The sequence below is a fragment of the Xenorhabdus innexi genome (assembly GCF_002632485.1).
Taxonomy (GTDB): domain Bacteria; phylum Pseudomonadota; class Gammaproteobacteria; order Enterobacterales; family Enterobacteriaceae; genus Xenorhabdus; species Xenorhabdus innexi.
In genome coordinates, this window is sequence record NZ_NIBU01000014.1 from 30854 (window position 1) to 76075 (window position 45222).

The following is a 45222-nucleotide window of genomic DNA, read 5'->3' on the forward strand; positions in this document are numbered from 1 at the left end:
TGTATCATTGACAGATACCAGATAACCGCAAAAGCGATACAACGGATCGGAATGACTCTTTACCGTTAACGCTTCGTTCGAGTCGCGTTGCGCCTGTAGTAGTTTCTTAGCCTTATTCTGGTCGGCAAATTCTGTTAATAAATGGCGAATAATCACAGGCAGTTCACGACTGATTTTCTCCGGCAATTGTGGGTCTTTCTCGGATTCTTTGACCGGAATATTAAACGGGAATATCACCCGCCGCCGTGCAATGCCGCCATTGCGTTCGGTAAAGCTCATGGGTTCGTTATTGGTGGCTAATACCACGGCTTTAATGATGGTAGAAAATTGCTTCTCGTATTTCCCGTCAACTTCAATCAGGTCGCCGCCTGTAATGGCCTTAATGCCTGCCCCTTCACCGACATATTTAACCTGATCGGGCAGCGTAATTAAGCTTTTGCCGACAAACTGATAACGGCCTCTGGCTTCATCCAGCGCTCTCATATTGCCACTGGCAGTATTGTGTTCTCCCGCCAGTAAGGTAGCGATATAAGTAAACACACTTTTACCGCTGCCACCTTCTCCTGTTACCTCAATAAATAGCTGCCAGTCATAACGGTTTGCCAGAATCATAAACAGAGCCGCTTTGATGCGATTCATCTTGTTTTCATTCTGCCCCGCCGCATGGGATAGCCAGCGATAAAAGTCAGGGGCATGATCCGGCAAGTTTTCACCGATAGCAGGCTGGGTAAACTCAATGCCATTATGGTTCATGAGCCAATGTTCCGGTTGGTGCGGGGTAAATTGTTGTGTTGATAACGCATACACACCATTACGAAACCCAATTAAATCCGACTGTTGTTCGCCAATGACTGGAATTTGTAATTTCAGGGCACAGATAGCGTTATTGATCCCGTTTGGGCTGTACGGGGTATCGTGCTGGTCAAAGATTGCCACCATTGCGCGACGTAGATCATTATCCGATACGGTTGCCCATGTCGTACCGTTATAGTGGTAGACCGTTTCGCTTTCAGCATGTACCGCGATTTTTTTGTAATGCTCAACCAATAATGCCCCGCGCTGACTGGCTGCCATTTGTGCCAGATTGTTATTGGCCTTTTTTGGCTTAGTTTCGTGGATCACTACCGCTTCTGCTTCCATGAGTTTTTTCTCCCCAACCTGATATAATCCGTTGCTGAATGCCTGCTTTGCTGCCTCTATTCCGTGATGCTGACGATAATCGTCCCAGTCGGCTTTATATTCCGTTGGCGGTAACGTTACCCAGCCATTAATCGCTTTAGCGGTCTTTTCTGCCGCTATTTTGCCCACATTCTTTTTAAGCTTGCCGTTTTTGTCCCGTTCGCCTTGTGCGTGCCAGTCATTGTCAGCAGCAAGAATGATTTTCGATTCAGGCCACTGCTTTCTGACCAATTCGGCAACATTCAGTAAATTGCTTTCATCAATGGCAGCCAGTACCACGCCATTATGCAACTGGCTTACAGTTAGCGCTGTTGCGTAACCTTCGGTAATGATGATGGTGTCCGGTGTTCCGGTAATTTCATATACCGGAATAAAACTTCCTTTCTTCTGCGTGCCGGAAACAAGGCGTTTTTCGCCGTTTGGTTTGATGGTCTGAGCGCCGGTGATAGTACCGTTCAGTGTCTGAGTTATCAGCAATAGAGAATCCTGCAATAACCGCTGATTGGGGTATTGCAGCCCCTTTTTCACCAAATACTGAGATTCTCCCCTAATCGATTTTTCCACCAGTACCGCGATCCGTTCCGCAATGGGTTTCACTGTTCGGGGCTGTTCTTTAACTGGTTTGAATATAGGTTCAGGTAATGGCATTGCCAGTACATCAGCAATCTGCTTAGCGGCGGTTAGGATAGTGATACCTTTGGCTCTTGCCACTAAATCCAGACCATCACCATGATTGGGTTGCTCACACTTGCGACAATGCCAGTCGCCATGATGGCTATCGTCTATAAAGTGAAAACGGTCAGTACCGCCGCATATCGGGCAAGAGCCATGCTTCCCTTTTGCCGGAACATCAACACCGCAGGCTGGCAACAGGCTTTGCCAGTGATTCATGGCGGATTGTTTCACGCTTCGGATAACGTCTATCGGGCGGATTCCCATAGGGCTTTTAGGCTGTGAGGAACGTTGACTCATGATTTATTCCTCTCCATAAACAGCCGTACACAATGCGTGATAGACGTCTTGATTGATATCACAGGCCAGCGCAATTAAGTTATTTAAATCGATAGAGCATTCATCTTTGGCCTTTTCGAGAATGACGCCAAATAAAGAAGTTGCCAGCCTCGTATTGTGCATAGCCTGAGAAAGTGAAATAGGTGATCGGCGTTCATATACTCTGACTATTTCAACGTCGATGGATTTATCATCTGGTATGCAAGAATGGCGAATACGCATGGCGGCTTTCTCCGCACCGTGCAAGGTCTTGTATTTGTAACGGATTGTTTCTTTTTTTATCTCGCGAGTATGCTGATTTGTGGTGGTGATAATGATCTTAAACATGGCTCACCTCCACAATGGAGATAAGGTACATAGGGAAGAATTTAGGTAAACGGGCTTTGCCCTTTCCATTTAGAAAGGTATATTGAAACATAGCTACCTCGATACTGTCGTTATCGTGGATGGTTAGCCCTCGTTCAGTGTTGGTAGCACTGTGCGGGGGCGTTGATTTTATAGGTTTTACCATGTTAAGGTGACCACCTAATATCGATAAGGCTAATGCAATAGGTGACCACTTGTCAACGATAAAGCGAGATAAAAGCCCAAAAGGTGATGGGCAATCCCCACAATTTAGAATGCGTATAACTCCCGAACTAAAAGAACAATTTGAAGATGCAGCCCAAAAATCAGGAATGAGCTTAGCTAACTGGCTTAAAACTTTAGGGCGTAAGGAATTAGAACGATTAGGTATAGATCCCAAAGGCTGAACTAAGAAAATTGCATTATTCAAGGCAGTAAACTGATTTATACCATTAAATAAAACAAGGATAGCATTTCCCATGTTATCCTTTTCTTTTTTGAAACAATCTATGTCTATATAGTTAGTGGAAATATAATATTCATTATTTTCAGCGTACAAAAGCCCATCACGATTATTAACCATGTTTTTCTTTATCATAATTTTATATATTTCAATCTATGCTGAAATAATATTTTTCTCTTAGAATAAATTGGTGATATTGATTTTTTAATTATATTCCATTGCGAGATTCAGCAATACGTTGGGCTACCCAATTATCAATCTCCGATTCAACAAAAGCTATTGAGCGAGTACCGATTTTGACTTGTTTCGGAAATTTATCTTCCTCAATCAACTTGTAAATCCATGCCTTACTATAACCCGTTCTGCGTTGCACTTCTGGTAAGCGAATGAGACTTTCTTTAAACGTGATAGTTTCTGACATATACTTTACCCCTGTTAGCTTATCTATATTGGTTCTTTTTAGACGTTATTAGAACAGGGGTAATTAAACCGAAGTTGTAAAATGAATTCATTACATGACAATAGTAATTTGTTTCATACAAAGAATGTATTATGTCTTACAGTTTACAAAAATAACTATTTATGATTAATATAAAACCATAAATAGTTATGTATTAACATTAAATGATTATTGATAATTCAATCAAGCATGTTTCTTAAATTTGCCATGCACCACATTTCCACCTTGTTCGAGTGCATCCATGTAGTCGGCATACCATTGAAGCATTTCCCTGCGGCCATCCAAATATTGGGCGTGATTGTAAGTCCCTCGAATACTGTTCTTATCAACATGAGCAAGCTGTGTTTCAATCCATGCAGTGTTATAACCCTGTTCATGTAAGACAGTGCTCATGGTATGACGGAATCCGTGGCCTGTTGCCCGACCAGCATAACCAATGCGTTTAAGAACCTGATTAATAGCTGCTTCACTCATTGGCTTACTTGCATCATTCCTGCCATGAAAAGCAAAGTTAAATCGGCCTGTGATTGCTTCCAGCTCTTTTAGTAAGATTAAAGCCTGTTCAGAAAGGGGAACAATATGAGGCCGACGCATTTTCATACGCTCTTGAGGGATTTCCCAAATTGCTTTATCGAAGTTAATTTCTGACCAAGTAGAGGCGCGCAACTCTATTGTTCTCAATCCGGTAAGCAGAAGTAACTTTGTTGCAATTTGAGTAATTTTACTTCCGCTGTAGAGGGACAATGCTTGTAGGAAAGCGGGTAATTCATCGACATTCAGATGTGGGAAATGCTTGGCTTTCGGTGTTGCTAATGCGCCAGCCAGTTCCGCCGCTGGATTATATTCCGCTCTTCCCGTGACAATTGCGTATCTGAAAACTTGGTTACATGCCTGTCTGATCTTTTTCAGCTTATCGAGAACGCCACGCTGTTCCATTTTTCGCAGGACGGTAAGCATGTCTAATGGCTTGATATCAGTGATGGCGAGTTTACCAATGAAAGGAAAAATATCTTTTGTAAAACCCTCTAAAAGGTCTTCTGCATATCCCGTTGACCAGTTAGGAACTTTATAGGCGTGCCACTCAAGGGCGATTTTTTCAAAGCTGTTACTTACGATGAGAGCTTTTTCTCTTTTTTCCTGCCTTTTAACCAGACCCGGATCATCGCCATTTGCCAATATTTTCTTGGCATCTTCCCTTTTGTTTCTGGCTTCTGCCAAGGTTACGATAGGATAAGTGCCAAATGCCAATCGCTTCTCTTTACCCGCAAAGCGATATTTTAATCGCCAACATTTAGAACCATTTGGAAAGATTTCTAAGTACATGCCCCCACCATCGGAGAGTTTGACGATTTGTCTTTGGGTTTTGCAGTGTCTATCTGTCTGGCTGTCAACTTCATGTGGGGGCATCCATTTTGATTGAACCTAACAATGCCCCCAATTATGCCCCCAGAGATCTATGGATTTCAACATACCTTAGTAGACTATGAGAGAATGGGAAAAGGCTAACGGCACGTATTTACTGGGGTTTTGTGGACTTCGGAGCCCTACAGGATTCGAACCTGTGACCTACGGCTTAGAAGGGCAAAAACTTATGATTTCATACAATTTCTTATGATTTCACAAGGTTTCATCACGTTGATTTAAATAGATTTTACAGGTTGCGCAGTTTCATATAGTTGCATATCATTTCATCATAACTTGACCCATTACTTGACCTGCAATGAAGGATATTTCCAATGGCTAGTACCTTATTGACTGACAGTAAAATCCGAGGCCTGAAACCCAAAAATTCAGCCTATTATACATGGCAAGCATCAGCAACACGAGGTACTGGCAGGTTAGGAGTCAAAACATACCCATCAGGGAGAAAGGTTTTTGTTTATCGTTATTTTAAGAATGGGAAAGAGAAGTTCATTAACTTAGGTGACTTTCCTGCTCTTTCTTTGGCAGAGGCATTATCTAAATCACGAGATGCTGCCGTTAATGTTTCAGCCCCAGAAAAAGCCATCATAAATCACGCCACAATTGAACAGCTATTCAATGACTATATTGCCGATCAGAAACGCCGTGGTAAGAGATCTTATGATAAAACTCAGTACAGGCTGAATCAGGTATTAGATAGCCAACACATTGATAGAAATACGCCCGCAAAAGATATTACTCCAGACCATATTAAAAGAGTATTGGCTGAATTTATCTCTCGTGGTGCTGTTGCCGGCTCAAACAAGGTGCGTGCCAATCTCCATGCTGTATTTAACTTTGGTTTATTCGCGGACAATGATCCAGCCAAACTGAATGAGAAAGTTGTTTATGGTCTTGACCGAAACCCCGTGACCATTGTTCCACGCCAAGAAGGTGCGGATAAAGCGTTAGATAGATTTTTATCATGGGATGAAATGAAAGAGATTCTGAAACTGTTTCGTATTTCATCGACAGTATTCCCAATTCACCCTGATTATGGACGATTAATATTGCTTTGCATTTTCACCGCTGGACAACGACCTTGGGAAATAATGACCAATACAAAAGATAACTGGGATAAAAAGAATAACACGCTGACAGTGCCACCTCATATTTCAAAAAATGGGGATTACCATGTCATTCCCTTGTGTGAATCTGCAACTGAAATATTAGAATGTCAGGCCAAACAATATCCAGATTCAGAATTCCTATTTCCCGGACAGACTAAAGAAGGCCATTTACTCACAGCTGAATATGCCAAGCAGATCCGAAAATTTTGCGTTCGCTATGATTTTGAGAAGTTTACACCAAGGGATATCAGACGAACCTTTAAGACCCTTGCAGGAGAGATGGGGATCAGTTCTGAGATGAGAGATAGATTACAGAACCATAAAAAACCCGGTGTCTCAACGAAACACTACGATCGCTACGACTATCTGAAAGAAAAGCGGGAAATTATAGTGCAATGGGAAAATCAGTTACTATCACTGTAGGGCAGATAATTGCCCTTTAAAATCCCAGCTCTTGTCTCACAAGATTAAGTTAGTTGAATTGATTTAATCCTTATATTGCTAAATATGTAAAATATTAATTTATCTGTTTCCATTTAGTATTTAACTCATCGCAATGTTGAATTTTATTTAGATGAGTAGAGCTAATTTATACATTCAATAAAAATACATTACTTATGGTTACAATTTTTTCATTAAACAAAAAATCAGAAAGTAAAAACACCATCGCGAAAACCATATTTTTTTGTGATTTACATCACTAAATTTAAATGATCATGGGTTTATCAAAATTGTTATTTTATTTTTCACAATAAATTCAATTCATTATGTTGGGAATGATTTTACTGTATGAATATAAAGCGATGAGTACACTAACTATATACGTTATCTCAGCTCATTATTTTTAAACGGCAATAATTTTAACTTTTTACACTGTCATTGCCGGATGCCCTTTTTATTTCACTTGATTTAATTTGGTCTTTACTCTTCCGCTATTTATTATTGCTCCCTCTTTATTTATCACGAGTCCGCCGATATATGCGGACATTGCGTTCCATCAAATTATCGAAAAACAACGTATTGCGTCCTGAGTTAGCGAATTTGTCGGAAACAATATGAGTTAGATTTAAATCTTGTACCCGAATGTTATGGCCTGCGTTGCTATCAGGCGGGATGCCGATTACATAATGTTCGACCATCTCAGGGAGACACACCATGTCAATAAAGAAAAACATCGATAAATTGCAGAAAGGGCAAGCCCTTGTTCAGCAGGGACAAGCGGCGGTTCAGAAAGCAAAACAGGTTGCGGGGAAATTGGCTGGCGGCATGTCAGGTGCGGCAGCTTTAACGCCGGGGGGCGGTTTTGCGGGCGGGCAGAAGTTGGCAGCGCGTGCAATCGGGGGGCAGAGTACAGCCACTAAAGCGCTGGAAAAAGCGGCTCAGATACTGATGGGCGGGCGTGACCCGAGTGGCCTGCAATTTACCCTGACCGCTGGCGGTTTATTACCGCAGACGTTTGTGGTGACGGATTTCACCCTGAACGAAAGTTTTTCCCAGCCGTTCAGCCTGAGCGTGGGACTGGCAAGTGCCGACCCGGCTATCGACTTTCCGGCCGTACTGGATCGCACTGCTACGCTGACTATTCTGCAAAACGGTATTGAACAACGCAGCATCACAGGGATTGTTGCCCGCTTTGAGCAGGGTAACACCGGGTTGCATCAAACCACCTACCAGATGGTTATCCGCCCTGACCTGTGGCGCACCACCCTGAGACAGAACTCGCGTATTTTCCAGCAGCAGGATATTGCCACCATCATTACGACCATTCTGAAAGAGCACAGCATCCGTGATGTGATCTTCAGCCTGCGCCATCCTCATCCGGCACGGGAATTCTGTGTCCAGTATCAGGAAAGTGACTTTGCTTTCCTGCAACGGTTAACGGCAGAAGAAGGCATTTTCTACTTTTTCGAATGCAGTAACGGACGCAACACACTGGTCTTTGCCGACGACTGCGGCTCTGTACCGCCGGGCATGATGATCCCGTATCAGCCCGGAGAAGCCAGCACCTTGGGTGAACCAGCCATCAGCAGCCTGACCTACAGCGCACAGGTGCGACCGGCGCAGGTGCAACTGAAAGATTACACGTTCAAAAACCCGGCATGGCCAGCCGAATTTCACCAGCAGATGCGGGATGAAAACCTGCAACAACTGTACTACGAGCACTACGACTACCCCGGTCGTTTCAAAGACGAGGCGCATGGCAAAGATTTTACCCGCTACCGTCTTGAGGCATTACGCAGCGATGCGGTGATGGGGCAAGGCAGCGGCAATGCGATTGCCCTACAACCGGGCAAACTGTTTATTCTGGGTAACCATCCACGCCTGGATCTGAACCAGTCATGGCAGACCGTCTCTGCCAGCCACAGCGGCAGCCAGCCGGGTGCGCTGGAGACAGCAACCGGCGGCAGCGGCACCACACTGCACAGTCACTTCTACTTTATCCGCCAGAACCAGAACTGGCGTCCGGCACCGCAGCCCAAACCGGTGATGGATGGCCCACAAATCGCTAAGGTGGTCGGCCCGGCGGGGGAAGAAATTTTCTGTGACCAGTATGGGCGCGTGCGTCTGCAATTCCCGTGGGATAGATACGGTAAGAGTGATGACCACAGCTCCTGCTGGATACGGGTCAGCCAGCCTTGGGCCGGTCAGGGCTGGGGAATGTTGGCTATCCCACGTATCGGGCAGGAAGTGGTGGTGGATTTCCTGCACGGCGACCCCGACCAGCCAATAGTGACCGGACGGACTTACCATGCCAGCAACATCCCGCCGGGGGCTTTGCCGGGCAGCAAAACCCAGATGGCATTCCGTTCCAAAACCCACAAGGGTGAAGGCTACAACGAATTGCTGTTTGAAGATGCCAAGGGCAGCGAACGGCTTTCCCTGCATGCCCAAAAAGATATGCAGACCAAAGTGCTCAATAACCGGGAGACGCAGGTACTGGCTAACCATACTGAAACCGTGGACAAAAACCAGACCGTCAGGGTCAAAGGGCATCAGAATGCCACCATTGACCTCACGCGGACAGAAACAGTCGGCCTCGCCTATGCCCTGACCGTCGGGGGAGCCATGAATACGGGCATTGCCCTGAGCCAGACCGAACAGGTGGGTGCCCACAAATCCGTGGTCGTCGGCAATACCCTGTCCATCAAAGCCGGGGATGTGATTGAACTGCAATGTGGTGCAAGCGTTCTGCGTATGGACAGTAGCGGCAAAATCACGATTCAGGGCAGTGAGTTCAAGTTTGAGGCCAGCGGTCCGGTGCAAATCTCCGGTAAAGATATCGACCTGAACTAAGGAAGACAGACTGAGATGGAATTTCGTAACCTGACCCCTTTTGCGGTGATAAACTACACGATGCTCGATGTGGAAGATGTCGAGCATCACGTGGTCGTGATGAAAATTGGCTACCAGTTGATGCCCACCGGACAAGGCTATGTCGCCGAACTGCTCCCCGCCCCACCGCTGTGTTTACAGGATGAATACCGTGGGCTGATGAATGCCTCACAGGTATTACAGGAAAGTGACCTTGCGCCGTTTAAACCGCGCTGTGACGTGATTGTCAACGGTACAGCTTATGCGCCGGATAACCAACCTTGCACTGCGTTTCCTGTCCGGTTGCAGGTCAGGAGCAAGCAGGGACAATCTCTGCTCGACAAAACCCTGACCGTCACCGGTGAACGGGAATTTATCCGTGATGCTGACGGCCACTGGCAACTGACTGACCCGAAACCGTTTGTAACACTGCCGCTGGATTACCGCTACGCCTTTGGCGGTGAATGCAAAATTCAGACGGATGATAAAACCGGTGCACAGCTTAAAGAAAATGACCGGCTGACACCGGAACAGCGTCAACAACATCCGGATGGCGAAAAAGCGCCGATTGCACACGCCGTCTGTGAAGCCAATCCGCTGGGGATGGGATTTATCACACCGTGGTATGCACAAGCCAAACAAATCACCCGCTATCCGGCACCGCGTATTACCCGACCGGATGCCCCATTCACGGCGCAACATTTTGCCGCTCAACTGGCGGGAACATTATCGCCCGATCCCCCCGCCAGTCAGCCACAAGGCATGGGCTTTGTCGGTCGCCCTTGGTTGCCCCGCCGCCAGCTTGCCGGGACTTACGATGCGGACTGGTTAGAGCATCGTCATCCCTATTTGCCGAAAGATTTTGATTTTCGCTACTGGAACGGCGCACCGGCTGACCAGCAAATTGACTGGCCGGACACGGATATTGCCATCACCTTAAGCGGCCTGACGCCGAATGGTGAACTGCATATCAACCTGCCGGGACATCGCCCGTTTATTCTGCTGCGGATGCAGAACGGCATTTTGCTGCCGGTGCCGATGCATACCGATACCCTCATTATCGACAGTGAAGCCCGAACGTTACATATGACCTGCCGCCTGAATTTCAAAACCGCCCTGCCGGTACGCGTGGCGGAAGCACGGTTTGAAATCAACCCGGATGCCCCGTTACTCAAAATGGCTCCACAGGAAGAGGAGAAAAAAGATGGCTGATAATTACATCGCTCGTACCGCAGGCCAATGGCTCATCGTCGGCATGTTGCCCGACGTGTGCAAGACCCCAATTGGCCCGGCAACCCCGCCCATCCCTTATCCGGTCATTGCTAAACTGGCAGACAGTTCCGTACCGGCGAAAACCGTGCGGGCCAATGGCCAGCCGGTGGTGGTGTTTGCCCAGAGCTTTGTGCCATCGACACTCGGCGACCAACCGGGCGTGGCCAATGGTATTAAAAGTGGCACGGTGGGAGCGAAATGCCATCCCAAAGCCCATACAAAAACCGTCCGGGCAGGCAATAAACTGGTACTGCGCCACGGGGATGAATTCTGGATGAACGGGGCATAAGGAAAAAGCGATGACAGTCATAATTGAGATTACGGGATATAATGCCAAGGCATTTTGCGAAAATTTCACCATTCATACGCAAGAAAGAGCCGAAAAGGCCCTCAAATATTCGGACAATATCTTCCCCTTCAGTGAGGTGGGTGGTTCAAATACATCATGGACACCTGAGGAATTCAAGCGGGTTGTACAAGACGCGGTAGATAAATTCAAAAGCGGGGAGTTTCCACTGAAGGAGTGGGAAGAGGAAAAAGAAAAAAAAGAAGAAGACGAGCATCCCAAGCCCAATGATGCCCTCCCCACCCCCGTCCGAGATGATAGCCCGACCGGTGAAGGCAACACGTTAGGAAAAATTGTCGGTCAGGCACCGCAGGGGACGAATCCGCCGCATGAGGCGAATGCCGCCGTGATACCAGAAACCGAGCAAGAAAAGGGATTTTTTGACAGGGCAGGGGACTGGTGGGATGAGACCAAAAAGGATGTGACACAATGGGGGGAAGAAGCCAAAGAAAAACTGGATGCGGCTTGGGATAACCCGGGCAAGGCCACCATAGGTGCCGCAAAAGGGTTGTGGAATACCGTGCCTGATGTGGGGGAATTTCTCATTCGAGGGGCAGCCGAGATGTCCACGGGTATGATGTCCTCAACGGGTACGGTATTGAAATACGCGGGGGCTGACACGATAGGCGATACCGCCCTTGCCGCTGCTGATGGAATGAATAAAGCTGTCGATAAGGTTGTAGAGCTAAGTCATGTAGATGCCATCCGGTTTGACATCACGGATAAAGCGGAACAAGGTGGGGCATTGATCGCGGATGGTGCGGGTTGGTTAACGGGAATAGGAGGCGTAGTCAAACAAGGTACGAAAGCGGTGGTTAAAAGTGCCAAATCCCGAGCTGGCGGTAAAATCCAAGCCCAACCGAAAGACATCCCGGAAGTAAAACCCAAAACAGAAAAGCCTGTCGATAAAGCCAATCCGTCCGACCAAAAAAAGGGCAATGACAGCGGGCTATGCAGCAAAGAGGGTGATCCAGTCGATATGGCCACCGGTGATTTCCTACAAGTCTGGCCGGTACTGGCCATCCCGGGTTTATTGCCAATAAACCTCAGCCGAACCTACCGCTCCACAGCGGATTTACACGGTTTGTTTGGTGCCAAATGGGCGGATGACTGGTCACTAAAGCTGGTTATCAGTCAGGGGGAAGTGCACTATACCCATATCGATGGCGTTATCTACGACTATGCCACACCGGATAACCGGGTCTTGTCCCGTAACCGTAATCTTCCCCATTACCTGCTGACGGGCGAACTGACTGGAGAACTGTGCCTGACCAACCGCCGCGCTCAGTTGACGTATCACTTCAGCCTGCAGTCAGGCAATACGCGAAAATTGTCTGCTATCACTGACCGACGCCAGAACCGGATTGGTTTTATCTACGATAAACACGCCCGGTTGAGTGAGGTCACCCGCAATGACGGTCTACGGTTAAGACTGCACTATCTGGACGGACAACTCCACACCATCGATATGCATGAAATCTGCGATCAACAATTTGTCGGGAAACGTTTGCTAACCTGCCAATATGATGCACAAGGGTATCTGAACGAGTGTGATACCTTCCAGTACAAACACCTGTGGCATGAATATGACCACAAAGGGCGGATGATCCGCTGGCATGATACCGACCTGACTGACCTGACAATAACCTACGACGAACGCAGCCGGGTACTCAGCACCACCTCTCCCAGTGGCTACTGGCATGACAGCTTCCTCTACGATGACAACGCCCGTATTACCACTTATCTGGATGGCGAAGGGAGTGAAACTTACTACCATTATGACTCGAACGGGTTAGTGATACGGGAAGTGGACCCACTGGGGAGGATCACGCGCCGTCAGTGGCGGGGCAGTCTGCTAATGTGGGAAAGCAATCCTATGGGACAAATGACCTCCTTTGATTACAATGCTGATGGGGCGTTGATCGAGGTAGTGTTGCCGACGGGAGGAACCTTTACATATGATTATGACGAACACGGGCAACTCATCGAAAGCCTCCTACCTACTGGCGAGAACTGGCAATGGCACTATGATGAACAGGGTAATCTGACAACACTCACCAATCCGCTGGGACACAAGGAAGAATACCAATACGGTCTCCACGGCGAACTGCGTCAACGCCTGCTACCGGACGGTCAGACCTGGCACTATGCCTATGACAAGCACTACCGTCTCGCCGCAGTGATGATGCCGAACGAAGAAACAACGGAACTAGAGTTGGATATCTTGGGTCGCCTACACCAACTCACAGATGCTCTAAAACAACAAACTCACTACCATTATAGCGATGATCATGCCAGCCTCAATGGCAGCCTGACCGAAGTTAAATTACCGGACGGTGTTACCCAACAAGTGGAGTATGACAGTGAACGGCGCGTGGTAGCAATTACTGATGGCGAAAGTCGTACTACTCGTTACCAGTATGGTGCTTTTGATCTGCTTGTTCAAGTCACTCGTCCTAATGGCACAACCCTACGTTTTGGCTATGACCGTCTGACTCGCCTAAACTCAGTCACTGCCTCCACTGGCGAAATATACCGATATGAGCGGGATGCCGCTGGCCAGATTATTCGGGAGATCGATTTCACTGGGCGTATCCTCGACTATAAGTACGATAAACTGGGGCGCCGTATACAAACTAGCTATCCCGATGGCCAGCAGCTTCGCTGGTACTATTCCATCATGGGGTTATTGGTCAAACAGGAAAGTTGGCAGCCGAAAGACAATCTTCTGGTTCTTAAAACCACTACCACCTATGAGTACAACAAACGGCATCAATTAGTGAAAGCTACCAATGACGATGCCATCGTCGAGTATGAATATGACAAAATCATCGGATTTCCAATCCGTGAGCGTATCAACGGACGGGAAATCATTCGTGAATGGGATGAGCTGACCGGACGCCCCATCAGTGAAAGTGTGGATGGCAATATCCTACATTTCGGTTATAACCTATCGGGGAGTCTGAATCACTTTCAACTTAACCAACATACACCTCTGATCTTTCAGCATGATGCATTGGGGCGGGAAACAGTACGTGAAAGTGCCAACGGTTTTATTCTAGCCAGTCGCTACACTGCAGCCAGTTTACTGGCCCATCAGTCTGCAGGTCAGGCCACCCAATTTTTCAGGGAAACACTGGCACAAAATGACCCGCATTTTCCACCACAAGCTTCTGCCGTCAACCGGAGCTGGCACTATGACCGCGCTCGCAATGTGAAAGTGATTGACGACAGCCGCTGGGGGCAAACTCGTTACAATTACAATGCCAACGACCAAATTTTGCATACTCTATTCGAGGGCACTCGCCTGTATGAAGAGCAATTTTGCTATGATGACAATGGTAACCTGAGCCAGCATTTACCAACCGATGCTCAAGGAGCTATAGCACAAATCAGCCAACACCAAAAAGCCGGGCGCGTCGTTCAGCAAGGAAATACCCGTTATCGATATGATGATAACGGGCGTCTAGTGGAAAAAACCGAACACCATGACGGCTTCCGCCCTCAAATCTGGCGCTACCACTGGAATATACAAAACCAACTTATTTACTGTGAGACCCCAGATGGCTCGCGCTGGCAGTATCGCTACGATGCTTTTGGACGACGACTCCAAAAATTAAAAATTCACGACGGAAAACTGGCTTCGATTAATTTACAGTTGTGGTTAGCAGGCAAACCAGATTTAGAGCCGAGAGCTGATGCCATCATGGGGCACAATTACCTATGGAGCGGTGACCAACTCATCGAAGAAACACCGATTTACGCCGATGCTACACCAGCAGAAGGTCAACGTATCCGTTGGTTATATGTCCCTGGTTCATTAACCCCATCAGCACGTTTTGAAAAAGACAAGCTACACTATGTTGTCAGTGACCATCAAGGTACGCCCCGCGAGATGCTCAACGAACAAGGGGTACCAGTCTGGGCACAGCGGCTGACCACATGGGGCAAAGCTGAACGCTCACAGGTGATTGCGTCCAATGATTCGGATTATCATGTTAACTGTAACCTACGGTTCGCAGGACAGTATGAAGATGAAGAAAGTGGGTTATATTACAACCGATTTAGGTACTATAATCCAGACACAGCACAATATATCTCACCCGACCCGATAGGGTTAGCTGGCGGATTTAATCCGTATTCGTATGTCCATAATCCCACTAACTTTATCGATCCATTAGGTTTAGAAGTTGTTTATAGAAACTTAAGGCCAGATGAAAAAATGGAAGATGGATTATCGGCCAAAAACCCGGGGAGAGACATGTCTCCTGCAGGGCATGTTAGAAATGGTAGCAACCCTAGTTTTAAAGGTTCACAATATATATCTACGACCACTGATCTGGACGTTATTATGAAATATCGTGCACCAGGTCAGATAACAGTGAAATTTGATACTAAGGATGTAGTACCCGATATAAAAGGTAATCATAGTATTGTCGATGTATCAACCCCAGAAAAAGCAGCAAGTGCAGGGTTAAAAGGTCCTGCCGCAAATTATGCCGTATCTTCTAAAGAAATTTTAGTAGAAGGCAGGATCTGTCCAGATAAAATAACCAAATGTGAGTGATAGTATGACATCAATGAATGAAGATATAGCTAGAAACATAGTATTTGATAAATTATTAGGTGAAAACTCTATACCTGTAAGACTAAGAACAAAGAGTGCTTTTTCTATGGATGAAATAAAGATACTTTATCTGGCTTTAGATTTTTTAATTGATTTCTATCACGAGAAAACTGAAGTACCTAAGAAATTAGCCCTTGCGTTCGTAGATGTGTATGGTGCATTTTCTTTTAGAGAGGGAATGTACGATGAAGAAATGCTGAATAAGCTTGAAGATATAGGAATTGAACTGCAGGATAAAGCTACCCAACTCCTATCTTAATTTGATTAAAACGTGATTATATTCACCTAAATTTTCGAAAAAAAGCATCAATTTTATTTAACCCGAATCCTGAATAGGTAATTGACGAGAAGCCTGTTTCAAGAACAATGTTTTGGTACACGCCGAAACATTGTTTCTGTGACAGGCCATGAACGACTTAGTTGAAATTTTCAGTGATATCGATGCTTTTTTCCGTTAATTTATTCTACAATGGATGCAATCTTGTCTCGATAACAAACACTGTCTGCACCGTAAGAGGGAAAACATATATCATTTTGTAAATAAATACTATTTTTATCCTTTTTCACATGCCATATTATCGTAATTTAACTCTGTGGACAGTGACGAATACACCTCATCAATAAATAAAATCGGCTCATGCTGACCACATTCACCTTCTATGGTTCATATGGCACAGTGAGTATCATAAATTTTTGTTGCTTATTGGCTATAAAATTTATAAGGACGCCCATGGGGTTCTTGTAACTAAGTCGCTAGTAGGGAGTCATTTCTACATCCCAATTACAAAGAGAAAAATCTACCATCGCTCCCGAACACAGGACATAATTCGCACGTCACACATATCAATTTTTAATAAAACAATCAATAGATTAACGTATTTTCTTGATGGATATATAGCTTTCAGGGCCACCATTTTAGGAACTAGCTTTTTCTTACTTAAATGATTTTGTAGGTGGCAATTAATGGAATTTGTATGTCATGAATACGCAAAGTCTAACCAATCATCCGCACAATCCAGCCTTCGGCAACCAAAAGAACGATTTTAATACGGTCACTACTTACTCACTCATTGCGAGTCGTATAAGCATCAAAAAGGTATGTCTTTGGTCTGACGTCACATGAATTGTCATATCGCTTAGCGATAGTTTAGTGTGAGCCAGAAATCAAGCAATTTCAATGACGATTGGTATATTTTCATTTTTTTCTAACGTTAAATGCTTTTCCAATAATTGCCGCGTAAGCTATACAAGACTCTAAGTTTTTTTCACTAGCGAATTCAATTAAAAAACGTCCGATTTCTTCATAATTAAATCCATTTTTTATTATTTTTGAGGTTATTTTATCTAAATCCAACTCTTCTTCATTATAATTTTCAACATTATTAAATGCAGAAATTTGTTTTTTTTCTATGTTAGAAGAAAATAAATCATCCTGCTTACTAAGAATAGTATCAGATAGGTTAATTTGATTTTTATTTATATTTAAATCTAGCTGACTGAATTTAGCATCAGGAATTTGGTCTAATGATATTAGCTCAAGTTTGGAGTTTTTACTTTTTATTAATATAGTTTGACCAAACTCTAATTTCACCCACCTCCAATTGTGAGTTTTATTCTCCCAAATTTGGTTATTAATAGGTTCGGCTTTCCCTAATCCTTTGACAACTAAATCAGCATCATTTATACCTAAAGCATCACTCTGTGTTTGCGGAGCATTCCATTTGTTTAAATCAGGGTATGAGAAATATTTTTCATTTTTTCTAAAAGAAATATTAGATAGACGAATAGCTTCTTGAATTATGTAAGATTTATCTTGAATATCCCATGTTGGTGCATCATTATAACATCCTATAATAGCCCCAGCCATACTGGCTATAGTATCTGTATCTGTACCTAATTGATTTACACAAATAAGCATAGTTTTATATGGGTCCGATTTATGACAAAGGTGACTCAATATACTACTAGCTAATGCTGTATTTGTAGATGCTCCTCTACGCTGTTCCTTGTCGCAATCTAACTTATTAATAATAAATGAAAAAACCTGATCTAGTTTTCCTGAGCTAGGTAATGTATTTATAACTAAATCTAAATAGTCTACAGTTTCTTCTTTTATGCGAATGATTTCTGAATATAATCTTTTTCCACTTGTTTGTTCCCATGTAGGCAACCAAAAATTTTTTAGTTCATAATTATTATTGATAGCATCATTAATTAGAGAGAAATCATCAATGAAATATTTCATTTCACTAAAATTAGCAGCCCTTCCATTAATTAATGAAAATTGCAATGCATTAGCATGAAATATAGCCCCACATATTGCTAATAAATGACCATGTGTGACTATGCTATCCATCACAACAGACATAATGTATTCTTTTTTTTCTAAATTTATACAACTCCATACATGGGGTTGTATACGCATTGCCGTTCCATTCCCTCCTGATTCTGTATATTTTATGCTTTTACTATCATAAAAGTTTGAAAACCAATTAGTGTCCTTTTTGACAAGATTTTTTGCAGCTACTTTACTCGCTCGCCCTGCTCCTAAAGCATAAGAAAGCCAGACAGGAAGTTCTATTTTTGCAAAAGATTCAATATCAAATTGTCCATTCGATCTAATGGATCTTGATACTGCAAGCCTCAGTTGTGTATCATCAGAGTAAGTTCCAGATGGCAGGTGTACATTGACACCAGAATACCCACCTATCTTACGTTCCCAACTTGTAGGCATTTGCAAAGAACTTCTTTTTATACGTCTTTTTAATCCATTACTATCAACTAACTCTGAAATCCAGCCAAGAGCGTCACCAACAGCAGCCCATAGAGCTGAATTTACTATTTTTTGTGTATGTGATGGTAAGTTCATTTATTCCTCTTGACTTTTATGTATTTGGTATTCCCAAAAATTTATTAGGCATTGTTTCAATTTCTACACTGCGAATACCTAAACTGCATAATGTTCCATAAACTGAAGCTTCTTGCTCTGGACACTGAGTATATATTTTTTTTAAAAAATTTAAGCTCAGCGGATTAGGGTATAGTACTTCGGCTTGTTCGCAAGTTGTTAAATGTTTAGCTCTACCTTCTCTATATACAACGTTACTATTCCATCTAACAATTTGTGCGTCATACATCGCCTGTAAACCCGATAATCCCTTGTTTCTTTTTACTGATGTATAAATATTGTTAGTAGTCGTAAAATAAACATTATCGTGTGTCAAAATGATAGGATCAAAAGACATAATGCACCACCATGCATCATGCTCATGGAACCATCGTTGTGCAGCGTTGAAATAGTGTGTATTTATTTCACTGATAGAAAGATTAATAAAATCAAGCCAATTCTCGTCTTTGTTAAAGGTTTTTTCAGCTTCTTTTCTTTCTTTTGATACAGGTGATGCGATATAGCTCAAATATTGCTCTTCACCAAGTGCTTTTCGGGATAAAACCCTTTGCTGGCTTGCACAACCAGTTAATCCTTTAACTGTAGTAAAATGTAATATTTCAGTAATATTTTTCTTAAGGATAAAATCATTTATATTCATTTACAAAATAACCTTATCAAAATAATCGTTCGAAAAATAATCAATTAAGTTCGATTTTTCTGATTCCTTGTAACCAATAATTACTGATTCTCTCGCTCGACTGATAGCCATGGCTAACAATCGCCTTAATTGTTGATTTTTATCATCATTACCATAGTGAGTATTTTCGTTATTAATCCCGAGTATAATTATATGATCAAATTCAAGCCCTTTCACAGAATTCATGGTAGACAATGCGATATTCACATTTCCGATAGGCCATTCCTTGTTCTTGGTCATAACACTATATTTAAGATTATGTATAGTTAACTGACGCTTGACTTCATCAAACCAACCTCCCCCCCTAGGCTTGAGAAAAGCGACAGATTCGTTATCTAAATTGACATGACTTTTTATATAATTTACAGCATATTCAAGTTGTTTCTTATATAATCCTTCACAGATAATAGGTTTTCTACCATGCTTCGTTGCTTGAGATAAATCACTAATACTCCCATCATCATCAATAGTTAATCCACTGATGAGAGAAGAGGCGAATTTTGCAATTTCAATCGTATTTCTGTGATTTTCTTTCAACTTATGATAAATAGCCTTACTCATGTCTAACCCTGTTTCTATCCATGTAAACCCCCGTGGGTACAAGCGTTGGATTGTGTCAATGACAAAAGTTAAGTAATAGTCTGGGGCTAAATGAGCTTGAATGACCCTAATTTGATTAGCTGAGAAATCTTGAGCTTCATCAACAATAACAATGTCATAACCTAGACAATTGACATTTAACATTTTTTCACACTGAGTGTACCAGTCATCGAGCATAATACTGCTTATCCAATGATTATAATCATGTATAATATCTATAAGCTTCTGTCTAGTATCCCTTGTTACCTGCGGATATATTCCTCGACCAGTTCGTTCAATTGTTAAGTAATCATTAATATTTTCCGATAAAAACCTTCCTCTTATATAATCTATTTCATCTAAAATAAAACTTATATCATAACCAAGAGAATTACATTTATTTCTAAAGTATCCCTCACGACATGAGTCTGAAATAAGGTTATTCCCTAAATATTGTACCACCCAATTCGAGAAAGTATCATTTTCGACTACTACATCAATAGGAATTGATCCATTTTTTATGCTTAACTCTATCAATTCGTCAATATATCCTGCTAGAGTCCTATTGAAAGATAAAACAAGAGCTTTAATCGGTGAGTTATCTCCATTCATATTTCTTCTGCGAACAAGCGTATTCACCATGGCAGTTAATCGTAGTATTGCACTCGTCGTTTTACCACTACCTGCCGCCCCTCTAATTACAACGATACCTGTTGTTGTACGACTAACAATCGGTAATTGCTCTCTTGTAGGTTGATGATTAGATAATAATTTCAATGAAAAATACCTTTACATGATTAGATTAATTTTCGTTAGCCTAGCAATTTTATACAAAAGTATTTGTGACTTATCTTACATAATATAATTTTATCATTTGGGTTTTTCATAAAATTCATCACATAATGTTTTTGATTGGTTCTTTCTATAAATTGAGTGTAAATATCTCCCAACAATATATCTTTCTTTAAAAAAACTTTTTATTATGGGAAACAATCCAATTTCACAGGTACTGTGCTTATAATCTATCTGAAGAATTAATCCAATACATAGACTTTATTATCATGGTTCAGTCAAAAAAAACCATACTGAAAAGATAGTAATTAAAATAATCGATAACCCTCTTCTTTTCTAACTTGAAAAGTTGGATAAACCACTCCCATTGTAAAATAGCAGAAGCATGTTTTTAATGGAGTTAAATCTAATTAATACAATAGTATTGTTTATGACCCCAAAAAAATCAGTTTCTGCTCAATTATGAGAAAGTTGATTGAAGAGGGAAACAACAACCACGCTTCGATGTTTATTTAATGTTTTGTAAAAATCAATAAATCACATCGTACTGATTTAATTCATCAATAGAGAATTTATTTACAGGGTATTAATAGAGACTAGTTAAGCCCCCGTGAAATTCAGTTTCAAACCCAGTGCTTTTGATATTTTATATACCGTATTAAATGATGGGTTGCCTTCACCGGACAATGCCTTATATATCCCTTCCCGGCTTATCCCTGATTCTTTAGAGAGTTGGCTGATATTTTTTCTTCTGGCAATATTACCTAACGCTTTAAATAAATATTTTGTATCGTTTTCTTCAATAGCGGCATTTAAGTAGGCCTGAATATCTTCTTCCGTTTCCAAAAACTCTACAACATCAAATTTTTTTGGTGCTGATTTCATTTTAAAATCCCCATTCTTTCGCGAGTTGTTTGGCTTTTTTTATATCTGCCTGCTGGCTGCTTTTATCCCCGCCACAGAGTAATAATATGATTTCATTATTTTTGTTAGCAAAGTAGACTCGATAGCCTTGCCCGTAGTGTATTCTGAGTTCCGATACCCCACCTCCCACCGGTTCAACATCGCCAAAATTACCCTCTTCCATTCTTTCAACCCGAATTAAGATTTTGGCTTTTGCTACTCGGTCTTTTAAGGATTTTAACCACTTTTCAAAATGTTGTGTCCTTTCAATGGTTATCATGCTCCCCTCCTGAAGCACTATCATTATTGTAGGTAAATAACACGGCGTGTCAACCGTAGTTAACACACCAGCGCCACCAGCAATAAAAACGTATTATACACTTCGTCTTTCAAGCCGCCTCTTTGTTGGCTGTGATGCAACTTGAAATCCATTACGTATTACCCGGATCAGACAGGTCTAAACTCCGCTTCGGTCAACAACATAATTTTGCCGTAGCCGAAGGCAATCTGAACGGGCTTCTCCAACAAACCGGTTTCCGTTAACCAGTCGCCCGCCAGATACAGCTCACCATTATCACGCACCCAATCAATGCCCTGATAGAGATCGCTTTCCGCCGTCTCGGGCAGAGGAACCTGATCAGGCTCTGCCACGGTGAGCATCAACCCGTTTTTATATTGCTGGATATGAAACAGGGTATTCGGCGTAAACCCCATCTGTTGCATATCTTCACCGCTTAAGACACATTCCGGCAGTTCAGCGTTTTCAGTCGAAAAATGAAGTTTCATCGGTTCCTTCTTGGTTTAATCAGTCAAATAAAATGCGAGTCGCTTCGCAAAAGAAAAATTTTGCCCGTGAAACGCAAAGTACCACTCACTCAGGGGGAGTTCAATATACGCTTTTGATTGATAATACAGGGTATTATGCGTTTATTTCGGCAGTTTTTTCGTTAATTTTCCGGGAAATTGCCGCAACCAGTGGGCCACGGCGATATCATCCCATTCCCCTTCATTCAGGCTTTTTAAACAGTGCCACAGTTCATGGAAATTTTGGCTGGTGATAATCAGGCAGCCCGGCATCACTCTGATTTTTAACGGATCGTTAATGGAAAACCCCGCTTCCAGTAACCATTTTCCGCTTAAGTTGATGGCCGGCGTCGTGCGGTTAAGTCCCTTGGGGCGGTAAACCACTTTCTGATAACGTTCGGGTTGGGAAATTTTGTAAATGCAGAGGCCTGCAGTAGAATGCGTGTCAGCCATAATAACTACCTTAATTAGTTGTTGTGGTTAGCGGTTTTATCGTGTCTCACCACGGTAAAGCCGCGTCGAAATGTCACCGCCCACTCTATCCCCCGCTCAAATAACATACCACTGGCAAAAATCACCTTTGCAAAGCGGCTCGCAAAATAGCGACCGGAATGAAAATGTGTACACTATTTGCACTATTATTTATATTGTAGTAATGTTCCTATATTGTGAGTTCAAACAGGAGATACCGCCATGACCATCACGACCCTCTCCAGCCGGGAACTGAATCAGGATGTGACCCGTGCAAAGAAAGCCACCAAGAACGGTCCCGTCTTTATCACCGATCGCGGCAAGCCAGCCCATGTGCTGTTGAGCATTGAGGAATACCGACTGCTGACCAAACAGCATCGCAACATCGCTGATTCACTGGCAATGCCGGGCGTTGCGGACATTGAGTTTGAGCCACTGCGCGTGACTATCGAAACCCGTCCAGCGGATTTTTCATAATGTACGTGCTCGATACCAACGTCGTGTCCGAACTGCGAAAAATTCGGGCCGGGAAGGCCGCGCCAAACGTAGCAAAATGGGCAGAAAGCGTCGATGCTGCCGATCTCTTTGTTTCCGCCATTACCATCATGGAATTAGAGCTTGGTGTGTTGTTGATCGAACGTAAGGATGCAACGCAAGGAAGCCTGCTGCGGGCGTGGCTGGAACAACATGTCCTGCCGGAATTCGCTGAACGCACGTTACCCGTGGATACCGCCGTGGCACAACGCTGCGCCCGGTTGCATGTGCCTGACCGCGCCAGCGAGCGGGATGCGCTGATTGCGGCCACCGCCCTGGTGCATGGAATGACAGTGGTCACACGTAATGTCGCCGATTTTCAGTCCACGGGCGTCACCATCCTCAATCCGTGGGAATTGGGCGAATAATGATGATTGGCCAGCTGGCGTTATCGGATTAGGGGGAACGCTATTTGAGATCCTTCAGCCTGTCATTCAGTCTTTCAATCGCCTGCGTGTTTTCTGCCAGGGTCTGCTGATAACGCGCATCGGCTTTGGCCCGCTCATTGAACTGTGCCTGTAAGCGCCGCCCGGTTTCCGCATCCAGAAAATGATCCCGACTGGCGTTCACTATCCAGCGGGTATCATTGGACACAGAGCCGCTGACCAGTGATGTCCATTCTGAAACCGTGCCCGATTTATCCACCAGCCGTGCCCGGAAGTAAAGCTTCTCCCCTGCCGCCAGCCCCTGTAACGTATGGGTGCGTTGCGGATAGGGAATATCAGCGAACTGCAGAGTGTCATCATGCTCTCCGCTGGAGTTATAGCAAATTTCCGTTTTCAGCAGGCTATTCTTTGGCTTAACAAAGTCCCAGTCCAGCCGAATACCAAACAGTAACGGCGTGGTTCGCAGGGACTGCGGCTCTGACAATTGGACTTTGGGGCTTTCCAGCCGGGTATCCTGCATAACCCAAAGACTGGAGATGGCGGCCACATTAATCGCCCTGACCCGCACCTGATAATGTCCGTCATCCGCATTCGGCACTTCAAGGCTTCGTGCCGCTATCCGGGGTGACGTTATCCAGTTACCATTGTCTTTGCGCCATTCGACTTCATAGGCCACGGCACTGGCGGCGGCCTCCCATGAGATCCGCAATGTGGTGGTGATAATATCCTGATTCAGCGAATAATGACGGTCGATAAGCACATTCCCCGGTGCCGGCTGAACGCGGGGTGGGATGACGGTGACGGGGCGTTCATCAACACGGGTATTGCTGTCAATCAGTACATATTTATCAGGATTGTGTTCAACCGCCGTGATATCAAATGACACACCGTCTTCGCCTGCTTTGATGCCTGTCACCCGAAAGGGTTGATCCACTCTATGGCTGGATTCAATGGCCCAGACTGCCCCCACTTCCGGTGGCTCTGAATAGCGCCAGCCACTGCTGCTTACGGACACTTCCTGTCCATTGATCGCCGCAATGCGATCTCGCCCGATCTTCCCGGCAGGCAGATTAATGACAAGCCAGTCATCCACTTTTGCCGACGGCACCCGATCCAAAATGATAAGATATCGCCCCGGCACAGCCTGAATCCGCCCACTCTTACCCACGCCTGACAACAGGTTATCCGACACACCAATCAGATAACCCGGTAGGGGAATATGCCCTTCCAGTCCCACAGTGAAATTCACAGTCCGGTCATGTTCATTGGTGTGCAGCACCCATTTACCACGCCGGATGGCTTCACTCTGACGGGTACAACCGATGGCAGTGATATCAGCCTGCCGGATACCATAGCGGCGTATCAGACGCGGTTCAAACACCGGTTCGATGGCATCCTGATAACCGTTCTGTGGATCAGACCAACTCACCATGGCCGTAGAGTAATGGGTTTTCTCACTGGCACTGGAATAGGTAAATTTGCCATCACGCACATTGGCGCAGGTAAAGAGATAATCCACATCCCTTGGCATATCCGCCAGCACATTCATCGTGTTATTAGCCCAGAACGTCATCCCCCGGAAGATCCCCGCAATATCACGCAACACGGCCCAGGCCTCTTCCTGTGACTGAATATACACATTGCAGGTGAAACGCGGCTCTTCGCCGCCTTCCCCATCCGGTACTGTCTGATCACAATATTGCGCGATGCTGTACAGATCCCATTTTGCCAGAGTCAGGTTTTCTGCTTTCACCCGGGTACCGATACTAAACCGATCATTCATCATCAGGTCATACAACACCCATGCCGGGTTGTCGCTCCATGCCCATTTGAACGTGCCATCCCAACTGCCCACATAACGGCGATGACGCTCCGGATAATAATTGGTGGGCACCCGGATAATACGCATTTTGGGTTCACAGGTGATTTGCGGGATATGGCGGAACTGTTTGGCATCAAACTGAATAAATAACAGGGCGGTTTCCGGGTAACTGAGTTTGGCATCGATGACATCAGTGATGGCTTCCACCATCATCGCATCCGCAATCCGGTTGCTGTTCTGTTTTGGCGTCAACCGACGCAGGCGCACCTGCCAGCCCGAATGGGCAGGGGGTAAATCCACCCGATGGGAACGTTCGTATTTTGTGGTGGTTTTGCCATCCACGGCGGTTTTCAGAATTTCCTGAAACGCACCGCCATCCGTGGCGAGGTCAATGGCATAGTCAATGCGATAGCCTACGGTATCCCCGTTCTCTTTTTGCCGCTGCAACTGAGGCCACGATAACCGCAGGCGAACCGCTGACAGTTGCGTATTGGTCACCGTTGTTACCCATGAATTGACCAGTTCGGCACTGACGGTGCGGGCATTTTCAACCGCAGGCATTCCGGGGATATACGCCTGATGGGGTGTGCCGGGGCGGAACTCCCATTTGACCCCGTCAAAATTGGGTCTGCCGTGGATATCACTCAATGGCGTGTTATCCAGAAAAATGCGACTGCCATCCAGATCACCCGCAAATTCGCCTTCGCCCAGAGCAAGGATAATCCGGGTATAGGCAGTGGATTGCAGGGAATCCGGGGCTTCCACCGGTGTACGGGGCTGCTGGCGACCGCCTTTATGCCCCTGAATGGGCGGCTTGTTCATCTGTCATCCTCAGAATATTATTGTTGATCTTCCGCGTAGATACCCGCTGAAATGATGGCGCCACCAATACGGCGTCTGCCGTAGCCGATGGGCACCGGATTCCCCTGTGCCACGGTATTCACTGGTCCCCCGAACGCATAGGACGGTTTATTGTCAGGATCTTCACGCCGGGCCAGCCCGCCGGGGGCGGGCGACAGCATCTGCACCACCCCGCCCAGCATCATGCCAACCCCGGACATGATCATCGGTGCACCAAACGGGGTTGCCCATAAAAATGCACCGGCCACCACCAGTACCGCCCCCAGAATGGTCTGAAACACACCGGCGTTTTTGCTGCCGATAATCAGCGGGGCAATGCGGATATCCGCTTCACCGGGAAAGCCCAGTTCGTCACGCAGGAGATTGCGCTGGCCGCTGAACACGGCAAAGGTGAGTCCCTGCGCTTTGGCCGTTAACAGAAAACGTTCAAAGCCGTCAAGCAGCACCGACAGTGCCCGGATCGCTTCCTGTGGCGTAGAGACCGCCAGTTGATGCACCCGCCCGAAACGGGTGCCGAGTACGCCGTATAACCGGATAGTGCGGCATGTATTCATGCTATAACCTCATAAAGTCGATGAAAGCGCATGGCGCAGCGTGATAATGGTGCGCTCCTGCCAGTAGCCGTGATAGGGTTCCCGCTTACTGAGCTGCCCGTACAGATGGTGCAGCATCAGACTGTTCCCCAGATAAATAGCTGCATGATTGGGTTCATTGGCCTGCACCTGCATAATGATCACATCCCCGGTCTGTAATTCACCGCGACACGCGACAAATCCGGCAGCGGCATACTGTTTCATATACAAATTTTCCCCCCGAACCCACCAGCTATCGGTGCGTTCAAAATCCGGGAGTGCTATCGCCCGTTCCAGCCGGTACCAGTCCCGTACAATGGCATAACAATCCCAGATACCGTGTACGAACGGGCGACCTATTAAGGGCTTAATGCCTGCCGTTGGCATCAGGGTACGGAGATCCCCCTCCGGCCACGACACAATCACCCAAGGCGTTTGTGACAGGTCACACTGGGCAATATCCAATTGGCTCGGCTGTGTGGTCGCATCAGGGTGGCTGTGAACAATGGCAATAATCGTGCCTTTATCTTCGGCAACCGCATAATCCTCAGCATGCATATGAAACTGTGCCGTGGGTGACGGCGCGGTGTTACGACAGGGAAAATAGCGTTGCCGACGGGGCTGTTGAATAATCAGCCCACAGCACTCATTCGGGTAAGTGGCCTGAGCATGCGCCATGATGGCGCGGGTCGTGTATTTTCGCAGGATTGTCATGATTATCGCCTCAGCAACGCCGAACCGGGAAATCCGCCAAACGGCAGTTGTTCCGTGTCACCAAACCGTTTTTTACAATCACTCATCAGTCCCCCACAGGCATCCGCCGCCGGATCATCGGTCGGCTTGCCTCTTTCAGTGAAATATCGGGTACCGGTGTAACCACACGGTGACTGGCGGTACTGTCCGCGTATGCACCACGTACACAGGCTGTGAATTTGCCGGGTCGGAATTTTAATCCCCTGTAAATCAGCCGGGGAAGAAAGGGAAAACTGGATACTTTGGTTATCTTCCTGCGTTTTGCTGTCGATGTAGAAAACATCGATTTTTTCCTGTGTCGGATCGGCTTGCGGGTTGCCGTCGGGGAAATTGCGGGCATCCAGATAATGGGCAAAGGTCATGCGGATCGTGACGCGCGCCTGCACCATATTTTGATACGCCAGACACAACGCACTGAGTGAACCGTCCAGATTGGCCACATTGAGAGTCGGTGTTACCGCCCGGCCATCGCCGGTGATTTCCAGTCCTTCAATGCTGACCGGCCACGGTTTGTATTCGACACCCTGCCACCAGAGGGATTTCACCGGCAAGCTATCTGCCCTTTCCAGTTCGGCCTCGGTGTAAGCGATCGGATGATTGTGAAAATACAGAACTGGCCCATCAAACAGGGAACCGTCAACGGCAAACAATAAAACTTTGCTCCCCGGCTCAAGTCGCTGGAGAGTGGCATGGATTGTCATGGTCAAACCTCTTAAGGGTGATAAACGCGAGTCAGGGTCACGGAAAGGGTGAAATAAGTACCATTGGCCTGAACAGTGAATTTTCCGGCCTGATACAAACCTAATTCAGATAACGGATTACGCCATTTAAAGGCACGCCAGCCCTGATGCTCCTGCAAAAAAGCCATCACAGGTTTGACTTCTGACAATGTACCGATAAAAGATAATGGCCAGCTTTCACGCTGGGTATTGATCCCATCGCCTGACGTTTGTTGATAGCCATCACCGAACTGGACGGTGCGCACCACCGGTTCAAATTCTCCGGTAGCCCCCACTCTGGCAGGAAAATCAAAGGTTTTTATCATCATCGACCGCCTTTAATCGCCACACTGAGTTCCCCGCCCTGACGTAAACTTTTATGCAGCAAAAACCGGAATCGCTGATCAACAAATTTCGCAATATCCTGTCCCGCTGATTCAAAGCCACTCGTGGTTTTGGCTTCGTGATTTCCATCAGAATGGATCACAATACTGACATGGTTGGTGGTCTGATGACCCGTACCGCCCAATGCCTGTACACCCAGCTTACCGTCTGAACCCCGCTTTAAGGGCAGAATGGCCTCCGGACCGGCTTCGCCCATCACGCCGCCCCCGTTGGCAAACTTAAACAAGGTTGGGCTGCTGACAATCTGCCCGCTGTACTGACTTAAATCAGCAGATCGGTAAATCCCGCCTTTGGCATTCATGATGGGACTTTTCCACACATCCGGGGTCAGGGTTGTGCCAGAACCGACCGAGGACAGTCCGCCGCCCGTTGAAGACAACGCACTGGCTCCCGTGCTGCCCATTGCGCCACCAAAGAAACCAGAGATCGCTTTGGTTATCAGTGCCTGTACCGCAATCCGGATCAAATCCTGAATGATGGATTGTGCCAGTGAAGCTGATAACTCACGCATGGATTCTGAAAAGGACTGAGTCCCTGTCAACATACCGGTTAAGGCGTTACCGGTGCGTTGCTCGACCACATCCAGCAGATCCATCTGCATTTTCTGGAAATCTCCCTGCGAGGCGTATAATTCCTTGGCAGCAGCAAACTGGGCATCTTTCGCCCGATAGGTCGCTGCTGTCATTAACTGCTCATGACGTTCTTTACTGATAAGACCATGACGATAATAGCTATCATAGAGGGCGGCCTGCTCTGCAAGCTGGTTTTGCAGTTGCACAACCGGATCGACCTCACCCGCCATATCCAGACGCGGGGCGGCAATCTGTTTCGCCTGCTCGGACAGTTTGTCTTTCACTGAAGTCTGATACAGGGTTTTGCTTGCTGACAGATACTCCTGCTCAGTCAGTAACCGGGCATCATAAAGAGCCTTGAGAGCCTGATTTGCTTCTTTTTCCTGACGAACAAGGGCTTTCGCCGGCGCATATTTTTCGGCCAGCTCTTGCCGCTGTTTTTGGTGATTTTCGGTGTTAAGGGTTCTCAGACGCTGAATGTCCTGCTGGGAAACCAGACCGGATTGACCGATTTTATCCAGTTTTCGCTGGACGTCCTGTTCACTCAGGCTAATGCGCCCCAAACTGGTCGTGTGCGCCGTTTCAATATCGAAACGCAACTGACGATACTGATTCAGAATTGGGGTGTTTTTTGCTTTCTTATCATCATCTGCACCGCGGCCTGTCCACGGATTTCCCGTGCCACTGCCACCGGTGTTATCAGGCAGGGGCTTAGGCTTTTCACCGGCTTCCAGCGCGTTCAAGGCCGCCTGAGCTTCTTCCAGCTGTTTCTGATGAACTGCCCGTTTTTTAAGGGCTTTTTCGTATTCCGCCTCGGCGTGTATCACGTCTTCCCGTGCTTTCGTTTTGTTGGCCCACAGGCCACCGAATCCCACACCGGAAACAATATTTTTCTTCCCCTGCAAATCCAGCCATATCTTGTCTGTTTCTGCTTTTTGTTTATCTAATGCATCTCGGTAATTCAGAATTTTAGAGGACAATTCAACCTTTGAGAGCTGCATTAGGGCATCTTTTGTTTCGAGTACGGCATCCTTTAAATTGGTTGCACTGGCGCGCGCCTCTTGCGCCCGTTGATGGAAATAATAGAGCGCAGAGCCTGCCAGCATCGCGGCACCAAAGGGCCCACCAATCATGGCAAGCGCACCACGGGCAAATCCCCCGGCGGCAGATAATGCCCGATAGGAATAAGAAAGCCGACGATTAGCCGCTTCAAGTTGACCTGCTGCCTGTGTTTGCAATTTGAGGGCGTCGGTTTCCTGCCGGATCAGCGTGCTTTTTTCTTTCGAGTAATTGACGGAAAGGCTATGCAAACGATTTGTTCTTTCCAGATAGTGAATATGCTTGCCCTGTGCTTCCGTTGAACGCAGCGTGGCATGGGCTTGTTCCATCGTCCGCTTTGCCGTTTCGGCCTGCTGTCGGGCAACATCACGCGCTGCTTTTTCGGTGGCTCGCCATGCCGTTATATTTTCACGCAGTCCCGCAGTCAGCTTCGTTGCCATCACAGGAATTAACGTATGCAATGCCACACTGGCGACCAGATTAAAGTTTTCGGACAATGTATTAATCGCGCTGGTGGCATTTTGCACCCCGGTACGCAACGGACCATCGGCACTCTGCCCGATTTTAATTGCCATTCCCTCAAAGGTACTGGCTAACACCTCCAAATCCGCACCAAGGTTATTAGCACGAGCACCTGCCTGCTCATAAGCAACCTGCGTTCCAGTCAGGGCTTGAGTCAGCTCTTCCAATTTCTCCCGTCCAGTGACTAAGTTAGACGCTGCACTGACATTTGCCCGCCCGAATAATTTCACTGCCTGGGCGGTCGAGAGGTTTTTGCCTGCCAGAGTTTCCAGTGCTGACGACAAACCAACAATCGAAGGTTTCAGATTTTTATCAGTGGAACGCTCCAGCGCCAGTATCATGTTACGCATGGCTGTGCCCGCTTCGCCGCCTTTAATACCGCGCTCCGCCAGTATCTGAATAGCTGCGCCTAACTCTTCAAAGCTGATCCCTGATTGTGCTGCTGCGGTACCCCCATTTTTAATGGCCTGCGCTGTTTCGTTGATTTCGGAAGCACCGTATTTTGCCCCAGCCGCCAGTACGTTAATAAAGCGGTCAGCCTGCTCTGCACTGGCACCGAATTGATTAAGTGATAACGCCAGTGCACGGGTCGCATCCGGTAAATCAATACCGGATGCCTGCGCTAGTATTACCGCTTTTTCGGTTGCCAACGTCAGTACCTCGGTACTTTTCAGCAGTTCTGGCTTGGCTGAAGCCATCAGTTTAAATGCCTCGGCAAGGCGGGTTGCGCCGAATTCAGTCGTCCGTCCGATCCGTTGGGCATTTTCATCCAGCTTCTTTAACTGCTCGCCCGTGGCTCCGGTAATGGCTGATAAATCAGACAATGCCTGCCCATATTGTCGGGTATGGGAAATCAGAGTGCTCAGTGAAAAGCCCATACCTGCCAGCATCATTAACTGACCGGAGACAGACTTGATTTGCGAAGCCAGCGAACTGTAACTCTTTTTCACCTTGTTCGTATCTGCCACCGATTTATCGCTAAAGCGTTCAGACGCCCGTCCGGCATAACGGTAGGCATCCATTATCTGGGACTTAAACGCGGTGGCATTGACCAGCAAGCCGACCGTTAATGTCGATAAATTAGCCATAAATTAACCTAATAATTTCATCACCGCCTCACACTGGGCCTGCACCGAATCACGGGACGGCGAAACAGGCCGATTATCGGGCTGTTTGCGGTTTTTCAGTCGGTAATAGGCCTGCCATTCGTTCAGCGTGGCGGCGGGCAGAGACAGGATGCGATAGGGATCAATTTCGCCGAGCTGTTCAGCTAACGTGAAAGCAAAATGCAGCCACGGCGAGTGGGTCAGTTTTTTTCGGCCTCCTCCAGTGTGCCGATAGCGTGACGCTTCACCGTCTGAATGGCTTCAATCAGGGTGGCGTTATCGTGGATCGCCATTAACTCATCAGCGGTAGGCAAATCAGCCTTATCAATGGGTTTCCCCTTATCATCCACCAGACAATCCAGCACCATCTGGATATTCAGGCGGGAGGCCTCACGCCCGTTCCCGGCCTCACTGAACGTTTCCGCTTTTTCTTCCAGTTCCAGTAATTCCAGTGCCGTCATCCGGCGCAGGTTGATGTGGGTGCCAAACAGTGTCACTGACTTAATCTGCGGGCGTGGGGTGAGTAAGGCGGCTTTCAGTGCTTTCATTGGGTGACTCCTGTTTTGGTGTCGGCGATACCCCAGACGAGGTTATTTTGTTTGCCCTTGACGGTGATTTGGATCACTTCACTCGCCGGCGCGTTAATGTCGTTCATTTCCCAGCCGGACAGCGCCAGTACCATCGTCGCCGTGCGCTTATTCGGCAGGGCAATGTAAAACTGCACGGTGTCGCGCTTTTCCGCTGCATTCAGAAAAGACACAAAATCGGGATTCGCCGGATCATCGATAAAGCCGAGGGATTTTTCCGGCCCTTCCGGCATATCAGAAATAAACTGTTTGTTGGTATCCATCAGGGTGGTGCAATCGACAAAACTGCCGGTCAACCCTGTGGCACCGAGTGCCTTGCAGTTAATCAGTGGTTTCATCTGCGCCACACTGTCACCGGGTTTGCCAAATTTCACAAGTGTGCCCGCTGGCAATACAGCGTATTCTGGCGATGTTGCCATGATGTGTTCTCCTATTGACTGTACCCTGATAAGGCATCACGGATTTCCTGTGCAAGCACTTTAAGCACAGCGGTTTTGTTGTAGTCCAATGCCGGACGGATAAAGGGGTTTGGTACCTGCTTAATCGTGCCCATCTCCTGCGCCAGTGCTTTCATACGGTGGGGTTTTGTCGGCCCCACGGTGATCATCACCCCGCCTGGGTATTTTTTCGATTTGGTTGAACGGATCTGAATGGCCTCCCGCAGATGGGAACCCTCATTTTTTCGGTTATAACCGGCGTGGGCAGCCATATCTTCTTTAACGATTGCCATGGCAACTTTTCCGGCTTTGCGCAGGATGTGGGTCTGGAGATCACGGTCCAGTCCCTGCAATTTATGCCCCAACTCTGTCCATCCCGTTGTTTTTGCGGTGATCATGTCAGATGCTCCGTGTAAGTGATGATAAAGTCCCGTGTAATACGGTAACGCTTGCGGTTTTCCGTCAGTTCTTCTGCATTTTGGTACAGTGCGCCGCGCGTCACGGCCTGTACCGGATAGTGTCCGATAAAACCGTGTTGCACCAACTCCCATGCTGAGCAAATTTTACCTTCCAGATTAAGGGCTTTTTTATAGTCATGCAGGATGAGACTGACTTGAAAGCGAGCCTCGATGAGTTGTGTGGCCGCCAATCCAGAATTGAATTTCGCGTCACTGATACGCTGGTAGGTCACGCCCTCTAACACGCTGGACGGCAGTATCAGCGGATAGACAGGCAGCCCGGTTAATCGCGTTAAATCGGCTTGAAGTTCAGGTTCTATCATGACGAATATCCGCCTCCGTGGTGATAACGGCACGGTCAGTGCGATTGCGGTCGACGGCGCGAACGGTAAACAGCCGTCCCTGATGTTCAACCAACCAATCAGGTTCAATGTCTTTTCTTGGCCTGACGATAAATTGTTGCACCTCGATCACCTGTGGCTGATCAGCCGTGCGGATTTTCCGGTGGGACAGAGCTTCCGCCCGTGCCCAAGTTTCAGTGACATAGGCTCGCCCAATGATTTCCGCACCCAGATCATCACGGTTTTTGACAGGGCGGAACAGTTTAATGCGATAGCGAAGTGAGCCGGCTTTCATCAGCATTCTCCTATAGAGGAATAAAACGGTAAGGTTCCAGCAACGCTTTAAATCCGGTGGGTAAGGCTTGTGCCTCCCGGTTTTCATACCAGTAACCGACCACCAGCATAATGGCCAGTGTCACATCGTCAGTCGCTAACAGACCGTCCGGATCATCCTCCGGCACAGCGTTCTCATACAGGCGGCGATTGAGGTAGCTTTCGGCCCGTTTAATGGCGGCGAGGGAATAAGTGTTTAATAAATCATCTTCGGTGTGATTATCACTGTCGATACGGCACTGCTGCCGAAGTAAGTCAAGGGTGGGAAAAGGCATGCCATCTCCTGATAAAGCCGATCACGCCTTGCTTTCTGGTGCTTTCAGCAGTTTCATCGCGTTGCTGTCCACCAGCAGGGAACCCACCCGCTTGGTGGTGTAGAAGTGGATAAACGGCTTGTGGGTGTACGGATCACGCAGCATACGTACACCCAGCCTGTCCAAAATGGTGTAGCAACGTTTAAAGTTACCGAACACCACCGGCACGGCACCGACGCCCAAATCCGCAAACTGTTCGTTTTCCGCGATACCGTAGCCCAGCAGCGCAGAGGGCTGTCCCAGTTGCAAACCCGGCTGCCACAGGTAATTGCCCTGACTGTCTTTCAGCGTGCGTACCTGAAATAACAGGTTGTTGTTCATCATGAATTTCGCCCCGTTGCGGTATGGCTTGCGCAGGGTGTAGATCAGTTTCAGGATGTCGTCTGCCGTGACCTCGGTGGGCTTTTTCAGCAACAGGTGCTGCAACGTACCCCATTGACGATCCTTGTCGTCCAGCGCTTCACTACCGTACGCCAGCAGGCCTTTTGGCTTGTTCTTGCCGTCGCCGTGGGTAAAAGCGCTTTCCTCCTGCTCAGCAAACTCCTGTGTCAGTTCAGTCAAACTTAACTACCACCTACTGAAGTAGGTGGGTTAGCGCACTTCGGTGCCGACGACTGAAAGTCGTCGAACCACGCACCTCGTAAACGCGCGTAGGTCAAAGAATTAAAGTCAAAGTCACCGTCTAAAGACGGTGGTTTTAAACCTTTCATATGGAAAAATAAAGGCTTCCACATCGAAAAAGGCATCATCCAGCATGGTCTGGGTGGCAGCCGGGTTACCGTAAATTTCCCCCCAGATGGGTTCGATCGGTGCCAGCTTTGGCGTTTTCGTTTCCGGGCGTTCGTCGGTTTCACCGACCCAGCCACTGTTGGTGCCACCCTGATTGATCAGGCGCTTAAAGTTGGGGTTACCGACGGAGACCACGTTACACTCCGCGCGCATCACCACTTCGTCTTTCAGGGCACTGATGATATTGCGATCCAGCTCTTCCGGTACGGCATAGCCCCCTTCAGGATCGGTCGTGGTCTGCATCGCTTTTTGTTCCAGTTCTGCCAGCCCGTCTTCGCGCCCCTTACGGATAAATTGAGCAAATGCAGTTTTGTGCTCACTCACTGCCTTGTTGTTGCTGCCACCAGCCGGACGTTTCAACCCCGCCAGCTCTTCTTCCAACGCGGTTTTCAGGGTATCCAGCTCGCTGAGTTTGCCGTTCAAGTTTTCCACCTGTCCGGCCAGTTTGCCTTTTTCCGCCTCAATCGCGTCAATGCGCTGATCGTTTTTCTGCCGGAACTCGTCGAAACGCTGCTGAATTTCCTGCGCGACCTGTTGTACATCTTTGACTTCAATAGCCATAAAAAACTCCGGTTAGTTAAAATGTAATGATTTCAGTGCAGTTAATGCGTTGTCGGCTTCAGCATCCTTCAAAGAGAGTGCGCTGTAACCCGCTGACATAAAAGCCTTGGCCTGCATACGAGAAAGGCCGATATCGCGCAGCACCCGCTCAATGCCATCAGAAGTGGGAATATCGCCCCGCGCCAAGGCCGATTTGACGTTGCTGACCCGGGCATCATCATTGGCGGGGAAAGTCACTAAGCTCACTTCCCATAAATCGAGATCTTTCAGTAAAAAAGCCGCTTTGGTTCGGTCATATTCGCCCTCTTTCAGCACATAACCGATAGACAGGCCGGAGAGCGAACCGGCTTTCATATGCGCGTGTGCCCGTCTTGCCAGCGGATCATCTTCAATCAGCAGTCGTCCTTTGAGATACAGCCCGGTCTCGTCTTCTCTCATTTCGGTGTAGATACCGATGGGTTCATCCATCCGGTGCTGCCAGAGCAAAGCGGGTAAGCTGCCTTTTTCACGCCAAAGCTTGAGGGTATTGGTAAAGGCACCGGGTAACACGATATCGTCGGTACTGTCTTTCAGGCCGAATACCGAGCCATACCCTTCAAACTCACCGGTATCACTGACAGATTTCACGTTCAAAGGCATATCAAGCCGTTGTTTGATTATCATCGACATGGCGTTCTTCCTCTCTATTTCGGCGTTTGTTCCGGTTTCGTGGTCATATTCATCGGCGTAAGATAAATATCACCGCCCTCGCGGGGGTTGAGTTCTTCCAGTTCCCGGCATTCGTTCGGCGCGTAAATGCCCCAGTTAATGCCGGTGGCGTAGGCTTCAAAGCGGGATTTCATATCCCCGCGCAGCAAAGCCCCCGTGTTGAATTTGGCGTAGAACTGCCCCTGTTTATTAGCATTGATCAGACCGGCATTAATACGCTGCTCAATCCGCGTGAGATAAGGCACCAGCGAATAATTGATAAAGCCGATCCCCAGATTTTCGATATTGTTAAAAGTGGCACGGTCAGTGTTCTGCACCATATGCAGTGGCACCCGGAAGATGCGGCAGATTTCTTCCAGCTGAAACTTACGGGTTTCCAGAAACTGCGCATCTTCAGCGGACAGGCTGATTTGATGCCATTTCAGCCCCATCTCCAGGATCATCGGCTTATGGGCATTGACCAGCCCCTGATGGCGGGCCTCAAAATCCGTTTTCAGCCGCTGATACGCCTCGTCTTTCAGTGCCTGATCGGTTTGCAGTACGCCACTGGTGACAGCCCCGTTGCCAAACAACCGTGAACCGTGCTCTTCGGTGGCCAGCCCCAGCCCTATCGCTTGTCGGGCATAGGTAATGGGGCTTAATCCACTCAGTCCATCTAGCGTGAAAATACGCACATGCCAGAGTTCATCCTGTGTCAGCGTCCGGCTTTCTCCGTTCGGGAAGGTGATTTGATATTCAGGTTGCCAATCGTGATTCAGCTTGGAAACTACGACACCGGGATCGAGTGGCAGCAGCTCTACCACTTCCCCCAACACTTTCACTTTGTAAGCGTAGAAATTGCCCCGCAGGCACAGGCAGGCAATCAGCAACTCCCAGAATTCCTGTGGGGTCATGTAATGATTGGGTTTGACCGACAGCAGTTTATGCAACCGCTCGTCAATGGCTCGCCGGTTGCCGCGTGCTAATTGTTCATACAGCGAACAGGGCAACATGCCGACGGATTCCGCCAGTACCCGAACGCAACTGAACACAGCGGTGAGCTGCATGGCTAACTGGGGGCTAACCCGCCGTCCGCTGTAGGTGCTATAGGAAAGACCAATCAGTTCACTTAACTCACGGGAAGTTAGGGATTCGGTAGATTTGCGAAACAGGCCGGGGAAAAACATCACGCCTCCTTATCGGGGTTTTGGCTCAACATACGTGAAACCAGATACGACCAGCCGAGGCACAACACACCGGACACCATAAATCCGGCCGCCGGTAACAGCAGCCATGCCCCGTAAGACAGCAAAGCGCCGCCCGCCAGCCCGATGAACAGGGCAGCCACAATGAATATTTTCATGAAAAGACCTTAAAGTGAGCGAACACCGTAGGAGATCAAATGATCTGAAAGAGTGGGGGCTTCGTGCAATATAGCTCGCCCCATTGCCATTATCAGTGCTACCGCCCCATCAATTTTGCTGTCTTTATGCTCTTTGATAGGGCGCACAATGTCGTCATTGCCCCCCAGCGTTTTCCCGACAACATTGCTGATACACCAGGACATTATCGGATGACCGTCATGATGGAAACGCCCGGACTGGATGGCGGCCTCCAGCTCTTTCATTGGATCGCTCATATGGGGGAAATTCTGGGTAATGATAATGGGATTAATGCCCTCATCCGCCAGCGCATGCGATAAGCCGGTTGCCCCAAAGGGGTCAATCGGGGCTTCATTGACCGGATTCAGGTGGCAAGCCAGTTTGGCTTCTTCAAGGATATAGCGGTAATCCACTTCAGCCCCTTCCGTGACGGTCAGCAACCTCATTTCTACCCATTTTTGAAAACGCTCGGCACTGCGCCGGTTCTCATTCTGCTCCACGCTGTAAACGGTGTCATAGGGCACCCAGAAACGCGGGGCAATACTGTAAAAATGACGTTTGCCGTCGATTTCACGCGAAAAAAGCCGCGCCATGCTGTTCATGTCCAGCTTGCGGGCGAGGTCAAAAGCCAAAAAACAAGGCTGGCCCGCGAATTGCTCCAGCGTCAGTGAAGTGTCTTCGCACTGTTTCCAGTTCACCATATTGAAGTACGCCTCCCGAGCAGACACCCAGATATTCAGGTGCTTGGTTTTAAAGACGCTGGCTAAACGCGGGTTATTCAGGGCCCGCTGCTGCTGACTCAGCAAAAAGTCCGCATAGACCGAGACCCCCATATTGGGATTGGCTTTGCGTAACACTGCCGGTGAAGTCCAGTCATCCCCTTCATCCACGGTATAGATCACCCCGAACAGCTCCTCATTGGGCACATTGCCAGACAGCATCTCAATCACTTCACGCCGCTTGTCATAGCAAGAGCCTTCAATGTTGTAACCTGCGGTCGTGATCGCCCACATCAATGGCTGACGCCGCGCGCCCATCCCCGTCAGCATGGTGGTATACAGGTCATCGGTATCATGTTCATGATATTCATCCACAATGGCACAACTGGGAGACTGCCCGTCACCGGGATTGCCAATCAGCGGCTCAAACCGCGCCCCGTCTGCCGGGCGGTTCATATTGGCAGCATTCACTTCAATGCCGAACGCTTCCACCAACATCGGCGTGCGCCTGCACATCAATCGCGCAGGCCGGAATACCTCCCACGCCTGTTTCTCTGAGGTCGCGCCGGCATACACCTCCGCGCCGAATTCGTCATCACAGGTAAAGCAATACAGTGCCACCCCCGCCGAAATCGCCGACTTACCATTTTTACGGGGAATTTCGGTATACACCTCCCGAAAACGACGTAACCGGCTGCCTTTATGCACCCAGCCAAAGACCGAGCAGACAATAAACAGTTGCCATGACTCCAGCGTGATCGGCATCCGCTTAAACGCCCATTCGCCTTTGGTGTGCGGCAATAGCTGGATAAATTTCGCGGCACGTTCGGCCAAATCTTTATCGAAGCGGTATTTGAACGGGCGGCTCTTCTCCTGCTGCAGATTATCCAAATGCCGCTGACAGGCTTCCCTGACATAGCGACCGACGCTCAGTTTGCCGCGCACCACATCACGGGCATACTGGTTCGCCGCATTGACATTCGGATAGGCTTTACGGCTCATGATGAAATCATCCGGATAAACGGATTGTCTGTTTTAGCCTGACCCGCCGCGCCCATCAGACGCTGACGACTGCTCGGATCTAATCCCAGCAGGGCACCGGTGGTATCCATTTCAGACTGCTGCTCTTTTTTGGCGGTCAGCTCCGGGTTTTTAATCGGCCCACCGGTTGCGCCGGTGACCGTATTGCCCTGTCGGGCGATATTGATCACCGCATTGCGCCAGAACTGGTAAGCCACACACCAGCGTTCAAGTACCGCGAGATCGGTCACACAAAGTAACCCCTGTGCGCACAGTTCTTGGCTGGTCAGTTCCCACATCACTACGGCCAGCGACATGTTACTGTCGACAAACCAGTCTGGCGGTGAAACGTTCAATAATGGGGTAAAAGTCGGTTCATCGCGGTTCAGTTTGCGCTTACCCGGATTGCCTGCCAGTGCCTTGCGCGCCGTCGGTTTAGGGCGACGACCTGATTTCCCCGCCGTTCCCGCCATACGCAGCCCCTCCCGTGTTCAAAAACAGTGAAAGATCCGTAAAAAGCACCCGATTTAAATTTCATTTTTCGCGGGCATAAAAAAAGCCCCAAGGGGGCGGTCCCCTGAGGCGAGAGAGGCAGGGATTTGACCCGCCCCTCCCTTCTTCAGCGTAATCGCTCTGTCGCAGTCTTCTGTCGATGACAGGCTTCGCACAACAATTGCAGGTTGCTTAACGCATCCGTGCCGCCATGGGCTTTGGGTTGGATATGATCAACCGTCGTCCCTGTGACCGCTCGTCCCTGCCGTAAGCAGGGCCGGCACAAATGATTATCCCGTTGTTTGACTGAAATTTTTAATTTATCCCACTGGCTGCCATAACCGCGAGCATGCCGGCTTTTGCCTTGCTGATAGCGTTGCCAGCCGGTGTGCTGGTGGTCAGTACAGTAGCCGCTGCGTTCGATGGTAGTTTTGGGGCAGCCTTGCTTGCGACAGGCTCGGGGAATACGGGGTGGCATGTTCCGCCCTCCAGATAGCAAAAAACCACCAACAGGTGGTTAAATAATGTACTCAATAAAAATACCACTAGCGTCAACGGGTAGCAGGGGATATGCTGTATTTATTGAAAATGTTAACGGTTTTTTCTACTAAATACTGCCTTCTTTCTCTATTACCAATATTCTTGCTTCACCTATTGGATAAGCTACATGCTCAGTTCCAATAGAAGCGTAAAATATATCTCCTGTTTTTAATTTGGCGATTTTTTCCTGTCCTTTTTCTTTATAGTGCATATCAACATTTCCATCCATGACCGCAAACACTTCTTCACCCTCGTTGATATGCCATATATAAGGTTGATTAGTCCAATGAAGTTTTACGGTAACGCCATCAAGATTCGAGATCAACCGAGAATCCCATGCTCGCTCAGATTTAAAATCTTTACTTTTTATATGCTCCATAAACCAAGATTCGCCTCTATTAATTACATATTATTAACATACTATATAATCTATATTATCGACACTGCATCCTGACATATTCCCGCAATCTCAGAATTCATTTTCTCTGATTATGGTGTTGGTTTTCCGTGATTTCCTCTGCATCCAGTACTCACATATTCCTGCAAATATTTTAATTTTGCCCGGTCGTTGATGATGCCTTCTCGAATATCGAGAACAGTTGATCCAATTTCTCCAGTGAGTTCGACGGTGGTTGCATCGACCACGCTGCCGGAGGCAGTGCTTTCAAACACGGGACAACTGGCTTGGATGCGCAGCTTGCGACGACCAGCGGCAACATCAGCCCGAAGAGTGTCAATTTCAGTCTTGGCATTGGCGAGATCCTGAGTGTGTTTGCTATCCAGTTCATGCAGCATCTCAATATGTGTGTTCTGGTAGTTAATGGTATCGGTCAGTTGCTGGATCTCAGTTATCTGGTCGTTATTGATGCCGAGCTGTTTCTTATACCCAGAACGGTATAAGAAGGCTGATGCTGAGGCAATAACCAAGGCAATAACCGTACCCTTGGTGACATTGAGCTTCATGATAAAAACATCTGGCGTTCAGATGCCCTGCGATTATCCAACCCACGCATCACCTTGCCTGCTGCTTTATTCCAGTGGGAAAACTCTGCCGCTGTACCAGTGTAATCACCTTGATTGAGCTTCTTCAATAACGTCGAGCCGGAAAAGTTACCGCTACCACAATTGAAGATAAACGAGCACAAAGCATCGAACTGGCCTTGATTCAAAGGAACTTTGACCCATTGCCTTAATGTGGTGTAAATAGGTTGGAGATCATCATGCAAGAATGCTTCAGCCTGCTGCTCTGTAATCACATCACCTTTTTTAACCCCTTTGGTATGACCGTAACCAATTGTCCACGGAATACCGCCAGTTGCGGGATCGGGGTAGGCTTTCAGTTTCAGACCTTCATACTGTTTAATACACTCAAGGCCTTTATCGCTGATTTCCATCAGAAGATGCTCCCGCTTTTTTCTCTGCGGCCTTACGCAGCCATTGACCGATAAAGTCCGTACCCAAGTAACCCATCATCACACTGCTGATATAGGCTAAATCAGGACTCAAACCAGACAGATTTAAGACATCACGAATAAACCACGCGAACATGGCGCACATAAAGGCATCAATTGATACCTTTATCCAACCACCACCGTTATAGCGACCTCGAAGGAAGGCCATTGTCCCGGCGAGTACGGCTCCGATGCCTTGTTCTTTTATTGAAATAAGCCAGTTACTGAGCTGTGCCCAAATATCAGGATTTTCTTTCATGTTTATATTCCCTTTATTAAAGCAATAAGTATCCGTGGGGGAAATTATGATCGCCCCAATAAGTTACGTAATAGGATGTCAGCTGCAATGTGTGAATACAGATATGATTAAAGTGGTGAGATGGTAAATATGAAAAAGGCTACGTTAAGCAGCCTTGATATTTTTATTTTGAGGAATTATTGGATCATTACTCTCTCTTACAACAAGCAGTAGGAAATCCTTAACCAAACCAATCTACTACTTCTTTCGTCATCCCTGTGAGGTTTTCGAAATGCTTAGCATTGGTAGAAGTAACGTGATAATACTTGAAACATTTGAACATTTCCTCTTCCCAATTTACTTCTACCTCAGCTTCCAACATCCATTCATCATAACCATAGGATGGCTTTGGATTATCAGCATTGACAATTAAGGAGTTTAATAATGGATAATTATTATCATAGCAAAAATGCCCTAAACAACCGGCATATTTCCCCACTGTTCCACGATCAAGACCAAAAATCCCCTGTAACTCATAATAAGGGATTAGCCTCTTATGACGCGCAGCGTTAATCATATAGCGTAAAAAGATATTCAATATTTTCGGATCAACAATATCACTGTACACGTGTTATTTCCCTATATTCCAATGAAAGTAACATTAAAATATAATCAATTACTCTTATCAATCGTAATTTATCATTTTAAACACATTATCTTATTCATCTCTCGTTCAGTTTGACAAAAACGCTCCTCTTCCAGCTCAACCCCTAATACACGGCGATTGAGTTTTAACGCGGCTTTTAATGTCGCCCCGGAACCCATAAAGAAATCGGCCACCAGATCCCCTTCCCGGCTGCTGGACTGGATAATATGTGCCATCAGGTCAGCCGGTTTTTCACACGGATGTTTGCCCGGATAATACTGCACGGGCGCAAACTGCCAGACATCGGTATACGGCACGGCGGCTGTCACCGAGAACGGGCGGCGCATTAAACCATATTCCTGCCGCAATTCATCATACTGACGCGATAGAGTGAGGTGGGAATCCACCAGCTCCGTATACGGAATATTTAGTTCACCACGCTGGTGCTTTTCTTTGGCAATACGGTTAAACAGTACCTGCAACTTTTGATAGTCGATTTCACTGGGTAACTGCCACTGGCTATCGCTGAACCAGTGACTGGCCATCTGCTTCCCTGTGGCGGCATGAATGGCTTTTGCCGTGACACCTAACGCTTTTCTAGCATCACGAAAATAATCAACCAGTGGTTTAAATACTGATTGTTTCAAGTCATTACATTGTTTGAAATAGCCATCACCTTTCGGGTGATAGGGTCCCTGATAATGTTCAGCAAAAATAATACGTTCGGTCGCCGGGAAATACATGCGCAGGCTTTCTTTATTCTGCCTGCGCCACGGGCCGGACGGCTTTGCCCAGATAATATGGTTCAGCACGTTAAACCGTTCCCGCACCAGCAGCTCGGTATCCGCAGCCAGACGCGAACCGCAGAACATGTACAGGCTGCCGTTCGGTTTCAGTACCCGCCAACATTCAGCAAGCAGTTCATCCAGCCATGCAAGGTAGGCCGTGACATCTGCCCACTGGTTATCCCAGTGACAGTCTTTCACACGAAAGTACGGCGGGTCAGTAGCGATTAAATCGATGCAGTTATCTGGCAGGGTTTTGATAAATTTCAGCGAGTCATCGTTGACTAAGGTGACAGGGCGTAACTCCATTCGCTTTTTTCCTCTCGACGCTGGCAGCGATTAGGAAAGGCCACAACACGAAAAGCCGGCGTTAACCGGCCTGCACGTTTACGTCCCCGGAAATAGCCCCATCAGGAAGAACGTTTGAAAAACGTGTCATTGTCCCGGCTTTCCATTAAACCGGCCAGACAAAATTGGGTTAACAGTAATTGGCAACGGGGTTCAGGCAGCCCCATTAATTTAGACACTTCAGAAACAGAAAACCACGTATGTAAAGGAACGGCGTCTAAAACACAGGCGGCTGTTATTGTCATATCTTCATGTTTTAGCATGATAAATTTAACCTCATGGTGAGTTTTTGTGCATAAACACACATGTAACTCTGCCCCATGACAACAGCAAGTCTTATGTTTATTTTAGGCAAGAAAAACCCCCTCAATGAACAAAGGGGTTCTTTAAAGCTTATGGATATAATTATACGCCTTAACTTAACTAATTAGGCTTTAGATTTTTTCCAATTTTCATAGGCTTTTGTTATGACAGTATTGATAATGTCGTAATTCTGCCAAGAGTCTTCGACATGAAAGAAAAGTGACCAATCTTCAGCTAAGGTATCGTTGTAATCAAAAAAATACCCATCATTTTCTGTATGATAATAAGCTGATGCAAAAGCCGCACCTTCTTCATTTAAATCCATAGTCGAGAATTTTTCATCACAACACGCAATAAGAAACTCTCTTCCTGTCATTTCACGTTTGCGAACAGCGTCCAGTTCATCTTTAAATAATAGGTTAGGATTTTCTCCCTCAAGATTATGGTGAATAATCCAGGCCAGAAAAAAACCTATATGTGTCCCACGATTTTCACAAGGTAACTCGTGTTGTTCTTTCTGGTCATCATAGAAATCCATTCTATCAATATACATATTTCTCTCTTTCATTGATGTAGATATTAATTATCTATTATAAAAGGAAAATGGATATTCTCTTAATAACAAAAGACCTCACATAAGCGAGGCCTGATAAATAAATGGGTCTGTTCGGTGACTTGGTTATCACGTTTATCACAATACATAGATAGGCTCTTAAGAATTAAGCCGTTCAAAACACGCATCCAATGTTTTGTTTTTACATGATTTTCTTTGTGGTGTTTTGAACGCGTTCTGGCATA

General features: G+C 46.9%; 46 protein-coding genes and 3 pseudogenes. 9 read left to right on the forward strand and 40 right to left on the reverse strand.

All coding sequences use genetic code 11. The features are described 5' to 3' along the window. Both Xinn_RS07830 and Xinn_RS07835 read right to left on the reverse strand, forming a co-directional pair. Window positions 1-2151, reverse strand: a 2151-nt coding sequence (locus tag Xinn_RS07830; protein WP_099137633.1) for a toprim domain-containing protein, incomplete at its 3' end; no start/stop codon positions are given. A 3-nt stretch (window positions 2152-2154) separates the two neighbouring features. Next, complete coding sequence (locus Xinn_RS07835; RefSeq protein ID WP_086955656.1) at window positions 2155-2517, reverse strand: hypothetical protein; 363 nt, start codon at window positions 2515-2517, stop codon at window positions 2155-2157. Window positions 2518-2750: 233 nt separating this feature from the next. Here Xinn_RS07835 and Xinn_RS22660 point away from each other — a divergent pair, with 233 nt between their 5' ends. Continuing rightward, on the forward strand, window positions 2751-2942 hold the full coding sequence (locus Xinn_RS22660; protein WP_071827930.1) for a hypothetical protein: 192 nt from the start codon (window positions 2751-2753) through the stop codon (window positions 2940-2942). Between the two features lie 264 nt (window positions 2943-3206). Here the strand turns inward: Xinn_RS22660 and Xinn_RS07850 are convergent, their stop codons facing one another. Next, entirely contained in the window at window positions 3207-3419 is a 213-nt protein-coding gene (locus Xinn_RS07850) for a helix-turn-helix transcriptional regulator (RefSeq protein WP_086955653.1), read from the reverse strand. A 222-nt stretch (window positions 3420-3641) separates the two neighbouring features. After that, window positions 3642-4855 (reverse strand): annotated as a pseudogene (locus tag Xinn_RS07855) (tyrosine-type recombinase/integrase). Window positions 4856-5194: 339 nt separating this feature from the next. Here Xinn_RS07855 and Xinn_RS07860 point away from each other — a divergent pair. The 6 genes from Xinn_RS07860 to Xinn_RS07885 all read left to right on the forward strand — a co-directional run bounded on the left by Xinn_RS07860 (window position 5195) and on the right by Xinn_RS07885 (window position 15805). Then, entirely contained in the window at window positions 5195-6412 is a 1218-nt protein-coding gene (locus Xinn_RS07860; protein WP_086955651.1) for a tyrosine-type recombinase/integrase, read from the forward strand. Between the two features lie 732 nt (window positions 6413-7144). Next, on the forward strand, window positions 7145-9283 hold the full coding sequence (locus Xinn_RS07865) for a type VI secretion system Vgr family protein (protein ID WP_086955649.1): 2139 nt from the start codon (window positions 7145-7147) through the stop codon (window positions 9281-9283). A gap of 15 nt (window positions 9284-9298) precedes the next feature. After that, window positions 9299-10513 (forward strand): DUF2169 family type VI secretion system accessory protein, encoded by a 1215-nt coding sequence (locus Xinn_RS07870; protein ID WP_099137634.1) that lies wholly within the window; start codon window positions 9299-9301, stop codon window positions 10511-10513. 43 nt (window positions 10514-10556) lie between these two features. Then, window positions 10557-10862, forward strand: coding sequence for a DUF4150 domain-containing protein (locus tag Xinn_RS07875; protein ID WP_280176138.1), 306 nt, complete (start codon window positions 10557-10559; stop codon window positions 10860-10862). Window positions 10863-10872: 10 nt separating this feature from the next. Next, window positions 10873-15486 (forward strand): RHS repeat-associated core domain-containing protein, encoded by a 4614-nt coding sequence (locus tag Xinn_RS07880; protein ID WP_099137635.1) that lies wholly within the window; start codon window positions 10873-10875, stop codon window positions 15484-15486. A gap of 4 nt (window positions 15487-15490) precedes the next feature. Next, a complete protein-coding gene (locus Xinn_RS07885) occupies window positions 15491-15805 on the forward strand; it encodes a hypothetical protein (RefSeq protein WP_244590165.1) in 315 nt (104 codons plus the stop codon). A gap of 936 nt (window positions 15806-16741) precedes the next feature. On the opposite strand, the gene Xinn_RS07890 is transcribed toward Xinn_RS07885, so the two are convergent. The 7 genes from Xinn_RS07890 to Xinn_RS07920 all read right to left on the reverse strand — a co-directional run bounded on the left by Xinn_RS07890 (window position 16742) and on the right by Xinn_RS07920 (window position 22664). Next, window positions 16742-18415 (reverse strand): ADP-ribosylglycohydrolase family protein, encoded by a 1674-nt coding sequence (locus Xinn_RS07890; RefSeq protein WP_086955642.1) that lies wholly within the window; start codon window positions 18413-18415, stop codon window positions 16742-16744. A 16-nt stretch (window positions 18416-18431) separates the two neighbouring features. Beyond that, window positions 18432-19094 carry a DarT ssDNA thymidine ADP-ribosyltransferase family protein gene (locus Xinn_RS07895; RefSeq protein WP_086955640.1) on the reverse strand — a complete coding sequence of 221 codons (663 nt, stop codon included), beginning with the start codon at window positions 19092-19094 and terminating at the stop codon, window positions 18432-18434. Further along, a complete protein-coding gene (locus Xinn_RS07900) occupies window positions 19095-20489 on the reverse strand; it encodes a 3'-5' exonuclease (RefSeq protein WP_086955639.1) in 1395 nt (464 codons plus the stop codon). A 615-nt stretch (window positions 20490-21104) separates the two neighbouring features. Continuing rightward, window positions 21105-21389, reverse strand: coding sequence for an addiction module antidote protein (locus Xinn_RS07905; RefSeq protein WP_086955638.1), 285 nt, complete (start codon window positions 21387-21389; stop codon window positions 21105-21107). Window position 21390: 1 nt separating this feature from the next. Beyond that, complete coding sequence (locus Xinn_RS07910; protein ID WP_086955636.1) at window positions 21391-21687, reverse strand: type II toxin-antitoxin system RelE/ParE family toxin; 297 nt, start codon at window positions 21685-21687, stop codon at window positions 21391-21393. A 167-nt stretch (window positions 21688-21854) separates the two neighbouring features. Beyond that, window positions 21855-22193, reverse strand: coding sequence for a SymE family type I addiction module toxin (locus Xinn_RS07915; protein ID WP_086955635.1), 339 nt, complete (start codon window positions 22191-22193; stop codon window positions 21855-21857). Window positions 22194-22334: 141 nt separating this feature from the next. Continuing rightward, the gene (locus tag Xinn_RS07920) at window positions 22335-22664 is read right to left on the reverse strand and encodes a SymE family type I addiction module toxin (protein WP_086955633.1); all 330 of its coding nucleotides are present in this window, start codon (window positions 22662-22664) and stop codon (window positions 22335-22337) included. Window positions 22665-22904: 240 nt separating this feature from the next. Here Xinn_RS07920 and Xinn_RS07925 point away from each other — a divergent pair, with 240 nt between their 5' ends. Then, complete coding sequence (locus tag Xinn_RS07925; protein WP_086955631.1) at window positions 22905-23159, forward strand: type II toxin-antitoxin system Phd/YefM family antitoxin; 255 nt, start codon at window positions 22905-22907, stop codon at window positions 23157-23159. Next, entirely contained in the window at window positions 23159-23584 is a 426-nt protein-coding gene (locus tag Xinn_RS07930; RefSeq protein ID WP_086955630.1) for a type II toxin-antitoxin system VapC family toxin, read from the forward strand. Before Xinn_RS07925 ends, Xinn_RS07930 begins: the two co-directional genes overlap by 1 nt. A gap of 40 nt (window positions 23585-23624) precedes the next feature. On the opposite strand, the gene Xinn_RS07935 is transcribed toward Xinn_RS07930, so the two are convergent. From Xinn_RS07935 to Xinn_RS22410, 29 genes and pseudogenes are all read right to left on the reverse strand, one after another. Then, window positions 23625-26246 (reverse strand): TipJ family phage tail tip protein, encoded by a 2622-nt coding sequence (locus Xinn_RS07935; protein WP_099137636.1) that lies wholly within the window; start codon window positions 26244-26246, stop codon window positions 23625-23627. A gap of 17 nt (window positions 26247-26263) precedes the next feature. Further along, a complete protein-coding gene (locus Xinn_RS07940) occupies window positions 26264-26839 on the reverse strand; it encodes a tail assembly protein (RefSeq protein ID WP_086955629.1) in 576 nt (191 codons plus the stop codon). Window positions 26840-26848: 9 nt separating this feature from the next. After that, the gene (locus Xinn_RS07945) at window positions 26849-27571 is read right to left on the reverse strand and encodes a C40 family peptidase (RefSeq protein WP_086955627.1); all 723 of its coding nucleotides are present in this window, start codon (window positions 27569-27571) and stop codon (window positions 26849-26851) included. A 2-nt stretch (window positions 27572-27573) separates the two neighbouring features. Next, window positions 27574-28311, reverse strand: a complete 738-nt coding sequence (locus Xinn_RS07950; RefSeq protein WP_086955625.1) for a phage minor tail protein L — start codon at window positions 28309-28311, stop codon at window positions 27574-27576. 11 nt (window positions 28312-28322) lie between these two features. Further along, window positions 28323-28658 (reverse strand): phage tail protein, encoded by a 336-nt coding sequence (locus Xinn_RS07955; RefSeq protein WP_244590166.1) that lies wholly within the window; start codon window positions 28656-28658, stop codon window positions 28323-28325. Beyond that, window positions 28655-31975 carry a phage tail tape measure protein gene (locus Xinn_RS07960; protein WP_086955623.1) on the reverse strand — a complete coding sequence of 1107 codons (3321 nt, stop codon included), beginning with the start codon at window positions 31973-31975 and terminating at the stop codon, window positions 28655-28657. The genes Xinn_RS07955 and Xinn_RS07960 overlap by 4 nt, the downstream gene beginning before the upstream one ends. 218 nt (window positions 31976-32193) lie before the next feature. Further along, complete coding sequence (locus Xinn_RS07970; protein WP_086955621.1) at window positions 32194-32541, reverse strand: phage tail protein; 348 nt, start codon at window positions 32539-32541, stop codon at window positions 32194-32196. Next, entirely contained in the window at window positions 32538-32999 is a 462-nt protein-coding gene (locus Xinn_RS07975) for a phage tail protein (protein WP_086955620.1), read from the reverse strand. Before Xinn_RS07975 ends, Xinn_RS07970 begins: the two co-directional genes overlap by 4 nt. Before the next feature lie 11 nt (window positions 33000-33010). Further along, window positions 33011-33415 carry an HK97-gp10 family putative phage morphogenesis protein gene (locus Xinn_RS07980; RefSeq protein ID WP_086955618.1) on the reverse strand — a complete coding sequence of 135 codons (405 nt, stop codon included), beginning with the start codon at window positions 33413-33415 and terminating at the stop codon, window positions 33011-33013. Beyond that, a complete protein-coding gene (locus tag Xinn_RS07985) occupies window positions 33412-33798 on the reverse strand; it encodes a hypothetical protein (RefSeq protein ID WP_086955616.1) in 387 nt (128 codons plus the stop codon). The genes Xinn_RS07980 and Xinn_RS07985 overlap by 4 nt, the downstream gene beginning before the upstream one ends. Beyond that, entirely contained in the window at window positions 33785-34111 is a 327-nt protein-coding gene (locus Xinn_RS07990; RefSeq protein WP_086955614.1) for a phage head closure protein, read from the reverse strand. Before Xinn_RS07990 ends, Xinn_RS07985 begins: the two co-directional genes overlap by 14 nt. 10 nt (window positions 34112-34121) lie before the next feature. Further along, window positions 34122-34424 carry a head-tail connector protein gene (locus Xinn_RS07995; RefSeq protein ID WP_086955613.1) on the reverse strand — a complete coding sequence of 101 codons (303 nt, stop codon included), beginning with the start codon at window positions 34422-34424 and terminating at the stop codon, window positions 34122-34124. A gap of 21 nt (window positions 34425-34445) precedes the next feature. Then, window positions 34446-35027, reverse strand: a pseudogene (locus tag Xinn_RS08000) (phage major capsid protein); the annotation flags it as partial. 153 nt (window positions 35028-35180) lie between these two features. After that, window positions 35181-35813 (reverse strand): annotated as a pseudogene (locus Xinn_RS08005) (phage major capsid protein); the annotation flags it as partial. Between the two features lie 12 nt (window positions 35814-35825). After that, window positions 35826-36476 carry an HK97 family phage prohead protease gene (locus Xinn_RS08010; protein ID WP_143706592.1) on the reverse strand — a complete coding sequence of 217 codons (651 nt, stop codon included), beginning with the start codon at window positions 36474-36476 and terminating at the stop codon, window positions 35826-35828. Between the two features lie 20 nt (window positions 36477-36496). Then, window positions 36497-37687 (reverse strand): phage portal protein, encoded by a 1191-nt coding sequence (locus Xinn_RS08015; RefSeq protein ID WP_086955609.1) that lies wholly within the window; start codon window positions 37685-37687, stop codon window positions 36497-36499. After that, window positions 37687-37863 carry a hypothetical protein gene (locus Xinn_RS21960; RefSeq protein ID WP_169923551.1) on the reverse strand — a complete coding sequence of 59 codons (177 nt, stop codon included), beginning with the start codon at window positions 37861-37863 and terminating at the stop codon, window positions 37687-37689. The genes Xinn_RS08015 and Xinn_RS21960 overlap by 1 nt, the downstream gene beginning before the upstream one ends. 9 nt (window positions 37864-37872) lie before the next feature. After that, window positions 37873-39603: a terminase large subunit gene (locus Xinn_RS08020; protein WP_086955607.1), complete on the reverse strand. Its 1731-nt coding sequence runs from the start codon at window positions 39601-39603 to the stop codon at window positions 37873-37875. Continuing rightward, on the reverse strand, window positions 39600-40094 hold the full coding sequence (locus Xinn_RS08025; protein WP_086955605.1) for a phage terminase small subunit P27 family: 495 nt from the start codon (window positions 40092-40094) through the stop codon (window positions 39600-39602). Before Xinn_RS08025 ends, Xinn_RS08020 begins: the two co-directional genes overlap by 4 nt. A 146-nt stretch (window positions 40095-40240) precedes the next feature. Then, window positions 40241-40591, reverse strand: a complete 351-nt coding sequence (locus tag Xinn_RS08030) for an HNH endonuclease (protein WP_086955603.1) — start codon at window positions 40589-40591, stop codon at window positions 40241-40243. 129 nt (window positions 40592-40720) lie between these two features. Further along, window positions 40721-41032, reverse strand: coding sequence for a cupin domain-containing protein (locus tag Xinn_RS08035; protein WP_012987802.1), 312 nt, complete (start codon window positions 41030-41032; stop codon window positions 40721-40723). 110 nt (window positions 41033-41142) lie between these two features. Beyond that, window positions 41143-41616: a lysis protein gene (locus Xinn_RS08040; protein ID WP_086955601.1), complete on the reverse strand. Its 474-nt coding sequence runs from the start codon at window positions 41614-41616 to the stop codon at window positions 41143-41145. Beyond that, window positions 41613-42047 carry a lysozyme gene (locus tag Xinn_RS08045; protein ID WP_086955600.1) on the reverse strand — a complete coding sequence of 145 codons (435 nt, stop codon included), beginning with the start codon at window positions 42045-42047 and terminating at the stop codon, window positions 41613-41615. Before Xinn_RS08045 ends, Xinn_RS08040 begins: the two co-directional genes overlap by 4 nt. Then, on the reverse strand, window positions 42031-42363 hold the full coding sequence (locus Xinn_RS08050; RefSeq protein ID WP_086955598.1) for a phage holin, lambda family: 333 nt from the start codon (window positions 42361-42363) through the stop codon (window positions 42031-42033). The genes Xinn_RS08045 and Xinn_RS08050 overlap by 17 nt, the downstream gene beginning before the upstream one ends. Window positions 42364-42583: 220 nt before the next feature. After that, window positions 42584-42970 (reverse strand): hypothetical protein, encoded by a 387-nt coding sequence (locus tag Xinn_RS08055; RefSeq protein ID WP_086955597.1) that lies wholly within the window; start codon window positions 42968-42970, stop codon window positions 42584-42586. Between the two features lie 71 nt (window positions 42971-43041). After that, window positions 43042-44082, reverse strand: coding sequence for a DNA-methyltransferase (locus tag Xinn_RS08060; RefSeq protein WP_086955595.1), 1041 nt, complete (start codon window positions 44080-44082; stop codon window positions 43042-43044). Between the two features lie 101 nt (window positions 44083-44183). Further along, a complete protein-coding gene (locus Xinn_RS08065) occupies window positions 44184-44384 on the reverse strand; it encodes a hypothetical protein (protein ID WP_086955594.1) in 201 nt (66 codons plus the stop codon). A 164-nt stretch (window positions 44385-44548) separates the two neighbouring features. Then, complete coding sequence (locus Xinn_RS08070) at window positions 44549-44977, reverse strand: DUF7832 domain-containing protein (protein ID WP_086955592.1); 429 nt, start codon at window positions 44975-44977, stop codon at window positions 44549-44551. A gap of 62 nt (window positions 44978-45039) precedes the next feature. Next, the coding region (locus Xinn_RS22410; RefSeq protein ID WP_211286007.1) for a hypothetical protein at window positions 45040-45222 on the reverse strand (183 nt) is incomplete at its 5' end.

Excerpts from the sequence above, each read along its gene's own strand:
- Xinn_RS07835 (WP_086955656.1), bottom strand. The coding sequence starts at position 2,517 with ATGTTTAAGATCATTATCACCACCACAAATCAGCATACTCGCGAGATA.
- Xinn_RS07850 (WP_086955653.1), bottom strand. The coding sequence starts at position 3,419 with ATGTCAGAAACTATCACGTTTAAAGAAAGTCTCATTCGCTTACCAGAA.
- Xinn_RS07860 (WP_086955651.1), top strand. The coding sequence starts at position 5,195 with ATGGCTAGTACCTTATTGACTGACAGTAAAATCCGAGGCCTGAAACCC.
- Xinn_RS07865 (WP_086955649.1), top strand. The coding sequence starts at position 7,145 with ATGTCAATAAAGAAAAACATCGATAAATTGCAGAAAGGGCAAGCCCTT.
- Xinn_RS07870 (WP_099137634.1), top strand. The coding sequence starts at position 9,299 with ATGGAATTTCGTAACCTGACCCCTTTTGCGGTGATAAACTACACGATG.
- Xinn_RS07875 (WP_280176138.1), top strand. The coding sequence starts at position 10,557 with ATGTTGCCCGACGTGTGCAAGACCCCAATTGGCCCGGCAACCCCGCCC.
- Xinn_RS07880 (WP_099137635.1), top strand. The coding sequence starts at position 10,873 with ATGACAGTCATAATTGAGATTACGGGATATAATGCCAAGGCATTTTGC.
- Xinn_RS07885 (WP_244590165.1), top strand. The coding sequence starts at position 15,491 with ATGACATCAATGAATGAAGATATAGCTAGAAACATAGTATTTGATAAA.
- Xinn_RS07890 (WP_086955642.1), bottom strand. The coding sequence starts at position 18,415 with ATGAACTTACCATCACATACACAAAAAATAGTAAATTCAGCTCTATGG.
- Xinn_RS07895 (WP_086955640.1), bottom strand. The coding sequence starts at position 19,094 with ATGAATATAAATGATTTTATCCTTAAGAAAAATATTACTGAAATATTA.
- Xinn_RS07905 (WP_086955638.1), bottom strand. The coding sequence starts at position 21,389 with ATGAAATCAGCACCAAAAAAATTTGATGTTGTAGAGTTTTTGGAAACG.
- Xinn_RS07910 (WP_086955636.1), bottom strand. The coding sequence starts at position 21,687 with ATGATAACCATTGAAAGGACACAACATTTTGAAAAGTGGTTAAAATCC.
- Xinn_RS07915 (WP_086955635.1), bottom strand. The coding sequence starts at position 22,193 with ATGAAACTTCATTTTTCGACTGAAAACGCTGAACTGCCGGAATGTGTC.
- Xinn_RS07920 (WP_086955633.1), bottom strand. The coding sequence starts at position 22,664 with ATGGCTGACACGCATTCTACTGCAGGCCTCTGCATTTACAAAATTTCC.
- Xinn_RS07925 (WP_086955631.1), top strand. The coding sequence starts at position 22,905 with ATGACCATCACGACCCTCTCCAGCCGGGAACTGAATCAGGATGTGACC.
- Xinn_RS07930 (WP_086955630.1), top strand. The coding sequence starts at position 23,159 with ATGTACGTGCTCGATACCAACGTCGTGTCCGAACTGCGAAAAATTCGG.
- Xinn_RS07935 (WP_099137636.1), bottom strand. The coding sequence starts at position 26,246 with ATGAACAAGCCGCCCATTCAGGGGCATAAAGGCGGTCGCCAGCAGCCC.
- Xinn_RS07940 (WP_086955629.1), bottom strand. The coding sequence starts at position 26,839 with ATGAATACATGCCGCACTATCCGGTTATACGGCGTACTCGGCACCCGT.
- Xinn_RS07945 (WP_086955627.1), bottom strand. The coding sequence starts at position 27,571 with ATGACAATCCTGCGAAAATACACGACCCGCGCCATCATGGCGCATGCT.
- Xinn_RS07950 (WP_086955625.1), bottom strand. The coding sequence starts at position 28,311 with ATGACAATCCATGCCACTCTCCAGCGACTTGAGCCGGGGAGCAAAGTT.
- Xinn_RS07955 (WP_244590166.1), bottom strand. The coding sequence starts at position 28,658 with ATGATGATAAAAACCTTTGATTTTCCTGCCAGAGTGGGGGCTACCGGA.
- Xinn_RS07960 (WP_086955623.1), bottom strand. The coding sequence starts at position 31,975 with ATGGCTAATTTATCGACATTAACGGTCGGCTTGCTGGTCAATGCCACC.
- Xinn_RS07970 (WP_086955621.1), bottom strand. The coding sequence starts at position 32,541 with ATGAAAGCACTGAAAGCCGCCTTACTCACCCCACGCCCGCAGATTAAG.
- Xinn_RS07975 (WP_086955620.1), bottom strand. The coding sequence starts at position 32,999 with ATGGCAACATCGCCAGAATACGCTGTATTGCCAGCGGGCACACTTGTG.
- Xinn_RS07980 (WP_086955618.1), bottom strand. The coding sequence starts at position 33,415 with ATGATCACCGCAAAAACAACGGGATGGACAGAGTTGGGGCATAAATTG.
- Xinn_RS07985 (WP_086955616.1), bottom strand. The coding sequence starts at position 33,798 with ATGATAGAACCTGAACTTCAAGCCGATTTAACGCGATTAACCGGGCTG.
- Xinn_RS07990 (WP_086955614.1), bottom strand. The coding sequence starts at position 34,111 with ATGAAAGCCGGCTCACTTCGCTATCGCATTAAACTGTTCCGCCCTGTC.
- Xinn_RS07995 (WP_086955613.1), bottom strand. The coding sequence starts at position 34,424 with ATGCCTTTTCCCACCCTTGACTTACTTCGGCAGCAGTGCCGTATCGAC.
- Xinn_RS08010 (WP_143706592.1), bottom strand. The coding sequence starts at position 36,476 with ATGATAATCAAACAACGGCTTGATATGCCTTTGAACGTGAAATCTGTC.
- Xinn_RS08015 (WP_086955609.1), bottom strand. The coding sequence starts at position 37,687 with ATGTTTTTCCCCGGCCTGTTTCGCAAATCTACCGAATCCCTAACTTCC.
- Xinn_RS21960 (WP_169923551.1), bottom strand. The coding sequence starts at position 37,863 with ATGAAAATATTCATTGTGGCTGCCCTGTTCATCGGGCTGGCGGGCGGC.
- Xinn_RS08020 (WP_086955607.1), bottom strand. The coding sequence starts at position 39,603 with ATGAGCCGTAAAGCCTATCCGAATGTCAATGCGGCGAACCAGTATGCC.
- Xinn_RS08025 (WP_086955605.1), bottom strand. The coding sequence starts at position 40,094 with ATGGCGGGAACGGCGGGGAAATCAGGTCGTCGCCCTAAACCGACGGCG.
- Xinn_RS08030 (WP_086955603.1), bottom strand. The coding sequence starts at position 40,591 with ATGCCACCCCGTATTCCCCGAGCCTGTCGCAAGCAAGGCTGCCCCAAA.
- Xinn_RS08035 (WP_012987802.1), bottom strand. The coding sequence starts at position 41,032 with ATGGAGCATATAAAAAGTAAAGATTTTAAATCTGAGCGAGCATGGGAT.
- Xinn_RS08040 (WP_086955601.1), bottom strand. The coding sequence starts at position 41,616 with ATGAAGCTCAATGTCACCAAGGGTACGGTTATTGCCTTGGTTATTGCC.
- Xinn_RS08045 (WP_086955600.1), bottom strand. The coding sequence starts at position 42,047 with ATGGAAATCAGCGATAAAGGCCTTGAGTGTATTAAACAGTATGAAGGT.
- Xinn_RS08050 (WP_086955598.1), bottom strand. The coding sequence starts at position 42,363 with ATGAAAGAAAATCCTGATATTTGGGCACAGCTCAGTAACTGGCTTATT.
- Xinn_RS08060 (WP_086955595.1), bottom strand. The coding sequence starts at position 44,082 with ATGGAGTTACGCCCTGTCACCTTAGTCAACGATGACTCGCTGAAATTT.
- Xinn_RS08065 (WP_086955594.1), bottom strand. The coding sequence starts at position 44,384 with ATGCTAAAACATGAAGATATGACAATAACAGCCGCCTGTGTTTTAGAC.
- Xinn_RS08070 (WP_086955592.1), bottom strand. The coding sequence starts at position 44,977 with ATGTATATTGATAGAATGGATTTCTATGATGACCAGAAAGAACAACAC.